Below are 57,671 nucleotides of genomic sequence, written 5' to 3'. Positions count from 1 at the left end.
CGGCGCGGGTGGCTCCGTCGATGAAGCCGATCTGGTCTGTTTCCTGGCCGCTGCGACCGAAGTAGGCGCGGTCCTGATCGTTCATGAGGGCGAAGATGCTTCGGCTGACGGAGACGCGAGGGGTGCGGGTGTGGCCGGCTTCCTTCCAGGAGGCGCGGAAGGCGCGGATCTGGGCGGCTTGCTGGATGTGCAGGGGCTCGCCGGTTTCATCGAACTTGAGGGTCGAGCTCTGGAGGTTCATTCCGAGCTTTGCGGCCCAGACGGCGGTGGCGTTCGTAGCCGAACCCCACCAGATACGGTCGCGGAGGGTTTCAGAGTGCGGCTCGAGACGCAGGAGGCCGGGAGGGTTGGCGAACATGGGGCGAGGGTTGGGTTGGGCGAAGCCTTTGCCGCCGAGGAGCTCGAGGAACATTTCTGTGTGGCGGCGACCCATGGCGGCATCGTCTTCTCCCGGGGCCAGGTCGTGGCCGAAGTGCCGCCAGCCTTCAATGACCTGCTCCGGTGATCCTCGGCTGATGCCTAGCTGGAGGCGGGAGCCGGCGATGAGGTCCGCGGAACCGGCGTCTTCTGCCATGTAATGCGGGTTTTCGTACCGCATATCGATGACACCAGTGCCGATCTCGATCTTTTTGGTGCGGGCTCCGACGGCTGCCAGCAATGGGAAGGGCGAGGCTAACTGGCGTGCGAAGTGATGGACGCGGAAGTAGGCTCCGTCCATGCCGAGGCGCTCGGCTTCAACTGCGAGGTCGATGGACTGCAGGAGGACGTCCGCAGCCGAGCGTGTCGCTGACTGCGGGGAGGGGTTCCAGTGTCCGAAGGAGAGAAAACCGATGTTTTTCATACCGGCAGAATAGATGTTTGAACGCTGAGTTTCGATTCTTTCCTGAGTTGCGGGCTAGAGGCTAGCGGGCCGAGAGTTCGTGGACCCAGCGGGCTACCTGGATGACGTTTTCGACCGGGGTGCCAGGGACGATGCCGTGGCCTAGGTTGAAGATGTGACCGGGGCGGTTGGCGGCTTGTTGCAGGATGGTTTTGACGCGGGCGTGGAGGACTTCCTGGGGGGCAAAGAGGGCGATGGGGTCTAAGTTTCCTTGTATCGCGTGGGCTGTGCCCACCGATTTCCAGCCCTCGTCGAGAGGAATGCGCCAGTCGAGGCCGAGGACGTCGGCTCCGGTTTCGGTCATGGTGGGGAGGAGCGAGGCGGTGTCTACGCCGAAGTAGATGGCGGGGACGCCCATGTTGCGGATGTTTTCTACCAACTGCTTTGTAGGGGCGAGGCAGAACTGGCGATAGTCCTCGACCGAGAGGGCTCCGGCCCAGGAGTCGAAGACCTGGATGACGTCTGCGCCGGCTTCTACTTGCTGGGCGGCGAAGGCGGTGAGGACGGTGACCAGCTTTTCCATGAGGAGGGGCCACGCGGCGGAACCGGTGGTTTCCATGGGAGATTGTGGCTCGGTCGAAGAGTGCAAATACGGAGGTTCTGAGCTTCGCTCAGAATGACGACTTTCTGTGGTGGCACCGCTGGCGTACATCATTTTTTTGGCTTCGATGTAGTTGCGGGAGCTGCCGCCTTCGATCATGTAGCTGGCGAGGGTGAAGGGGGCTCCGCAGAAGCCGATGATGCCTAACTGGTCTCCGTCTGTTTGTCCCGCTTCCGGTGGACGGGGGGAGGCGAAGTGTTTGGCTACTTTTTCGATGGATTGGGAGACGTAGATGAGGTCTTCGGAGCGGTCGGTGCGAAGGGCCTGGACCTGCTCGTACGTGCGGATGGGGGTGTTGACTACGGGGCCTTCGCCGGCGACGAACTCGAAGTCCAGGCCCATGGGGGTGAAGGGCAGGAGGAGGTCGGCGAAGATGATGGCGGCGTCTACGCCGAGACGTTCGGCGGCGGTGATGGTGACTTCCGCGGCGATTTCTGGGGTGCGGCAGATCTCGAGGAGGGTGTGGTGCTTGCGGACGGCCATGTACTCGGGCATGTAACGGCCGGCCTGGCGGAGGAACCACACGGGCGTGCGGTCTACGGGCTGGCGGAGGCAGGCTCGGACGAAGCGGGAGGAGTTTTGAGGGTGATCTGTCTTAGGCATCAGCTTTCGAGCCTAGCATTCGGGTCATGCTGGCGTACAGAACGCCTGTTTCGCGCACAGGAATCTAATCTCTGCTTTATCGTCAAAAATCTCTGCGAAAGCGGATTTCTTTGCTTTGTAGGAGCCAGTCAGCCGCGCAGCCAAGAGTGATCACTAAAAGCAAGACCGAAAGTATGAGCAGATCGAGTCCCAATCCACCACAGGGACCACCATCCAATCCAACTCCCCATGCAAGTACCGCGAAGGCGACACTCGAAACCGCGAAGCAAGCCGTCCTGTGGAGATATGGGTTACTTGCCATTTGTAGAGATTATGTCTTGAAGGAAAACTCGTCTATGCCACTTCTAGAACAGTATCTTTATCCACTACCTGTTGTAGGGGTGGAAGGGGATGCGGTAGACGATGCCGATGGTGAGGGCGGAGGGGGTTAGGCGGTTGAGGTTCTGGCCGAGGCGCCAGAGTTGCTGGTTGTAGTCGGCTTTGACGGCGAAGTTGCGGGTGACGTAGTAGTCCATGCCGCCTCCGAAGACGTAGATGAAGGAGTTGTCTGAGGCATAGGGGATGCCGTTGACGACAGTAGGGTGGTTGAACGTGATGGAGCCCGCGCCTGCGAGGAGGTCGGCGTAGGGCTGGAAGCGGTGGAAGCGCTTCTGGAGGCGGAGGCCGCCGGAGAAGGTTTTTTCGCCGATGCTGCTGCCGGGCGCGATGGTGGCGCGGACCTCGAGGGATGGGTCGACGAGGTGGTAATGGCGGGTGAAGTCTGCGCCGAAGAGGTAGCCGGCGTTGGTGCTGCCGTAGTCGGTATTGACGCGGGAGGCGCCGGCGAAGGCGGAGATGCTCACGGTGCGGGCGGCGGTGGCGAAGGATTGGGCCTGGAGCAGGGAGGCGGAGGCCAGGAAGGCGGTCGCGGCGAAGGTCGTGGTGGCGAGACGGCGGAGGATGTTGCAGATCATGAGTATGGCCCCTTAAGCCTGTCAGGAACGGGGCAATCGTCGTGCCACGTTTAGAGTCAGGATGTTAGAGGCAGATCAGGAATGCAGTGGGACAGGGAGGGCTATTGAATTAAGTGTAGAAACGACGCAGCAGGCAGGGGAATCCCACGAAAGGGGGACTCGGGATGAAGGTCTGGGATGTGGGAGCTTAGGGCTCGAGGCGGAAGGAGTATTCCTCGATCACGGGGTTGACGAGGATCTCGCGGGCGATGCGGTTGACTTCGGCTTCGGCTGCGGTGGGATCGGCTGCTGCGGTGGCGTCGAGGGTGAGCAGGAAGTACTTTCCCTGGCGGACGTCTGCGACGCCTTTGTAGTTCATGCGGCGGAGGGCGTCGGCGACGGTTTGTCCCTGGGCATCGAGGACGGTCCGCTTGAGGGTGACGTAGACATGGGCTTTCATTCAATCTAATTATAGACTTGTAAGAGCAGGTTCCCGAAAGGTGCGGGCCTGTGCTGCTTGTGGTTGGCGGTGCGCCTGGGTACGACTCGGCGTAAGATGATGCGGGCCGCGGAAGCAGCGCGAACGACAGTGAACAAAATCCCAGAACGCGAGAAGAGATGCCAGATTTTATGCCAAATTACATGGAGTTGCCGGTCGGGCCGAAGTCCCCTGAAGTGATCAATGTGGTCATTGAGATACCGCAGGAGGGCGTAAACAAGTACGAGTATGACAAGGATCTGCACGTATTCCGGCTGGACCGCAATCTCTACTCGCCCGTGCATTATCCGGGGGATTATGGGTTTATTCCGAGCACGCTGGGCGATGACGGCGATCCGCTGGACGTGCTGGTGCTGGTGGATAGCCCGAGCTTTTCCGGTTGCGTGATGGAGGTTCGTCCGATCGGGCTGCTGGAGATGATGGACCAGGGCCTGGGCGATGAGAAGGTGCTATGCGTCGGGATGGGCAATCCGCGGTACAAGGACGTCTGGAACTACAGCGAGATCTATCCGCACATGCTGAAGGAGATCACGCACTTCTTTGCGATCTACAAGGATCTTGAGGGAAAGCGCGTTGAGGTCAAGGGCTGGCGGGATGCTGCGTTCGCACGGAACAAGGTGACGGAGGCGCAGGCTCGGTGGATTGAGCACCAGAAGAATCCTGAGGCTAAGCCGGTGCCTAAGGACTAGTTCTAGAGCCTAGGGCCTAGGGACTAGCGGGCGGTTACCCTTTTTAGGGTGGCCGCCTTTTCTCTTTGGGGGGTGGGTGCATCTTAGGGGGGATGAGTGATGTGTTTTTAGTGGGTTTGTTTGGGCATACGGGGCAGGGGAATGAGGCTCTGACGGAGTTGTTGGCGAATGGCGTGGCACATGAGGCGATCCAGGTAATCGGGGATTTAGGGGCGCCGGCTGGACAGGCGGGGGCGATGCATCATGTGACCTTCGATGTGCTGCATATTTCGAAGGAACAGCGAGGGCAGTTTATGGATGGGATACGGGCGGGTGGGGTGGTGCTGGCGGTGCTTGGGGCTGGGGTAGCGGTTGAAGAGACGCTGCGGAAGCATGAGGCGCTGGTGGTTGAGCGGACGGATTCTAAGGCGGGCGTGGTTTCACATAACGTGGCTTAAGTTTGAGATGGGCGGGAGCGGTCGGCTTCGCCGATGCCCACCCTAACCACCCCACCAGACAAAGTCGTCTGGCGGGGACCCCGGCTAATCGCGATGAAACTGCGATGAGGGTGGGGCACACGAGATCTATTGCTCCGACCCTGAAGCTGATTGGGCGGGGGTTCGGAACTGTCTCGCCAGCAGGTAGATGACGGGGCCGGTGATCGCTACTATGCCGGCGAAGGCGAGGGCGGGGATGCCGGCTACTTTTTCGTCGCGTGCGGCGTAAAGGGCGAAGGCGATCAGGGCTGCGGGGCAGATGCCGATGGCGGCTGCGACTAGGGTGCCGCCGGGGATGCGGAAGGGGCGGGGCATTTCGGGGGCTCGGTGGCGGAGGACGGCTAGTGAGATGAACTCCAATAACAATGCCGCGCCGTAGAGGACTAGGTCGATTGAGATAAGGCGTTCAAAGGTGAGGCGAAGGGCTAACGCCCATGCGATGGCGCACAAGAGGACGCTGAGCCAGGGGACTCCGGTAGGAGTTACTCGGGTGAAGGCGCGGGGGAGCAGGCCTTCCTTGGCGAGGGCGTAGGGGATGCGGGTGTAGCTCATCATGAGGGCGTTGAACATGCCTGCGCCGCTGATGGTGCCACCCAGAACGACGGCGAAGGCCAGGCCGGGGCCGCCTAGCTGGCGGGCTGCGTCTGCCCAGGCTCCGGTGGAGAACTGGCCGGCGGGGATGCCGGCGAGGGCGACGGCGGCGAGGGGCAGGACATAGGTGAAGGCGACCAGGACCGCGGCGGAGAGCATGGCCCTGGGGTAGGTGCGCTGAGGGTCTTCCACCTCCTGGGCTACGGTGGAAGCGTTGTCCCAGCCCATGTAGTTCCAGAGGCAGACGGAGACGGCACCGGCGAGGTCGGGGGTATCGACCGGCGCGCTGAAGGTGGACCAGGCGGGGCCGTGGGTGAAGACCCTGAAGAGACCTGCGGCGATGAGGACGACGAAGGGCGAGAGGAGCGCGGCGAAGAGCCAGAGGGAGCCGTTGCCGACGGCTTTGGCTCCGCGGAGGTTCCAGAGGCAGCAGCCGAGGACGACGGCGAGGGCCCAGAGGGTGCCTCGGTTGCCGGCGGTGAGGGCGGGGGCGATGCGGGAGAGATAGAGGACGAAGGTGACGGGGTAGATGGCCATGTCAAAGATGCTGGCGGCGAGCGAGAGCCAGGCCTCCTGGAAGCCCCAGAATGGGCCGAGGGCCCGGCGGACCCAGATGTAGTACCCGCCTTCTTCCGGGATGGAGGAGGCGAGCTCGCCGACCATGAGGGAGGTGGGGAGCGACCAGACGAAGGGGATGACGAGAAGCAGGATGAGGGCGCGGCCGTAGCCGGCCTTGCCGATGATGTCCTCAAGGCCGTAAGGGCCGCCGGCGACCATGAAGTAGGTGGCACCGATGAGCGGCAGGAGCCGCATCTTTCTCGTCAATCGTTGTGCCTCCTGTGAGGTGTGGCTGGAATGGATTGCTGCATTAGTTTAGGGATTCTTTTGGTCTCGTGCGAAGAAGTTTTGCGATGACATCAGCGGGACAAATTTTTCAGCGGAACGCGATATTCTTGAAGAACGAAGTTTTGCAGGAGTGTGTGATCATGCCGACGAAGACGCTACCGATTGGGATCTATTACGAGCAGCCGAACTGGTTCAAGCCGCTGTTTGCGGAGTTGGATAAACGTGGTGTGGACTACGTGAAGATCGACGCGGTGACGCACATGTATTCTCCTGCGGACCATCCGGAGGAGAAGTATTCGCTGGTGTTCAACCGGATGAGTCCTTCGGCGTGGAATCGCGATCATGGCGACCAGATCTTCTATACGGCCGGATACCTGGAGCACCTGGAGACGCGTGGCGTTCGGGTGCTTAATGGGCTGGCTGCGTTTCGTGCAGAGCTCTCGAAGGCCGGACAGCTTTCGTTGATGGAAGAGCTGGGGATCGCTTATCCGAAGGCGCGGGTGATCCATCGCGCGAGCCAGGCTCCGGCGGCGACTGAGGGGCTTCGGTTCCCGGTGGTGGTGAAGCCGAATATTGGCGGGAGTGGCGCGGGCGTGAAGCGGTTCGATCACATCTCTCAGCTTGAGGCGGCGGCGGCGCAGCCTGCGGACCATCCGGATGCGCTGGCGTTCGGGTTGGATTCGACGGCGCTGGTGCAGGAGTTTATTCCGGCTCGTGACGCGCATATCGTGCGGGTTGAGGTGCTGAACGGCAAGTTTCTTTATGCGATCAAGGTGCATATCACGGGCGAGACGTTCGACCTGTGCCCGGCGGATATCTGCCGGACGACGACGGGTGTGGATCTCGATCGGGGGGCTTGCGCGATCGACGCGCCGAAGAGCGGGATTACGGTGGAGGCTTATACACCGCCGGCAGAGGTGATCGAGGACGTTGAGCGGATCATGTTCGCTTCGCAGATCGATATTGGCGGCGTGGAGTACTTGACGGACGATCGCGATGGGCAGCGCTACTACTACGATACGAATGCGCTTTCGAACTTTGTGGCCGATGGGAAGAATGTCATTGGGTTCGATCCGTTTGAGAAGCTGGTGGATTGGCTGGAGGCTGAGGCTACGTCGGCGCTGCAGGAACGGCAGGAGATTGCAACCGGAATGGCGGCGGTCTGATGCGCTATGGATTCTGGCTGCCGGTGTTCGGCGGATGGCTGCGCAACCTGGACGACGAGCAGATGGAGACGAGCTGGGAGTACACCAGCCGGCTGGTGAAGCGGGCGGAGCAGATTGGGTACGATCTGACGCTGATCGCGGAGCTCAACCTGAACGACATCAAGGGGGTTGATGCGCCGTCGCTCGATGCGTGGTCTACGGCTGCGGCGCTGGCTGCGGTGACGGAGTCGATTGAGATCATGGTGGCGGTGCGGCCTACGTTTCATAATCCCGCACTGCTGGCGAAGCAGGCGGCGAACATCGATCAGATTAGCAAGGGGCGGCTTTCACTGAATGTCGTCTCAAGCTGGTGGCGGGATGAATCGACGAAGTACGGGATCACGTTCGACGAGCATGAGATGCGGTATGCGCGGACATCTGAGTGGCTCGATGTAGTGGATGGTTGCTGGAGTCAGCAGGGCTTTACGCATCAGGGGCCGCTGTATGACATACGCGAGAATGTGCTTTCGCCGAAGCCTGTAGCGGGGCGTCGGTTTACGGGGATGCCTGCGGCTGGGGCGACCAAGGGTGGACGTCCCACGCTGTATGCCGGGGGCGAGTCCGAGACGGCGAAGAACCTGATTGCGGCCAAGTGTGACGCTTACCTGATGCATGGCGATCCGCCCGAGGTGGTGGGCAAGAAGATTGCCGATATGCGGGAGCGGCGGGAGAAGCTCGGGCTGGCTCCGATGACGTTCGGCGTGGCGGGGTATTCGATTGTGCGGGACTCCGAGGCCGAGGCGGATGCGGAGGTGGCGCGGATTACGAATGTGAACGCGTCGGCTCGTGGGTATGCGAACTATCAGCAGTGGGTCACGGGTTCGAAGCTGGAGCAAAAGATCTCGCTGGAGGATTATTCGGTTTCGAATCGGGGGCTGAAGGCGGGGTTTGTGGGGACGCCGCAGCGAGTGAAGGAACGGATGGAGGAGTTTGCAGCGGTGGGGGTTGACTTGGTGCTGCTGCAGTCCAGCCCGCAGGCGGAAGAGATGGAACGGTTTGCAGCGCAGGTGATGGTGAGGCCGTAAAGGCCAGTAGGGAGCAGTGTGAGGCAGTAAAAAGCAGTTGAGCCAGGTGAAACTTCGGGGTGGCGTGTTTTTCTTGCGTTCAGGCTATAATCAATCTGTCTCAACGCGTGGTAGTTGCTGGAGAGTTGGCCGAGTGGCTGAAGGCGACGGTTTGCTAAACCGTTGTACGGGGAAACCTGTACCGGGGGTTCGAATCCCCCACTCTCCGCCATTACTTTCAGTCACTTGCGTGGGCATCCTGGCAGATTCCGGGCAATTAAAACTTTGACTTGTTTTCCACCTCCCTCGTCGCACAGAAATAACGTCCAAACGGATAGACTGTTCCACGCAAGAGGATTGGTAAAACTGAATGACTCCGATGTCCTCGCCGCCTAATTCGGTCAGGTTCATAAACCCGCCTATCGTTGAAGCAATTATCGCTGTCACGATCACCCAGCTACCTGATGACTCCCTACAAAAATTATTAGAGATTTCTGAAGGCGTAGCCGCGCTCGGTTATGCGCTGAAGACGACTATGACTAGCCACGAAATGGAGCTTGCGATCCAAGACGGCGTGTCAAAGGCTTCGAATCATGATCAGGTAAATGGGTATCAGTTCATCTCTTCTGACCAGCGCTTTGCTTTCCAAGTGCTCAAGACCGGAATGATCTTCAGTCAATTGGGAAGGTACGAGTCTTGGGAACTCTTCACCCAAGAAGCTCAGAAGATCTGGAAGATTTACCTAGGCCACATTGGGGCGGTCGAGCTCCAAGAATTTGTCGTCCGGTACATCAACAAGATATTGGTGCCGCTTGGCGAACCCTCGGAACGTTATATAAAGTTGTACATTGAGGTTCCGCAGGAACTTCCGCAGGTAGTCATGAATCCTTATCTGCGTCTTTCATTCATAATTGCTGAGCCTGCTGGCACACTCGTTCATCAGCAGGGACTGCTGCCAAAAGAAGTAGAAGGGTTTGTTTCCACCCTCCTAGACAACACCTTTACCTTTCCAATAGCCGGCCTAGGGCTTGATGAATTGTGGCCGAAGATTGATTCTGTACGGGAAATCAAGGACCATTTTTTCTTGAATATGCTCACAGACAAAATGAAGGAGAGCTTCAATGCCTAGCCTCCAACCGCCTCCCGCAGCGTACTACGACACCTGTGAAAGAACCTCCCGTTTCATATCAAGCGCAGAGTCCAACTACGAAGTGGATCCTGCATGGCAGGGCGTCGAGACCTCGCGAGTCCTCAAACAAAAAATCGACGTTAGCCACCTGCAAGTAGACATCGCGAACATGGCAAAGCTCACCAACGACTGGAATGGGTATGACTCACCCCGTCCCACCACTGCGTCTCTCAGAGCCGCGATGTCAGTGTTGGATCGCTTCGCGTCCCTTACCATCATCCCGGAGAAGGTCACGGCATCGGCTGATGGGGGTGTCGCCCTAATTTTTGTGGGGGTTGAAAAACAAAGAGCCGTCATTGAGGTTTTCGGTACAGAACAAGACTACGTGCTGTTGTATGACACGGACGGCAACTCTTTCGACATTGCATGGCCTATTGAAGTCGATTCACAGAATGCTGTTTTGAGTAAGCTTCAATCCTATCTTCGAGGCTCCCAAGTTGCCCCAGTCGGCTGATCAAGTTGACGTTGATTTTCCGTTCGCAAGCGATGAGTTGCTGTATCGCAGGGCCTTCCCTGGAGAGATCAATTCAATGGGAGAATTAGTGCCAACACAACTGAACGCCTTCTCTTTCCAGAAAGAGGTAGAGGGCGCTCCATCGTTCAATCGCGGCAAATACTCCACCGCCCAAGACGTTATTCATCAAGACTGCGCGGGAAAAGCAGACGTATCCGGCTGTAGTGTCTTCCAGTTGGAAGTGGCAAACATTCCGGGTCCGCTCAAAAGTGGTGACGGCAAGAACTTTTCTTTCTACCCTGTGCATAAGCCTATGCCCTCGTGTGGCGCCCACAGCGTATTGGCGAGCTGTCTGGAGGGAGATTCCGAACGAACGTACGCCAAACCTTCCTACGCAGTCATCAAAGACCTCAGAGCTAAAATTTGTGGTGTGCTGAAGCCGGTTGTGCTCAAGCCGGTATAGACCGCACATGCTTGAATGTTTCAGTTCACGATCACCCTTCTTACCACATCGCTGTTTGCACCCCTCAGCTCCTCCATCCTGACGTCGCCGTACACCTGCATAGTGGTGCGGACGTCTGCGTGCCCTGTGGTGCCTTGGATGGGGATGTGCAGTAGTCCGAGCTTGCGATTAGGCGGCCGTAGCCGTGGCTAGTTGCTGAGCAAAGTCGCCGGGGGTGAGATTGAGTTGAAGGTCTCCTCCACCTATGAAGTGGATGATGGTTTGCTGACTGCGGCCGGCAGGTGACTGAGAAACGACCGTCTTAGCAGACACGTACGCGATCGCAGCCGGGTTGATATGGTAACCACCGATGTTGACGAGCTTCATTGGACCCTCACGGAGATAGTCTAAGCCGAATTGGCCTGCCAGGTCGCCTGACTGATTAGCGCTTGAGGCCGGCTATCGATCGGTCCCCAGATCAGCGGATTGTTCGGCGAGATGTGTCAGCCGACCAATTGCCGCCTCGGCGCAGGCTAGGCACTCCTCGTACATCCTGATTTCTTCATCGAACGCTGATCTAAGAGTACGAAAGTCCTCTGGATCGTACTCTGCTTGTTTGACTTTGACACGGACCACACGGTCCCTCATCTCATCACGAAAACTGGTCATCAATAGGCTTGTCCAGCCCGTAGTATTCGGCAAAGCGATCTTGCCCTGGACGTCTTCTCGTGTGTACATGTGCCTTTATAGACGATTTTGGAGTTGCGCGGGCATCGTGGACAAAGCGGATGACTACGACTTGCGGATCGAAGTCCCTCTCAATAGCCGGCACCAGGCGTTTTTGCATCCGAAGCGCATGCTCACACCACGGATCGCTCGTAAACCGCTCAGGCAAGGTGGACCGAAGTCCGGAGCATACCTGTTGTACGTCATCGCGGCGCTCATTCTGGCAGCTCTTGTAGCGTTCATCTACGTAGGGCCGCGGCCGCATCTCGGCTCTAGGCCAGTCGTCACCACGTCGACGGGTAGCAACGGAGCCCAACCATAGGTTCGATTCCCCATAAACTCGGGCCGAACTGCGCTGAGTCTCTAGTCACAATCACCTAACCATAGGAGCCGAATCAATGCGCAAACTAATGTTTTGGACTACAGTGCTCTCAGGCGCCGCCGCCGCTTATCTACTTTTCAAAAAGGGCGTCCCGGCCGGAACGATTGCCTCAGAGGTCATCGCCCACCCGATCGGTACGCTGATACACGAACTTGAATCGACTTCTCACTCTTCGTAGCTCCTGAAGGGATGTGTACCTGATGGATGATCCAGAAGCAGTTGTAACGCTCGCCTTGTACCACCAACTTGCGGAAATCCGGACGCGAATCCGTGAACTGACTGCGGAAGAGACACGGGCCTCAAAAAGGGTCGCCGATGGGGTGGACGGTGCCGATCTAACGCTCGCGCAGCTCAAATTCGATGTGGAGGCACTATATCAAAGGCGCGACCACCTAGATGCTGCTCTTAGCTAGCCGGACACTTTGGCGTGAGGGCATAGACAACTGGCGACTCAGTCAATGAATATGAACCGAGTGGGCGTCCACGCCCGCTGGTGACGCTGTCATAGGTCACACGGTAACCCAAACGACCATGCGAGTCTTGCCGCAGCGGGAGCAGCATCCGATTGCACTGTTAAAGTTCTTGAGGATGGCTCGCGGAACCCAGTCAAACTGCGCGAGCGCCTCGTAGACAGCCGAGGAGGACTCTGAGCCGGATTCCTGAGCCAGACACTGGACGCAGCAGCCTCTGCCCGGAGATCTCATCAAAGCAGCTATGACCCGCTCCCCGTTCTCCATTCGGCGTTGGATGCAAGTTCCGCAAATGGGCAGAAGTCCCTAATGCCGGCGCATCACACTAAAGGAGCAGCCAGGGCCCCCGAAAGAAGGTGATCTGCGGTGCTATGCTCGCACAATGGCTCGGGTTTTCGACATTGAAGTGACGCTAGAGAAGGCAGTAACACAACAAAGATTGGACATGCTGATCCAGTCCCTAAGCGCTAAGCGCGTAACATTTGTGCCGGAGTCGAGAACCACGCCTCGCGGCTCGCATGACTTGCGTTTTGCGGTATACGCGGACTTTGGCCAGTTCATGGCGGGTGTGGTGGTAAGGGAGTGCGTCAAAACCATTCTTGGGATCGACTACGCCCTGATAAACGAACGCAACTAAATTCCCATCACTCTTACAGAGTGTAAGTTTGGCGGGCATTGGGAATCCAAGTTCGAAAAGCCCCGCGAAGCTCAGTGGGGGGCGGTGCATCACGGCTTTTGAACAATGAACCTAACTGGAGCCGTTGAAGGCACCTGGAGCTCCACTGAATAGAGTGATCGCATCAGTGTCAGAGAGCTGGATCAGAGACTCCCGGCCGGCCTGAGCTGTAAGCACCTTTTTCCTAAATGCCCTCCAGTCTATCCCGAGGGTGTCGAAGCGCGTTTGGAAGTCTGCTTCCCCGAGAAAGCAAATAGGTTGATAAGGGAAAAGCTGTGCTACGAAGGCCGATCTCGACTCAGACGACGGTATCAGTTGGATTGTTTTCACCCCGAAAGCCTACCATTCCTCAGCGAGTCGTCGACCGAATCACCTTTACGCCTTTTCCAGCTCTTGAGCACACTCGCTGGGATTCATTTCCAAGTCCAGGACCGCCCCATTTACGAAATGAACCTGAGCAAGTGGCTTCTTAGGGTCGGCCTGGCTAAAGCGGCGAGATACGTACATCACATTGTTCGGATTGATGTAGTAGCCGCCGATGTAAACGAGTTTCATGAAAATCTCCTTGTTCGAAGGCTACCACTCAGGGCAGCCTTGGGTCTGGGCTGTTATTTCGCCGGCGTGACGGCTGCCATGAGCTGGGAATGCCTAACCGCTTAGTCAGGAACCTTCGTCTGAAACGCCTTGGCAAACCGTTCTTCGTAGGCCGCTGGGATGTTGATCTCGAAGGGATCTGTTTTGTCGCCTTTCACGGTGAGTACCAAAGAAAGAACTTTCTTCCCCGGAGCGGGTGGAGATGTATACCGGAAGTTTCGGGCGATGACGACAGCTATCTGATCCTCGCCATCTTCGTCGACGTATTCCAACGAGTCGTTGACGGCAGGGATCGCAAATTCTGTATCGATGTTGAAACTGGCCAGAGTCGCGCCGCCGCGATTGTGGATCACTATGAGCATTTCCATCAGGAAAGCGTACCACCGTTTAGCGCCTGCGAAGCCTTATGACCATGCTGCACGTCAGGGCGGCTGTGGGTGGCTCCAGGAGTTCGCGGGCTGCCATTCAGACGTAACGGCCACTCAACTGACCGACCGGTGGAAACCTTGCTTGCAGCGGGTGCACTGGCTGAAGGAGCTTTTGTCTCCGTGTGCCCAAACAACCGGCCCTAGTCGCTTATCAACCTCAGCGCAGTGGACGCAGTATGGATGGCCATCCGCATCCCGGAAATATTCTCCATCTCTCTTCATCACAGCGAGGCGAGCAGTGTCGTCATGCATGGCAGAAAGCTCAAGGCTTGCCTTCCGCAGTTGCTCTCTCGTTTGGGTGAGTTGGTCCTCAAGCTCTCGGACGCTACCCATAACCTCAAGAATCTTTGTGTACTCGGGGATTTTTTGCGCTTGGAGGAGTACATCCGCGCTAACTTTGAGGTCGCTGATTATGCTCATCCCGCCAGCGTACCACCGCGGAGGTGTGCGTCAGCTCGCTGCCATGCTATACGTCAGGAGGGCTGCGGGTGATATCTGGCGGCTAGCGCATCATTCGACTGGCAAGCACAGGGCCGTACTTGCCGACGCACGTTCCGTCATCGGGTTCGGCGGCGAGATCTGTCAGGCGGCTGCTGGTGACGCAATTTGTGCACGCGTCTGCCGAAGGTGTCTTCCAAGTAGCTCCCGACGAACATCGGATGGCCCTTGCCTGCGACCAGACACCCGTCTGCCAGATGCTCTGGCAGATTACCTCCCAACCAGAGGATGAAGAAAAAACCCGGAATCAGGAACTGGTGTGAGGTGACACCGTCTTGACGCATGGTCTCCGGAAGGTATGTCAGGGACGAAACCGGGCCCGGGGTTCGCACGCAGACGCTGAGATAAGCCCGGGTGGGGAAAGCTGTATCTCCCAATAGAAAACGACGCAAATCCTCGCGGTAGGGCCCAAGCTTCAGCGGGTAAACTGTTGGCTGCCCCCAGTCCGATACGCTTGCCCGCCAGATCATACTCACGGCGAAATAAGCGAGCGCATCAGGTTCGAACCATTCCTGTTTACCGGGACGGAGGAGCCAGGCGTCGAGGCCTTCGTCAAACTCGGTGGGTTCCATGGTAAGTAGCTTGGCGAGAAGCGGAAAGGTCACCTGGTTCTGCTGTAAGCCATGGGTCAGAACCCACTTCTCTCCCAGCCTATTGAAGCGTTGCTCGCAGTCTCCACAGAGCAGATGAGCCCACGTCTGGGCTGAGGTTTGCACGGCACGTCCCTCGAGGATCCTGGTGGGGTGAGTGGAGCCGGTAGAACCGCGGAGACGCTTGTAGACACCTTTCGGCATGAGGTGACTGCGCTGCAGAGCTACGTCTGGTCGAAGGCATAAGGCGCACTTTCCGAGCTCTGGCCCCTGCTCAGGACGCGCCACGCTAGTACTTCTCAGCCTTCAAAACCTCTTCGATACCGCGGACGATGAACTCGCGCATCGGGATGCGCTTGTCGAAGGCTAGCTTGCGGAGGCGATCGTGCTGTGGCTTATCGACACGAAGCGACATAATCACGGACTCGACTGCGCCCTGTAATGCCGCAGGCTCCTGCTCACCTGCACTAGATTTCTTCGCCATAGGGTGTACCTGTGACGACAATCCTATCACTGAAGTGGGTTTGTGTTGACATACCGCAGTATGACTAGTACAAGTAGGACCACGGAGCTACTCCGTAAAAACATCAACGCCCCGGGCGAGTGCGCTAACACTCAGACCGAGGCTAACCAGAGAAGTCCGTGGAGACTCCATCATGGCTACTGCAAAGTTACCAGTGCGCCCCCTCGCGCCTGCAAAGAAAACAACAGGCAAGACCACAAAAGTAACCTCGCGTGGTCCTAAAACGGCCTCACTCCGAGCGTCAGCGGCTGCTCGCAAACACAGCAGCGGAATCAAGCCTGAAACAGCCAAGAAAGTGACCCAGGCGCCTGCCAGGACTTCCCCTGCCGCCCCGCACGCTGCTCCCGTGTCGCAATCGAACCCAATCACGCCCTACGTCTTGCGGCCGTCTGATCGCCAGTTCATCTGGTATGTGACGAGGGTCGGCAACCGATTCATGGAAAGCGCGACCGAGGGCGTTCTCACGGACGATTTGCAGAGCGCCAAAGTGTCAACCAGGCTGAAGGAACAGGAACTGCTGACAAGTCTTGGCCAAATCAATGGCAAGGATACGTGGGATGCAGTGCCGGTGATCGAAAGCCTCAAGGTAAGCCGTAGCGGGGTCGTCAGCGGCACTCAAGCGAGTAACCTGCTCCCCGAGCTGACAAGCAATTGGGCGAGCAGCCGCTGGCATAATCTCGCCCTCAGCGAGTCCGCCGCCGCGGAAGCTAAGAACGATGAAACGATTTTTGGCCACGGACTCGAGCTCAAATTGTCTGCGATGTGGCCGGCGTTGGTGGCACGTTACCGGGAGGAGGAGGCAGATCAGATTGCCGGAGATGACTCCGAGATACATGACCACGCACTGATGATGCTTGTGGGTCGCGTTTTCTATGCTGGCGTGACGGCGGGACGTCGTGAGCAGGGATCTCGGAACAGGTTCGATGAGTTGATTCTCGACAACCCGTTCCACATGACGATCAGGGATGCAAGCACGGCGTCCGGACGTGCGGGTGAGGCATGCTGAACGCGAAGGCCACCGTCACCCCTCGAAAGCATGTGATCGCGGGCGACCGAGAAGTCACGCGTATCGCGCCCCACCGCGGGAGGTGGGAGTGTGCCTGCGGAGAGGTCAATTTCCTCTACTTCCGCCAGATCGTCACCCTTGGCCACGTTTGCGGGTCAATCCTGACCTGTCAGCGTTGCTCGCTTCGTTACCGAGGCGGAAGCATTGTGGGTCCCTTAGGGAGCCGATGCAAACCAACCTGAGCCGTTCCGGGTTACGAAGTAGTATGCCTGGGTCTACAAGGCGGACCCAGGCGGTACCTCCTCCTTTTTACTCTGGTAGCGCCGCTTCATGAGATCACGGTGTTTCGCTTTGTAGTCCTCTGAGCGCACGTAGCTCTTCAGCCTGCACCGCTTGGAGCAAGTCTTTTGATCTGATCTGAGAGCGACAAACCATTCGCCACATGTGCATTTTTGGAGGAACGAAAACTTTTTTGTCTGAACAAGGTTGATCACCTGACTCGCCGCGTATTGCTCAGCTATGGGCAAATCCTGGTTCCCTAGCATCATTCGGATGTCTACAAAAGTTGTTCCGTCGAGAGCGATACCTTTGTGAATGACGGGCACGCGAAGGTAAGAACTTAGCAGTGAGTCGACTCTGTGGAAGGGTGCCAAATCATCAAGCGTCTGCGTCTTCCAAAAATCTTTCGGACCTTCTTCAATCTGAGCGCGGTGTTTACTCTCCGCCTCTCCGATCGCGGAAATAAGGTTAGTGATGCGCTGTATCGACTCGATATTGCGCGGGCTCTTTTCATTGAGGAAGGTCACAAGGTGTGTGCTGTGCTGCTCTGGCGGGGGAACGCACAGCCGTTGTCCCGCGCTGGAAGAAATTATTTTCGTGGATGTCAGAGTATCGTTTTCTGATGTCATATTAGGTAAATGTAGTGATATCCGGGTAAGTATGCAATGTCAGAAGTCAGGGTTTTTCTCTATTTTTCCACTTATTCTGATATCACTTGCTTTACTCTGTGTGTGGATAAGAATCTGGAGGAGATTCTATATGAGACGTCTGGAGAGACATCATTCGGTGAAGCAAGCTGCAGAGCTGACGGGCTTGACTGCCCGAACTCTATACAACAAGCGATGGAAGGGTGAACTGAAAGGCGAGAAGATAGGCCGCAAGCTTGTCTTTGCCGAATCAGAGCTTAGGAAGCTCTTTGCGTCACACCATCCGACCAAATCACCTGCGGATGTGGCGGCATGACCAGGGACCCTCAGCTCGCACCTAAGGATCCCTCATGCACCGCTATACTTCGCCCGGTGGTTGCCACAGCGTGTTACAGCGAACATACAGACATCCTCGACACCAAACAAGCCCGTCTTGCGTTACTCGAGCTGGGGTGGAGCATCACGCTGCCAACGAATCACGCCGAGACTGGTCTCTATAGGGCCCTGCTCAGCTTTGCGGACCGGGACGGACACGTCGCGCAAACGTTTCACGAGATAGCGCGGCGCCACAAACAGAAGAAGACGGCTTTCACAAAGACGCTCGCTTCTCTGGCGGAAGCAAAGTGGCTCAATGTCACGAAAGTAGGGCGATGCAAGAAGATCCGCTTAGATCTTCAGCGCTTTTGCCTCTTCGCCTTGTTCGATACGGATCAGCTGTTCAGTAGAGACGAGGCTTGGATCATAACGCAGCATTCAGGCCATCAGGTGCCAGCTCAAAGAATGAACGAAGGACGTCGGTCAGCCTCTGCCGGTCTCTTCGTGACACTCGCACCACCGCCACCCGCGCCGATGCTTGTGGTTCGAGATGAGCGCAAAGCGATGCAATTCGATACAGAGGACAAACCCTCGGCTGGAATGGGTTGTCAGCGTTGTAAGGCGGCAGGTCACTTCTGCCAATCGCGTGGGTGGGCGGGTGAAGAACCTCTATGCCTGGAGTGCGGAAGTAATCTGCCGTGTGAGCGATCTCTGATCACCAGACCTCTGGCCGTTGACTCCTTGGAGGCCCGATATGGCACTTAGAGGCACACTAACGCATCGGAAGACCCGTCGACTAGCCCAAGCTTTGGGAATTGATCCACCGTGCGCCTTGGGGGTGATGGAAGCTTTGTGGCATGTCACTGGCGAGCAATGCCCAGATGGCGCCGTGGGTGTTATGTCGAACGACGATCTGGCTATGGAGATGTTTTCTAGCGTGGAGCCCGACAAGCTTGTCGACGCCCTCATTCTCGCGGGACTGCTTGATCGTGATGGGACGCATCGGTTGGTTGTCCACGATTGGCATGAGCACAGCGATGACACCACAGATTTGCGTCTCGGTCGTGCCACAAGGCGATATGCCACCGGAGCTTTGCCACGATTGACGAAGCTCTCGCATGTGGAAAGGGAGCGGATCTGGGCAAAGTACGAGGGCACGAAAGCTGAGATTTCGCCACAGAAAGCCAGTAGTTCGGTTTACGTGCCACAGAAAGCCACAGAAAGCCACGGAGTGGCACTACCAGTGCCTGTGCCAGAGCCAGTGCCAGAGCCAGTGCCAGGGGAGAAGCTTTTGCCCCTCGGCGCGCAACCGCCGCCGGGTAAGCTTGTGGCTTCGGCAAATGCCAAAAGACCCCCCTCAGGTCCGCAAGCCGTTTTGCCAATGATTCCGGAATCCGCCAACCCAGGGCGATGCGCGGAAATCATGCTTGAGCGCCTGGCGGTCGCCGCTCCGGAGAAAACGCGAAGGCTGGCGGCTGACGCGATCCGCCTGCACGCGGCGAAGCTCGGTGTCTCGCCGCAAAAAGCAACGCTGCTTATCGAGGGTTTGGCGGTCAAGTCACAGGCCAGAGGTGAGCCAGTGAACGCATTCTGGTTTGAGGATTCGAAGTGGAAGGGGGCTGCTGTGGCGAACCCGGCGGCGATCGGCATGCACCGGCCTGACGCGGTGGTAGAGCCTCAGCCTGAGCCAGCCGCTGCGCCTGAGGGTGCGGACACTGAGACCGGCCGGCGGGTGTGGGAGGGCATGGCGAAGGCGATCAAGGCAGCGATCGGTCCCAAAAGCTTCGAGACGTGGGTGAGTCCGTTCCGCCAGCTCGGAATCCTCGACGGGGTGATCTACCTGGAGATGCCCAGTGACAACTTCGAGCATGTGCCTGACCGGTACGAGCTCGCAAACTATCTGCCGCCTACGGTGGGTGAGATCAGGTTCGTGATGGGGAAGGGCAGGGCAGCATGAGGGTTCTAGATATCCCTGGCAGCCCGAAAGTCGAACATTCTCTCTTGCGGCATAAAAAAGGCCGTATGTTGCCATGCCTTGACGATCATAGCGGCGGGCATGCCAGCCTCCAGGTCGGCAATCTCCTCCACAAACTCAGCTGGAGCAATGCCCGCTCGGCGAATCTCAAAGATGAGTTGGTCGATATCGGTCAGTTTACGTTCCAACTCACCATCGAACGCGAGAATGCCCACTTGGACACCATTCTCTCTTTCCACCCGAAGCTTGATCAACGCCATTTCGACAGCGTAACACGATGTTTTCTTAGGTCTTGAGCCACAAAGTAGATCCTCTCAGTACGGCGGCAATAAGCAGAGAACAAGAAAGGCGGGGAACAGCATGAGTGACAGAATTAACGCATCTTTAGCGCAGGGTGACGGAACCAACAGGCTTACCCCGCAAGCTTGGCAACTACTGCAGCGCCTTGAGCAGGATGGCGCTGCGATTGTGTTCTGTGAGGAGTCAGGCCGTTTCCACTTCTGGCTGCACGACAGGTATGTGGACGTGGTTAGGGATTCGACGGTGCAGGCTTTGCGCAGCGCTGTCGCTGTCCAGGCCACTCGAGGCGCAACACCCACATTGCTCCTAAGTGAACGCGGCCGGACGTTGCTCCGGAGACGCCTGGGACGAGACGAGTTTGCACCAGAGGCTGCCATCGCCAGGCCGATGCTGGTAGCGCAACAGCGGTAATCGTAGGAGCTCAAAGGCGGGTGATATCACAATGGACGCGTTGATCGAAGTGGCGGAGCGGCAAATCGGAGGTGGTGTGGTGCAGAGCATCAATGCTCGCGACCTGCATGCCTTTCTAGGCAGCCGCGCCGACTTCAGTACATGGGTCAAACAACAGATCGAGCGGGCTCGCCTACAGCAAAATCGAGACTACCTTATCCACAAAAAAGTGGAGCAGCTTCCCAGCGGTGCCAAATCAAGAAACGAGTATTTTCTCAGTCTCGACAGCGCAAAGCATGTTGGGATGATGAGCCGGTCAGAGCGCGGCTTTCAGATCCGAGACTACTTCCTCGAATGTGAACGCCGGTACCACGCTGACGGCGCCGGCGTCGCCGCGGTACTGCAGGATCCGGCCGCACTGCGTACGCTGCTGCTGGGGTATTCCGAGCGTGTCGTTACTCTTGAACAAGAGAACAGTGCACTGCGACCGAAAGCAGACTTCCATGATGCCGTTGTGGAAGCGACGAACTGCCAGACGGTCCAGCAGGTTGCCAAGGTGCTCGGCACAGGACCGAATCGCCTTTTCGACTTTCTGCGCAAACATAGCATCCTCATGCCCGGCAACCTACCCCACCAGCAGCACGTCAACGCGGGCAGGTTCCGCGTGGTTGAGGGCCACTACAAGGATCGGCACGGAGATCGTCAGACCTATACGCGCACTCTAGTGACCGGCAAAGGCTTGGCATTCATACAGCGGCGACTCTCGGAAAGCACTGGTTGAGGCAATAACGAGGTAATAAAGCGAAGCAAATGCGAACAAAGCATCAGTCGGCAAATCGTTTGTTATGAGAGAGATACGGAAGTCCATAGGGTATGAAAATCGGTATATCCAGAAACGGTAGGTTCTTCCACGACCTTCGAAATGCGGGTAATTCGAGTCCCGACCAACGACCAGTCGGAGATGTTTAAGAACGGGGTGGACTTGACTGGATTGGACGCTACTCAAGGCCGTTCGCTCCCAAACTGAGGTCACATCGGAGGAGTTAAAAATGCAGATGATCACGTGGGAAGAATGTCACTTTGAGCTTCGCGCTCGATTGGTTAAGGAACTTGGGCCCGAGATGAGACGGTCCAGCCCCGGTCTTAGAATCACGGATGAAGAACTGGATGGAATGATCGATCCCATCATCACTCGCGAGATGGTGAACGCCATTTTCACAGCCCATAGCCGCAACCGGTTTTGCCGTGCCCCCCGATGAAAGAACAACGCCTTGTCTCCGTCACCGAGATCCGAACCATCCTTGCAGGCAAAGGGCATCCGATGCTTTCGAAGCAGGCAATCACCAATTTCGTGAAGGATGGCATGCCGAAGAGAGCACTTGGAAAATATGACCGGGATGAGTGTCTCGCATGGTACGTTGGCCGGCTCCGCACGAACGTTCTCAAGCAGGAGACAGAATCCCGGGATGGCCAGGTCATCAGCCTCGATAAGGCTCGGGCTCGCTTGGTAGTTGCACAGGCTGAAAATGAAGAAATGACCGCCTTAGAACGTAAAGGCAAGCTGATTCCGCTCGAACTGTATGAAACCGAGGGTTCCAGGTGGGCACTTCTCATCAAGACAAATCTCCTGAATCTCCCTTCGAGATTAGGTCCGAACCTAGTTGGCTTGACGGCTCCCGAGATCAAGGCTTTACTCAATGCGTCAATGGTGGAGTTTCTGGCTCGACTCGTGAAAGTAGGTCCCGGCAGCCCTGCAAAACAGAGCGAAGTAGGTGCCGAAGCCAGGAAGACACTGCCGAGTACGACAAAGCGCAATAAGGCCTGATAGGACCGCAAAACGGCTCTTTTTTGGTGTCGAGCGATTTGTTAATGTCTGCGCATGGACGTCGCTACAGCATCTAGAGCAACCATCAGCACGAACACAACGCGTCGTGCGCTGAGACGCGCTCTGGCCGTGTGTATCGATTGCGGAGAAGACTCGGAAGGTCGGGTGTACTGCAGCGATCATCGCAAACGTAGAAACGAGACTCGATCTCAACGGAACGCCCGCAACGCTGAAACGGTCGCGGCGCAGGTGTGTTCGGCGCAGGCTCGACTGCGAGCGAGAAGGCGCAGCCTCGGCCTGTGTGCATCCTGCGCGCTGCAATCGAAGCGGTACCAGTGTCTGACCTGCCGCTTAGATAAAGCCTCGGCCCGTAACGCTAGCCGCAGACACTCCCGTAAGGCGGTGGCGAAGTGAAGAGTCTGATCAATCTGGTCGTCGGTCTCACACCTATGAGGAGACCCAGCCATCGCTTAGTTCTGTTGGTAATCGCAGACAGTGCCAATAAGCAAAGACGCGCTTACCTCACCGAAAGGCAGATCCAATATTCGACTGACTTGAGCGCGAACTCAGTGAAAGCGATTCTCGCCGACCTTGAGCGTGAGGGATGGCTGAAACGCACAAGCGTCTTCTTTGTTCTTGACATTCTGAAGCTTGAAGCTCACCAGCGCTGGAGGTCTAGGTCAGGATGCACGGTGCAAAGCAAGCCGAGGGGCGGTAACGAGCTGAACGATCTCACGGAGTTTTTAGCCAAAAACCCAGCACCACAAACCCGGGCAGATTTTGCAGCCCCGAACCGCCCCTAGAAAGGATCAACCATGAGTCTTGATGCCAACGGGAAGCCCCGCCAGTACCTCCGGATTGAGCAATCGCAATACGACGCAGAGATCGCCGCCGCAGAGGAGCGCGGTCGCGCATCTGCAACCACTTCCCCTGCCGCCGCCCCGGCTGCTATGCCGATCGTTGCGGCCCCGGCAGCATCCTTGCCCGCCTCGATGTCTGAGCCCGAGCGCCTGGCCGCCATTGATGCGCTGGGTTTCAGCGCAGAGTTTCCGGAGCTTTTCAAAGCAGCGAAGGAACAGGGACTCTCTGTCGAAGCAACTTCCATGAAGCTCATTGCGGCGATCCGGGCGCGTGGTGCTAATCCGAAAGAGATGGCAGAGAAGATCACGGCTCATGTGAAGGCCGCCCAGGCGCAAGGCCGGCGGATCACCTTTGTTCAGGCTGCGAACGAGATCGAGGAGGCTGCGGCCGGCGGTATCAGTGCGGGAAGCGAGGCGCGTGACCTAAGCAAGCGGCTGGAAGATCACATCGCGAAAGCCAAGGCCGAAGGTCGCACGATTGGTCCCGCCCAGGCCGCCGCCGAATTGGAGGCACAGGGTCTCTTTTAGATGGGTGTAGACGTGTTGCCCTGGCGGCGTACGGGCCACCAGGGCGGTAAACCGAGGTGCAGGTCAAGGTAGCGGAAAGAGGCGAAGTGATGGCGAGAGATAACTGGATCAGTGATGCGGCGAACAAGTACGGAACCCACCTGCAGGAGAAGAGAAGCCAGCAGGAAATGCAACGCCGTGCTGAAGAGCGGGAACGCGAGCGGCGCGAGCGCCTAAGCGCCGAACGCGAAACAGAGGGAGGGAAGCTTTGGGCTGAGCTTCAATACATCCTCAAAGGCAACGTGAAGCAGTTCAACGAGTCGTACGGCGACGATGTGATGCGCACCGAAGCGAGGGCTGACGGGCCGTTCAAGGTCAAACTCGGTGAGCCTGGAGGCGTTGAGAAGATCGCTGCGCTGACCTACGCTCCCGACGTTGCGACTCTCACCTGGGAGATCTTCGGCTCAAACAGCGGGTCGCTGACGGTTGGCTTGCTTCTCGGGGAACGCGAGCTCCAATTCATGTCCGGGACTGCGTATGTGACGACCGAGGCCATCGCTCAACAGATCATCGAGGCACTCGTCCCCTAATCCTCTCAGCGCTCAGAGCGCTTGCAAGGTGTGCCATGGCTGAAATCATCAATCCGGAACCACTTGTAGATGCGGCGGAGGCAGCTCGCTTTCTGGGCGTCTCCGTCACTCATATCCGCAGATTGGCTGCGGGTGGACGTATCGTCGGTGTCGACTATGGAGTCGGTTCCAGGCGCTTCTGGCGATTCCGTCTTTCCGAGCTCGCCCTCCCCGTCGAAACGATACAAATCGGAGACCGACCATGAGGCGTCCCGCTGTCATCACGCTGCAACAGGTAGCGCAGGAGCTTCAAATCTCTGAGCGCACCGTCTACCGGCGGGTGAAGGACGGCAGCATTCCCGCGTTCAAGATGGGGTGTTTGTGGCGCTGTCCGGTGTCTTACATCGACAACCTCCGCGGCGAGGTCCCCGGATCCTCGCATACACTGTCCTCCGGTGATCTAAATGAAGAGAAAACGTCGTTATCAGCAGGGAACGCTTTCGAAGTCCAAGACGGCAGAGGGGATATGCTGGTTCATCCGCTTCGTGGACACGACGCCGGGAAACCCGAAGCGCCCACGACTTCCGGTCGGACTGCTGGCGAAGTACCCAACGGAAGCGAGCGCCAGCCGCGCCGCCCAAGTGATCCGGGACCAATTCAATGACAGTCCCGACCCGCTGCTCGCCGACCGTCGCACCTTCGGCGACCTGATCGACAGATACCTCTTGGAAGAGATCCCGGAGCGGCATTCGACCCGCCGCGGCTACGAGAAGTTGATCCGGTGCCATATCCGGCCGCGTTGGGGCGAGGTCCCGATTGCATCCGTCAAAGCGCAGGAGGTGCGCACCTGGCTCCGTGAGTTGGCCGTCACGCGCAAGAAAGGCGATGTACCGATCTCCTCGCCGGCGAGCGGCCGTTACAAAGGCCACGTCCATAACATGATGCGGCTGCTGTTTCGCTTCGGAATGCTCTGGGAGTGGGTGCCAAACCAGACGAACCCAATGTCTCTATTCTCCCTGGAGGGCTCAACAAAGCGCGAGGAGCAGCCCGGCAACCTGACGGAGGCCCAGTTCCACCTTATCCTTGCGAAGATCGTAGACCCAGGTTTCCGCGTGATGGTGATGGCGGCGATGTGCCTCGGGCTGCGGGTGAGCGAGCTGCTGGCGCTGAAGTGGGAGGACTTCGACTTTGAGCTCGAGCTCGTTCGAATCCAGAGAGCCGTCGTTGAAGGCAAGGTCGGGAACGTGAAAACGATCCATTCGAAGAAGCCGCTTCCGCTCGATCCGCTGCTGGCCGGCGCATTCAGGACCTGGCGTGCTGCCTCGCAATTCAACGAAGACGACGACTGGGTGTTCCCCACGGCCGCCGGCGAGCGTCCCTATGCCGCCTCAGCCATCCAAACCCGCGTTCTGATTCCCGTCGGTAAAGCGATCGGCCTCGAATTTTCGCTAGGCTGGCACACGTTCCGTCATTCCTACAAGACGTGGATGGACATCAAGCAGGTGCCCATGACAGTACAGAGAGACCTTATGAGGCATGCTGATGTGCGCACCACCATGCAGGTCTACGGGGATGTCCGGATGGAGGAGCTGCGTGGCGCCAACAGCGATGTCGTTCGGAGAGTGATCGTCAATTAGAACGGCCGGGCTTTCCGTCAGCGCCCAAAGATAAGTCGTTTCCGTGGGCAGATTTTGGGCAGATAGTTGGCAGGCCGGTTCCGAGGGTGTCGCTAAGTGGCTGATATTGCAAGCGGTGGCACCCGCTGTCATATCGAAACGGGGGTTCGAATCCCCCACTCTCCGCCATACCTTTTCGATCCCCCCTAAAACCTGACAGCGAATATGCAGATCCTAGTGCGAATGGCCTAGGAGTCTGACGGTGGCCTTTTGTTATTCTTGGGCTGTAATCCCGCCATGGATGTTGCCGTGGGCAAACGAGATTACACGTGAGGTACTTGTGTCCAGCTTCCGCCTGAATCCTTTGTTTACGACCAGCGCTGTCATCGCTTTCTTGTCTGTTATGCCGGGCGCTCTGGCGCAGACCACGCCTGCCCCCGACATCACCAAGCAGCCCACTCTCTACGTGGTGCCCTACGCCCACCTGGATACGCAGTGGCGGTGGGAGTTTCCGCAGGTGATCAGCGAATATCTGCTCAAGACCATGCGCGTCAACTTCGACTACATGGACAAGTATCCGCACTATGTCTTCAACTGGTCGGGCTCGAATCGCTATCGCCTGATGAAGGAGTATTTCCCGGCGGACTATGCCCGGTTGAAAGGCTACGTCGCCAAGGGACAGTGGTTCCCCGCCGGTTCTTCTGTCGAAGAAGGGGACGTGAACCTGCCCAGCGCGGAATCGATCTTCCGCCAGGTCCTGTATGGAAACACCTTCTACCGGAGCGAGTTCGGAAAGGCCAGCGCGGAGTACATGCTGCCGGACTGTTTCGGCTTTCCTGCGTCGCTACCCACGATCCTGGCCGCGTCTGGAGTCAAGGGTTTCTCCACGCAGAAGCTGAATGCAGCCTGGCAGCCGGCCCCGAAGATCGGCGGGCCAAACTCTCCTGAGAAGACGCCTGAAGGCATCCCGTTCAACGTGGGTCTGTGGACCGGACCTGATGGCGAAACTGTTTTGGCCGCGCTCAATCCCGGCAGCTACAACGGTGGGATCAACTCGGATCTCAGCAAGTCCCCGACACAGGTCCCAGCGCCCGTTGCGTCCAATGGGCGCAGACGGCGTACTGAGGTGGACTGGCCGAGCAGAATCGATATCGACGGCAAGGCTACTGGCGTGTTCGCCGACTATCACTACGTCGGTACGGGAGATATTGGCGGCGCGGCCAATGAAGAGTCGATCAAGCTTCTGGAGGCCATGGTCACCGGAGGGGAAGCTGTCATTCCTGCGACGCCCGTGTCTGCCTCTGGCGGAGCGGCGGGAGAGATCGTGACAGCCGGCACACCCGTACGCATGGGCAACGGTCCCGTCAAAGTCATCTCCGCGACCGCCGACCAGATGTTCCTGGACATCAAGCCGGAGATGCAGTCCAGGATGCCTAACTACCAGGGAGACTTGGAGCTCATCAACCACTCCGCGGGATCGTTGACCTCGCAGGCGTATCACAAGGGCTGGAACCGCAAGAATGAACTGCTTGCGGATGCTGCCGAGAAGGCCTCCGTCGCAGCCGCGTGGATGGGTGGACGGGCATACCCGCAGAAGCAGCTTAACGATGCATGGACGCTCGTCATGGGCGGGCAGTTCCATGACACCGGCGCGGGCACTGCAACGCCACGATCCTATGAGTTCGCCCAGAACGATGACGTCATCGCTGCCAACCAGTTTGGCGATGTGCTGACCAGTGCCACGCAGTCGATTGCCTCCTCGCTGGATACGCAGGTGACCGGAACGCCGGTGCTGGTGTACAACCCGCTCAATCTTGAGCGCGAAGATGTCGTGGAAGCAATGGTCGCGGGCGACTTCTCCAAGGGAGTGGCTGTCTTCGGGTCCGACGGCAAGCAGGTTCCGGCCCAGGTGCAAAACGGCAAGATCCTCTTCCTGGCGAAGGTCCCTTCAGTCGGCTATGCCGTCTACGATGTTCGCCATGGTCAGAAGCCAGCGAGTTCGCAGGCTTTGAACGTGACTGAATCCGGCCTTGAGAATGCTCGTTATAAGGTCACCATCAATGCAGCCGGCGACGTTAGCAGCATCTTCGATAAATCCATCCAGAAGGAGCTGCTTGCCAGCCCCATGCGCCTGGCGATCAACAACGATGCGCCAAAGCAATGGCCTGCATGGAACATGGACTTCGACCAGGAGCAGGCTGCTCCCCGCGCTTATATCGGCGGTTCCGTCAAGGCACGCATCGTCGAAAACGGTCCTGCACGGGTTGCGTTGGAGGTCACGCGTGAAGGAGAGGGATCGAAGTTCGTGCAGACCGTCCGTCTCTCCGCTGGCGACGCGGGCAATCGCGTCGAGTTCTCTGAATCCATTGACTGGCGCTCACTCTCCGCAAACGTCAAAGCTGTCTTCCCGCTCACTTCAGCCAACAAGCTCGCCACCTATAACTGGGAGGTCGGCACCATTCAACGTCCTGCCGCCTTCGACCGCCAGTTTGAGGTCGCGTCGCATCACTGGATCGATCAGACCGATACGTCCGGCAGCTATGGTGCAACCATCCTGACCGGCGTCAAGAATGGCTCCGACAAGCGGGATGACAGCACCCTCCGTCTCACCCTCCTGCGTTCGCCTGGCGAAGCGTCCGAGATGAAGGGCGGCTACGCGGATCAGTTCAACCAGGACTGGGGCCATCACGAGATCGTCTTCGGCCTTGCAGGTCATGCCGGGGACTGGCGTCAGGCTCACACGGATTGGCATGCTTATCGGCTTAGCACTCCTCTGATCGCCTTCAACACGGAGAAACACGCCGGCCCACTTGGACATAGCTTCTCGCTTCTCACCGTCAACAACCCTGCGATTCGCGTGCTCGCGCTCAAGAAATCAGAGTTGAGCGACGAGGTCATCGTACGTCTTGTGGAGCTTGACGGCAAAGCGGCTGACAAGGTGGCGGTGAAATTCTCCGGGCCACTTCAGGCAGCCCGTGAGGTCAATGGTCAGGAGCTTCCGCTTGGTGCGGCCAGCGTTGTGGATGGCGCACTTGAGACCTCCTTCAAGCCCTACCAGCCCCGCACCTTCGCACTCAAGCTCGGCGCTCCCGCCGCGCATGGGACCAGCATCGCCTCGCAACCCGTGGCGCTCCAGTATGACCTTGCAGTAGCGAGCAACGACGACACCAAGACATCCGGTGGGTTCGATAAGCAGGGCGACGCGATTCCAGCCGAGATGCTTCCGTCGGAACTCACGCTCGATGGAGTCCGCTTTGCCCTCGCTCCGGCCGCAACCGGCAAGCCCAACGCGGTTATAGCCAAGGGCCAGTCCGTCGAACTGCCGAAGGGCAAGTTCAACAAGGTCTATATTCTTGCAGCCTCCGCAGGGGGAGACCAGACTGCGACGTTCAAGGTTGGCAAGACTCCAACGAGCCTCACGGTCGAAGACTGGGGCGGCTTCATCGGCCAGTGGGATACGCGAGTCTGGAAGCCAAGACCTGACTCGGTCATGGAAGGTGGTGGCACTAACGAACCGGCCGAACATCCCGTTCCCCTTCGCAACGACTTCGCCACCTCCGCCAACCACCCGACATGGGATGTCAAAAAATCCGGTTCGCCGGACTGGGCACCCGACTTCCCGAAAGACTATGTCGGTCTCCGGCCCGGTTTCATCAAGCCTGCGACCCTGGCGTGGTATGCCTCGCATCATCACAACGCAGAGGGCTTGAACGTTCCGTATCAGTACAGCTACCTCTTCGTCTACGCCTTGGATCTTGCTCCCGATGCGAAGACCATCACGCTTCCGCAGAACGCCAGCCTGCGGATCATGGGGATCTCTGTCGCGGAGACAGAGCCCAATGTGACACCCGCTCAGCCGCTCTTTGACACCCTGGGTAGGACCACCAACGACGGCAAACTCGAAGCCTTCAAGCAGTAGTCTGAGCAAGGGTTCGAGGATGTTTGAGCAGTACAGACAAAAGCTACGCATCGTGACGATGCGTAGCTTTTGTCGTTATCGATCAAGCTCAGTTGCGTGGAGACCAGGTATTCGAGGCTGCTGTCACTCCGCCCGCAGCGCATCCACCGGATTCACGGAAGCTGCCCGGTGTGCCGGTAGCCAGCTTGCCATCATCGCTGAAACGCCGAGTACCAATGCCACACCAAGGAGGGTCCCGGCATCCCACGCCTGCGTTCCAAACAGCAGCTTTCTGCCGAGAACCGCCGTCCCCACGGAGCACACCAGTCCGGCAAGCAGCCCCGTTACAATCAGTCTTGCGGCTTCCTTTAAGATGAGCCTCGACACAGAACTCCGTGCGGCCCCTAACGCCATCCGTACACCAATCTCCTTGGTCCTTTGGCTGACTGAATACGCAACCACGCCATAAAGACCGACTACACTCAGGATCAACGCCAGCCCTGCAAATCCGCCCACCAGCCACGCCGCGGACCGGTGCAGATACGCCGCGGGCGACTCGTTGATCTTCGCCGTCATCGTCGTCTCTTCCGAGACTCCGATCCCCGGGTTGATCTCACGTGCCGTCGCGACCAGCGTGAGCAGCAGAGCCTTCTCATCAGCCGCCGTGCGAACGACCATCGTCATATAGGTATCGGGAGCCTGATTGAAGGGATCGTAGATTGCCGGCCAGATCTCCTGATCCAATCCAGCCTCTCGCACATCATCCACAATCCCGACGATCTCCTTGATTGAAGTCGGCGTCAATTGCGTGTCGCCAATTCGCTTGCCGATCGGGTCTTCGCCGGGATAGTACTTTCTCGCCAGCGCCTTGTTGATGAGCACGACATTCGGCTTCGTCGCGTCTTCCGCATCCGTAAAGAAGCGCCCGCGAATAAGCTTCACCCCCAGCGTGCTCAGGTACGTCCCACTGACCTCCCGCTGGTTCACCTCATTGTGTTTGCCGTCGTAGGGCCTGCCCACAAATCGAATCCAATCCGTGTTGCCATTTCCGCTCAGCACAAGCATGCTGGTCAGCCCGACAGACTTCACCCCAGGCAAAGCGCTGAAGCGATTCATGATCTCCTGCGCCTCCGCGCGCTGCTTATCGTCATTGTCATACTGCTTCCTGGGCAGTACCAATTGCAGCGTAGCCACATGGTCCGGCTCGAATCCCAGATCCACATGCAGCAAGCGAAAGAAGCTTTTACCCAGGAGCCCTGCTCCCACCAGCAGCACCACCGCAATTGCCAACTCCAGCGCCACCAGGTTCGCTCCGAACCTCCGCCAGATCGTTCCTGAGCTGCCCCTGCCGCCTTCAGAAATTCCTCCGCGCAAGCCGCCTCCTGCAACCACGAGGCGCAGCAGTGGCGTCGCCGAAAAGAGCGTTGCGCTTATGCCACACACTGCCGCCGCAAACGCCAGTACATGCAGGTTCAACCCCAGTCCCGCCAGGTACGGCATACCCAGCAGCATGTTCCTCGGGATAAGCCGCAACAGCAGTTGTACCGCCAGGTAGGCCGTACCCAGCCCCAGAGCTCCGCCCGCCAGGACCAGCAACAGGCCCTCAATCACGAACTGCCGCAGCAGCCGGCCACGCGAAGCCCCAAGCGCACTCCGCAGTGAAACCTCTCGCCGCCGACTCTCCGACCGCACCCGCAGCAGGCTCGCAACGTTCACGCATGCGATCACCAGCAGCAGAGCGGCCCCGCCAAGCAGCGCCAGCAGAATTGGGCGTATGTCGCCTACGAAGGCCTCAGAGAGCGAGATCACGCTTGCCCCCTGGCCGCGGTTTGAGTCCGGATACTGCCGCTCGAGATTCGTGGCGATCCCCTCGAATTCGCGGCGCGCCTGTGCCTCCGTCACTCCGTCTTTCAGGCGTCCGATCCCCTTCAGACTGTGGCAACTCCGGCGCTTCTCACAACTGGAGTTCACCGTCACCTGCAGCGGCAGCCAGAACTCCGCGTTCCCGTGCGGCACAAACTGAAAGGTCTCTGGAAGCACTCCGATGATGATGACCGGATCATCCGTCAAAGTGACGGTCTGCCCCACCACGTCGCTGCGCCCGCCAAACCTTCTCTGCCAGGTTCCGTAGCTCAGCAGCGCTATACGGGGCGCCTCCGGCTTATCTTCACCTGCATTGAAACTCCGCCCGAGCAGCGGCTTTACGCCCAGCGTCTTGAAGAAGCCCGCGCTGACATACTCTGCCGAAACCGGCTCCGCGCCGCTCCCCACGCCGAGCAGAAAGCCGGTCGACCGGTAGACGTCGAACGCCTGCAGGTCCGTGTCGGCGCGCTTCCAATCCAGGAAGTCCGGATAGGACAGGTTGGCGCGTCCGAAGATCGGCGCCGTCTCAGTGACTTCCATCAGCCGGGTCGGCTGTTCATACGGCAGCGGCTTGATCAACGCCGCATCCACGAACGCAAACAGGGCCACACTCGCGCCGATCCCCAACGCGAGCACGAGAATCGCCGTGACCGCAAAGCCCGGATTCTTAACCAGTTGGCGCATCGCAAAGCGCGCGTCATGCCCAACGCTTTCTATCACCAGCACTACATCCTCGCCAAGCACCCGCTCCTTGGTCGCAATCCTGTTCCCAAAGCGGATCTCTGCGTCACGACGCGCCTCAACCGGCGACATGCCCGCGGCGAGGTTATCGTCGACCCGCATCTCGATATGCGATCGCAGTTCGTCATCGATCTCACTTGCTACCTTCGACCTTGACAAGAGGTTCCCCAAACGGCGCATCATCGACATGAAGACCTCCTCTTATGCGTACTGCATGATGGCGCGAACGCCTTTGACCAGGTGCTCAAAGCTCTTCTCCGCTTCACGCAACTGGGTCTTACCCGCCGGGGTCAGCTTGTAGTACTTAGCCTTCCGGTTCGTTGCCGTCAGTCCCCACTCTGAGCGAATCCATCCGCTCTGCTCCATCCGGTGCAGCGCGGGGTAGAGCGAGCCCTCTTCCACCCGCAGCAACTCCTCCGAGGCCCGCTGGATATGCACCACGATCCCGTAACCGTGCAGCGCACCCATCTGTGACAACGTCTTCAACACCAGCAGATCCAGGGTTCCCTGCAGATCGTTCTTCGCCATTTCAAACCTCTCCGGCCAATACCTAGACAACTTGGTCTTAGCGGTAAACTTACCCCTAGTTGCCTAGGCATGTCAATGCATTTCATCGTCCTTAGTTGCTGGGCCTTGGAGTTACAACGGCAAGTCTGTTTCTGACATCTTCCTGACGTTTGTGGGTTGAGCCACGGGGATCATTGCGTTCTCCTGAGAAAAAGTCGGATCATAGGCGTGAGGAAGTCTTTTCATGCCGGGATCTCAGAGCGAGCGCATCCTCGTCGTCGAAGACGAACGCAAGATCTCTGAGGCGGTCACGGCAGGTCTGAAGAGCGCCGGCTATGAGGTTCTTGCTGCTCGAACGGTGGAAGACGGCTTGTTCCTTCTTCATAGTCAGCATCCGGACATGATCGTGCTCGACTTGGGGCTGCCGGGAATGTCTGGAATGGAGATGCTGCGGCAGTTGCGCGCGATGGGCATCATGATTCCCGTCCTCATCCTGACCTCAAATAATTCGCTCGATGATCGGGTGGCCGCCTTGGATTTGGGTGCGGATGATTTTCTGCTGAAGCCGTTTTCGACCGCTGAGTTGAACGCGCGGATGAGGGCAATTTCAAGACGTGGCAGACCAACCCAGGTGGCGCAGCTTTCCGTCGCGGATCTAGAGATCAATCTTGAAACGAGGACCGTGGTGCGTGGTGGCATGCAGCTTGAACTGACGGCGCGGGAGTTCGATCTCATCGTTTACTTTGTGGGGAATCGCGGCCGCACGGTGTCTCGCGAGATGCTTGCACGGGATGTGTGGCATGAGACGTCCCGCTTTACGCCGATCGATAACGTGATCGACGTGCAGATCACGCGGCTTCGCCGGAAGCTGGATGATCCATTTCCGCAGAAGCTGCTTCGCACCGTTCGTGGCGTGGGTTTCATCCTTGGCGAGGCGGACGCATGATGCAGTGGAACCTGAATGAGCTACGGCCAAAGAAGCTTCGGACGCGCCTTACGTTGTGGTACATGGGCGTTCTGACGCTGGTACTCCTCGTTTACCTGGCGGTCGTGTACATCTTCCAGTATGGTCTTCTGACCAGCCAGATCTATCATGATGAGGTTCAGGACGTAGAGACCGTAGAGGGCCTGCTCCGGTTCGATAGCCAGGGCGAACTGGTGCTGGATCAGAGCTATCATTCACACCCGCAATCCCATCTTCTGGCTGACCGGTTGATGGAGGTACGGGACTTCACCGGAACCGTTCTATACCGGACGGACACATTGCATGGCATGACCCTGGGCAAGGTCACGCAGACTGAGGATGAGGGCGATAGCTCCTTCAACGAGCGGACCGTGCGCCTGGCTGATGGGACGCGGGTCCTGGTGATCAGTCACCGACATCCGGTCCAGGGTCGCATGCTTCTGATCAGGCTGGGCTATAGCCTGTCTCCCCTCATGAGCCGAATGAGGAACTTCCTCTTCGCGCTGATCCTCGCTCTTCCATTGGCGCTGGTGTGTGCGGGGTTCGCGGGCTACACGATCGTGCGCAAGTCGTTGGCACCGCTGGATGCAATGGCTTCCCGTGCCGAGCAGATCACAGCGTATGAACTGAGCGGACGGCTGGAGGTGGAAAATCGTCAGGACGAACTGGGGCGGGTCGCTGTGGTTTTCAACTCGCTGCTGGAGCGGCTGGAGCGGTCATTCACGCAACTGCAGCGCTTCACGGCCGATGCAGCGCATGAGCTGCGGACACCCCTTTCTTCCATCAGGGTGGTGGGCGAGAGTGCGCTGCGTGGCGATCAGTCAGCGGCTCTGTACCGGGAGACGATTGGCAGCATGCTGGAGGAGACGCTTCGCCTCAACCAGACGGTGGAAGGGCTGCTGCTAATCTCAAGAGCGGAAGCGGGTGAGATTCGGCTGGAGCTGACTTCGTTTTCTGTGCACGATTTGATCGGGGACCTTCTCTCAATTCTCGATGTCCTGCTGGAAGAGAACGAGTTGATCGTCAAGGAACATACCCTTGAGCCGTCCCGGATGATGGTTCTGGCGGACCGCACGTTTCTCCGCACCTGCTTGCTGAACGTCCTGCACAATGCAGCGAAGTTCTCGCCTTTGGGGGGAACGATCACGATCTCGTATGCACACGTCGAGAAGCATTCTCGTCCGTTCCTGCGGGTCTCTATTCTCGATGAAGGTGTGGGTCTGTCTCCCGATCATCGGGAAAAGGTCTTTGAGCGTTTCTTTCGTGTGAGAGACAGTAGCTTGCCAGTCGGTGATGGCGCGGGCCTGGGACTGGCCATCGCGCGACTCGCCATTGAGGCGAACTCAGGAGCGATCTACTTCGATCCGACTGAAGCGCAGGGTGCCCTATGTCAGATCGAAATCCCGGTTTAGACCGGGGCGCGGAACGTCTTTGGCGGGAAACTGCAATTCTGACAAATTCATGAATTCTTCACAGTGAAGGCTAGGCACATGTGGCATTCACGTACGATTCGATTGCTGTACAAGCCGTTCGAACATATGCACCAGCCTCCAAGACGGGGTACTGCGCATCGTTCATTCAATCGAAGTTGTCGTACGGCGTTGGAGAACCATGACGAAGTCACTGAAACTCCCTACCGTAGTTGCCTTCATGTGGCCGGTGTCGGCAGGAGGGTCGACCCATTCATAAGCGAGTCCTGATTGTGCATGGGCGTGGCGGCCCGTCGATTTCGGTCCGTGAGGCTTGTAAGACGGGGGCCTACGATACGACGTTGATCGAAGGCTGCCTCTCTCTGCTCCAGCACGCGATCGACGATAAGCCTTCCCTCATCCTTTTCGATGTGGAGGTCTGGAAGGGGCCTGTCGAGGAGGCGCTCTGCCGTCTGGGTGAACTGCGGGCAGCGCGTTTCATTCGCAAGGTCATCCTTACGTCTCACTCTGACCTGGACGATAAGGTGGACGCACTGGAGGCAGGTGCGGACGACTTCCTGGAAAAGCCTATCTCGACTCGCGAACTCATCGCCAGGATTGACGCCGTACTCCGGTCCTCCGTGTGCATGGCTGCCGAAGAAGAGGAGGTACATGCCCTGGGCGACCTGCTGCTCTACCGTGAAGGCATGGAAGTCTCTCTGGGTGAAAAGCGTAAGAGGCTCAGCCCGACGGAGTTTCATCTTCTTGCCTACCTGATGGACCAGGCGGGCCATGTTCTGAGCCGGGATGAGCTGCTTGAAAATATCTGGTTCCCGCGCGCGGAGATTGAGGAACGCAGGGTGGTCGACGTATACATCTGGCGGCTCCGAGAGAAGATTGAGGCGGACCCTTCCCACCCCCGCAGGCTGCTGACGAAACGTGGCAGCGGCTATCTTCTGGTTGATCCGCAAGCGCAGGGTGCCGCGGCCGAAGTAAGTGATGCTGAGCTTGGGTAAAGCTCTTCACGCTCAACAAGCGGCTTAGGGGCTTTGGGGGTGGCCCGGTTTGGGGGAGTAGCTCCAAAACCGGGACCGTGTGCGCCTACGCTAAGCCTATCCATCGATTCATTTCGCTGTTGAAATAAGTTCGCCTCTTGACGGTAGACAAAGCTTTCGATAAGGTTTAAGCATCCAGTAACTCACCAATACACCAGGTTTCGCCGTTCATCAGTTGCCGGCGAATTTCTCGCCGACGCCGTAGGAACCAGCGAAGCTGCATGAGAGGCGTTACGATGCCGCATATCTCGTCAGATGATCTTGGCCGCTATTTGAAGCAGGTTGGCGTAATGAACGCCTCGACTCCTGGAAGGAGATAGCCGAGTTTTTTCGGCGCGAGGTAAGGACCGTTCAGTTATGGGAGAAGCGCGAGGGCCTGCCGATCCGCCGGCAGCAGCACACCAAGCTGGGCAGCGTGTATGCGTTTCGACGAGAGCTGGAGCAGTGGTGGGTGGGACGCTCCGCGTCAAATGAGGAATCTCAGGCGACGAAGAAGGCTGATCGGGAATCGGCGGTGGAGACGCTGGCTCCATTGTCGTTGCCTGCCAATGTCCTTCGTATCCTTCCTCTGCCGTTTGAAGTAATTCACAACGCAGGGGAGCGTAACCAGATTCGCCAGGCGATGGCGGCCTTTGCGGATGAGCTGCGTGACGAGATCACGGTGGTGCTGGCTCAATCGAATCTTGGCCCAGTGATCGTCTCCGCGCGCTCACTTCCTTCGCCAGGGACAGGCAGCTTTAGTCTTCTGAAGACGGTGGCGCGAGAGTTTGAAGCAAGCTTACTGCTGCGCGTTACGTTGCGTTATACAGGGACTGCGACGCGCATCTTCATGCAGATGCTGGATGGCGAAGATCTGAAATCGATATGGTCTCATCGGCTTGACCGAGAGAGTACGGCCAGGAGTTCCACGCTGACGTGGTTTCCGGTCACGGCCCTGGCGGATGCTGTTCGGGAGCATGCAGGCCGGCGGCGCGGCGCGGCAACTCAGCCTGCGGCGGATAAAGACTCTCTGTCGCTCAGTGCTTATAACCTGGGCGTTCACTATTGGAACCAACGTAGCCGGACGACGTTGCCGAAGGCGCTGACTTACTTTGAGGATGCCGTTGCGCTTAACCCCAACTGTGCGGAGGCTTATGCGGGATTGGCGAATGCCTATGTCTCTGTCTCGTTCAACGATCTGATTCCGCCACGCGACGCGGCGTTGAAGGCCTATGAGGCTGTGCAGAAGGCGGTGAAGCTGAATAAAGATTCGCTGCCGGTCCGCACCGCATTGGTCAATGTGCTGACAAACTGTACCTGGGACTGGGCGCGCGCAGAACAGGAGTGTAGAGCGTCGGTTGAAGCGGGAGTGATGGATGCGAGGATGATCCAGCTCTATTCCAGCCTGGTGGGTTGCCAAGGGCGACATGAAGAGGCGTTGAGCCTGGCGATGCATGCCCTGCGGTTGGATCCGGAGATTCCTGCCTCGCACAGCCAGATTGCACAGGCATATCTCTATGCCGGGGACTATGCCAATGCCCTGAACTCCGCGAAGAAGTACCTGATGGTGCGGCCGGATTTTGCCACGGCGCACGCCCTGCTGACGCGGATTCTGGCGGTCTCCGGCGACTGGGATGGGGCTCTGACCGAGTGCCAGACCGCGGTCGAGATCTCAGGCCGCTCTCCATCGAGCCTGGCTTTGATGGCTTATGTGCAGGCGGGCCGCGGGGATGTGCAGGCTGCGAATTCCATGCTCGATCTTCTGCGGACAGAGGTCACGGGAGACTTCTTCCCATCCTATGAAGTGTCGGCGGTCCACGCAGCGTTGAAGCAGGAAGGGCAGGCGATTGAGCAGCTCTACACTGCATGCCGGCAGCGAGACATGAAGACGATTCACATGAACTACGATCCGAGATTCGAGCACCTTCGGACGCTGCCGGCTTTTCAGGAATTGGCGACGATCCAGACTCAGATCATGTAAGTCACTCACCAGCCCGATGCAATGGGAGACGCCATGAAGATCAATATGCCGCCGAGAAAAGTTGCAGCCTACGCAGCGGTCTACTTGTTTTGGGGTGGGTCGTTCCTGGCGATTCGCAACGTGGTTCACATTGTTCCGCCGTTCTTTGCTGCAGCGATGCGATATGCGATCAGTGGGCCGATTCTTCTATTCCTCAGCTTCTATGTGAGGAAGGAGGCGCGTCCCACGCGCCGCCAGATCATGAACTGCCTGATGACCGGGGTGATTACATTTAGTCTGGGTTACTCGGTCGTGTTCTGGGCGGAGACGCGTCTGACCTCATGGCTGGTTGCGGTGCTGACAGCAACGACCTTTCTCTGGACCTACCTGGGTGAGTGCTTATTGCTTCGCACCGAGCGTCTTAGTAAGAAAATGTTGCTGCCATTGCTCCTGGGGTTGGCAGGAATGCCACTGCTCTGTGGTGCAAGCTTTCATCAGGGAAAGATGTGGTCCTTGCTGGCAATCCTGGCGGTCTTGTTGGGGGCGGTCACCTCAGCCGGTGGAGTGCTGCTGATCAAACGGCTTGAGATGCCACCTTCTTTTTTGCAGACTGCCGGGTTTCAGTTGATCTTCGCAGGGCTGACGCTGTTTATGTTCTCTGGGGCGCTCGGCGAATTGAAGCGCTTGCCGCCCGTTTCTCAATTCTTCAGCTATCGATTATTGACCGGGATGGCCTATCTGGTGTTCTGCGGATCAATCATTGCGTTTACTTCTTTCCAGTGGCTGCTGAAGCATGACAAAGCGACGCTGGCTTCCACGACGACCTATGCGCATCCGATCGTGGCTATGGTCGTGGGGATTGTCTTTGCGCATGAACAGCGATCGTTCACGCAGTTGCTTGGCGCCTTTGGACTGCTGGGAAGTGTGGCAGCGGTCTGGTACGTGCAGGCTAACTTTTCGCCGCCGGAGCCGGTGGACTACGATGCGAGATTTGAGGCTGATCTGCAAACGTCCTCTTAGAAGGCAGACCGGGTTGATCCGATCTGCCTTCTTGTCGAGCCTACTTCGCGTCTACACCGGGCTTAGCTTCCGGCATGATCTTGGCCTCTGAGCTTCCAGACTCGATGATGGGCGGAACGACGGTGGATGCGTTGAGGAACGGCAGTTTCTTATGCCACTGCGTGGCCTGTTGATAGGCATAAGCGAGCGCCAGGACCTTTCCTTCCGTGAAGTGCGGGCCTGCAATCATCAAGCCAATGGGCATACCGCTTTCCGTGAAGCCACAGGGCAAGGAGATGGCGGGGATGCCGTATGCGTCAAAGGGTGCGGTGTTGGTGCAGCCGCCTCCTGGAGCGAACCAGTCGTAGACTTTGCCGTTGACCCCTTCAAGCCTTGAGCCGGAGGATGCAGGAGCCTTTGAGAGTTTTGTTTCATTGGCTAGTGAATCATTGATGGTGGGAGCCAGATTCCGTGTCGTGGGGACGACGACGAGGTCAAAGTCCTTGAAGGACGCGTCGATCATACGACGGGTCGTGAGTAGCTTCTGGTGGGCTCGTGCGTCGTCGGCCGCTGTGGCGACCTTGGCACCCGGTGTGGGGTTTTCCATGCGTTCGAAGCGTGTGCGCGTGGGCAGCATATAGTTCAAGCCGTAACGCTCGATGAGGTCATGATGGTAGAACTCGGAGTCTCCAGGTGCTCCGCCGGGAAGCTCAGACCAGAGGGGTGCGCTGGAGGTGACGCCCGCAGTGAGGCTGGTCAGGACTTCGAGTGCGGCTTTGATGGCCTTCTCGATCTCTGGTTCCACATGATCGTAGAACGACTGCGGTGTTCCGAGCCGGAAGCCCTTCACGGGTTGCGTCATCTCTTTGACGTAGTCGGCCGGTGTGCTGGGCACGCTGAAGATGTCCAGACTGTCGTAGCCGGCCATCTGCGTGAGCATGAGGGCGACGTCTTCCACCGTTCGAGCCATGGGGCCACAGTGATCGAGATCCGCAGAGCAGGGAATGATGCCGCGAATCGAAACCAGACCGATCGTCGGCTTAAGCCCTACGATGCCGCACCATGCAGACGGACAGCGAATGCTGCCGCCGGTGTCGGTGCCCAATGCCCCATAGGCCAGCGTGGCCGAGACTGCCGCGCCTGATCCAGCCGATGAGCCGCCGGTTACATATGCGAGATTCCAGGGATTGCGAGAGGGGCCAAAGTAGGAGATATCGCCGGTACAGCCCAGCGCAAACTCGTGCAGGTTGAGCTTGCCCAGGATGATCGCTCCGGCAAGCTTGAGCTTGCGGACGATCTCCGCATCTTCAGTGGGGACGCGGTCTTTGAACATAGGGCTGGCCGCAGTCGTCCTGGTGCCGGCAGTATCGATATTGTCTTTAAGAGAGATGGGAATGCCGTGAAGGGGACCGCGGAACTTGCCGGCCTTCTGCTCTGCGTCAAGCGTCGCGGCCTGCGCCAGAGCTTCCTTACCCATGACGGTGATATAGCAATTCAGCTTCGGATTGAGCAGGTTGATGCGATCCAGCAGCGCCTTCACCAACTCCGTGGAGGTGATGGTCTTCATGTGGATCATGCCGGAGACCTCGGTCAATGTCATTGCCGTGAGCTTATCCGGGTCCGGTGTATTGGCCATGGCGGCCATGCTGATTCTGGGCCACGCTGCTGAGAACGTCTCTGCGACCAGTGCAGTACCACACATGAAGTTGAACCCACGACGCGTCAGCTTGGTCATCCTGTGTTTCTCCTTTTCAAATCAAAACGGGATAGGTCAAAAGTAAATGAGGCAACGCTTATCCAGCCGGTTGTTACAGGTGAGTGATCAAGGGCGGCACGACGGTGTCCGGCGTGATGGGCGGTTTCATCGTGTGCCAGGCGGTCGCCTGCTCGTACGCATGAGCCAGGGCCAAAACCTTGGACTCCGAAAAGTGTGGCCCACAAATCATCAGGCCCACTGGCAAACCTTCCTTACTGAAGCCGCAAGGAACCGTTAGTGACGGGATTCCGTAGGCGTTATAGGCTCCAACGCTTGATCCTCCGCCAGCAGTGCTCGACGAGGTTAAGGGGGTTGTTGTTGGCTGGAGATTGCGGCGAAGCATATCGTCAAGGACGGGCGCAGTAACCTTTTGCGTGGGCATCAAGACGAGATCGAAGTCGGTGAAGGCATCGTCAATCGTCCTGCGAAGCGTCTCCAACTCCCAGCGAAGACGGATGTAGTCTTCGGCTCGCGGATGGGTGGCTTCCTCGGCCTCCAGGCGCCGGCGATCGACAGGTTGATAGCGGTTACTTTGTAGCTTGAAGAACTGTTCATGGTAGGCGAAGGTCTCACCCATGCTGGCGAAGTTCTGATAAGCCACATCATTGGTCGATGGAAGGCTGACCTCCTTCACGCCTCTGGTCAGGGTCGCAAGCAGTTCAATGGCAGTGTGCACCAGTTGGCCAACCTGGGGATCGACGCCGTCAAAGGCACCGATGGGAATCCCCAGCCGCAGGCCTTTGATGGGCTGCTTCATGCCTGCGACATAATCTTCCTTGGCGTGTTCGACACTGGTGATATCGAGGTGATCGTAGCCTGCGAGCACATTCAGCATCATGGCAGCGTCTTCGACCGTGCGCGTGATGGGACCGCAGTGATCGAGCGAAACACAAAGTGGGGCGATGCCTCTGATGGGAACGAGACCGTAGGTCGGCTTGATCCCGACCACTCCGCAGAAGGCACCAGGGTTGCGGATGGAGCCGGCAGTGTCTGTCCCCAATGACCCGTAGCAGAGATCGGCGGACATGGCCGCGCCGGAGCCGGAGGAGGAGCCGCCGGTGTTGTGATCGAGCGCCCAGGGGTTTCGCGCGGCGCCGAAGAAGGACGCTTCGCCAGCGCCCATGGCAAACTCATGGAGATTGGTCTTGCCGATGATGACTGCGCCCGCAGCCTTGAGGCGCGTCGTAACAGGCGCATCTTCAGCAGGAACACGATCCTGGAAGACTCCGCTGGCGGCCGTAGTACGTGTGCCGGCGGTGTCGATATTGTCCTTGAGTGCGACCGGGATACCGTGCAGAGGCCCGCGCAGTTTGCCAGCCTTCTGCTCTGCGTCAAGTATTGCGGCCTGTGCGAGTGCCTTGTCCCGCATGACCGTGATAAAGGCATCCAGCTTTGGGTCGTAGATGGCGATGCGATCGAGGCATGCCTTGGTGAGTTGCGTGGAGGTCACGGTCCCTGCGTGGATTCTGGCGCTGGCTTCTGCCAGGGTCAGCTTGGTCAAGTCAGTTTCAGCGGGATCGGATGCATGTGCGCGTGGGGAGTTGAGAAAAGCTTGCGTTGCAAAGAGTGCGGTGGCGGCTCCCCAGGAAAACTCTCGCCGTGTCAGCGACTTCATCGTGTCGTACCTCAGGCTGCTTGGAGTTTGGACTGTCGATCTGGAGTGAGTGCTGAGATTGCAAGCTCAACATAGAAGCCCTCCGTGGTGGGCGCAAGCGAAATAGCACGAAACCAGGAGGGTGGCTTCGTGTCCGGGTGGCACGCGTCTGCGCCAGAAGGATTTCGCACCTTTTCGCTTTCAGGCTCTCTGCCCGCGTGCCATGATCGTTCCACTTCATACCCCCCACTGAGTTTCAACGCCGGTCGTTTCAGATCTGCTTTCACTTTCGTCTCGTTGGCGATGCGATTCGCTCGACGAAGTAAGAGAAGCTGTATCACTTTGGCTAACTGCATGCGTTTGAAGTGGCTGTACATCCCAAGCTTAGTTTCGGAGATTCCGACAATGGTCCATAAACAGCGCACTTATGCCGTTCTTCTCTCGATGTTCCTTTTTTGTTTTGTGCAGGGACTTCTCAGCCAACAGACGACGACGTCCGTGCGAGGTATCGTCACGGATGCTACTGGCGCGATAATTCCTGGGGCGGCCGTGGATCTGCGCGATAAGACCGCGGTCGTTCACAAGGACATCGTCAGCGACAGCAAGGGTGAGTATTCCTTTGTGCAACTGGTGCCCGGCGAGTACACGATTGAAGTGGAAAGCCCAGGAATGGGTAAGCAGGCGAAGGTCGTTCAACTCCTGGTGGCACAGCCCGCAACGGTTAATTTTGCGCTGACTGTCTCCAACTCCACGGTGGTCGAAGTCCAGGCTACCGAGGCAATGTTGAACACAACGGATGCGACGATCGGTAACGCCGTGGACAGCGAAACAGTTGCGGCGCTTCCGATGGAAGGTAGAAATGTTCCCGATCTGCTCAGTCTTCAGCCGGGTGTGCTTTACCTTGGTCACAACCTTACACAAGCCAATGAAGACAGCCGCAGCGGTGTTGTATCGGGCGCTCGCTCCGACCAGGGCAATGTGACCCTGGATGGATTGGACAATAACGATCAGGTGACTGGGTTGGCGTTCAACGGCGTGCTTCGATCAACGCTGGACTCCGTGGACGAGTTTCGAGTCGTCACGACGGGTGATAATGCGGAGTCCGGCAGGACGTCCGGGGCTCAAGTCAATGTCGTAACCAAGACCGGAAGCAATCGTTTCATCGGTAGCCTCTACGAGTACAACCGAAACACGGATATGGCTGCGAACGACTGGTTCAATAAACAGTCACAGTTCCTGGAGGGCATTCCGAACAGAACCGGAAAGCTGATCCGCAATACTTTTGGAGCGGCTGTCGGTGGCCCCGTGCTCAAGAACAGGCTCTTCTTCTTCGGCAACTATGAAAGCCAGCGCACAGCGGAAAATCAACAGGTTACTGGCACCGTTCCCACAGCGGCCTATCGAAACGGAGTCCTGCAGTACACTACAGCCAACGCCAACGCTACTAATGTAGTCGGCCAGGTTGGAACGGGTACGTATCTGGCTCAACTAACACCTTCGCAATTTGCTCAATTGGACCCCAACTGCACGACGAGTTGTCCGTGGGGACATGGCGAAGATCCGAACATCCTCGCCTTGGCGAAGCAGTTCCCATTGCCCAATGCCTCGGGCGGTGACGGCTACAACACCAGTGGCTTCACCTGGTCCGCACCGAACCCCACCATCTTGAACACCGGCATTCTCAAACTGGACTATGTTCTCAACGACAAGCACCGCATGTTTGTGCGCGGCAACATGCAGGCGGACAGAACGCTCTCTCCGGCTCTGTTCCCTACATCGGGCGCGGCTGGTTTTTTCTCTACGGCACCGCAGGCGCCCTCTGACATTCACAGCGACAGCACCAAGGGCTTCGGACTGGGTGAGACCTGGGTCATCAACAATAGTCTCATCAACAATGTGCGCTTCGGCTACACGCGGCAGAGCTACTCCGACCAGGGGCCGGGCAAGACGGCTTACACCACGCCTACTGCCATCGGTCTGCCTTACTCCACGGCACGCACGCAGATCATTACGGTGCCGGTCTATAACGCCATTGACGACCTCACTTGGACCCATCATTCGCATAACTTCCAGTTCGGCGCAAACTTTCGCCTCATCAAGGACAGCCTGCTGACCGATAATGCCTCGTACAGTTCAGCGACCTCAAGCTCGGGAGAGACGTTCGACGCCATCTCAAACACCGGTCAGACGCTTGATCCCAGCTCGCCAGAAGGAATCGCCGCAGGCTTCGGCGCTGTGCAGACTTCGTTCGGCTCCGCATATAGCAGTTTGGCCATGGGTACGGCAGGCGTAGTCGCCTCAGAGTCCATCGCGTATCAGTATCACTACAACGGAGACGGTACTTCTACCTTGCTTCCGAACGGTGCGCTTGTTCCACGGCACTTCAAAGCCAACGAGTTTGAGTGGTACTTTCAGGATCAATGGCGGATCACCTCAAAGTTCACTTTGACGTATGGTCTCCGCCACACCATCCTCCAGACACCATATGAAGAGAACGGTCAGCAGGTGTCGCCTACCGTCAGCCTGCATGACTTCTTTGACACTCGCGTCGCACAGGCGGCAAAGGGTATCGTCGATCAGCCAAACTTTACCTTCGCCCCCTCCGGCCAGGCCAATAACGCAAAGTCGTTTTATCCCATGAGCTGGAAGAACTTCTCCCCGCGTCTCGGTTTTGCGTACGCGCTTGACTCAAAGACCTCAGTCCGCAGTGGCTTCGGGCTGTACTTCGATCACTTCGGCGAAGGTATGGTTCGCAACTACTCCGAGCTTGGGTCTTATGGTTTGGGTGGAAAGGAATCCACGCCGGCGGGTTACTTCAGCCCTGATACCGCACCTCGCTTTACCAGCATCACCGCCCTCCCCACATACTCGACGGCAATCCTGCCCACCTCTTATCTGCCCACGCCCTCGGCTACGCTGAAGTATCCCTATGCGCCGCCCGCCAATGGGCAGGCCGGTGGCTGGTTGATGGACGACCACATCTCGACGCCATATGCCATGACCATGAACCTGGACGTTCAGCGTCAACTGCCCAGCAACTTCACGGTGGAGGCCGCGTACGTAGGCCGCTTCGGACGGCACCTCATCGTGCAGCAAGATCATGCGATGCCGCTCGACCTGGTTGATCCTCAGTCGGGAATGGACTACTTCACCGCCGCATCGCTTCTAGAGACGCAGGCGTACTCCGGCGTGGCGACCGGTGCCGTCCAGAAGATTCCATACTGGGAGAATTTGTTCCCGGACGCAGCGGGTGCTGCAGGCTCGCCGCAGGCCAGCATCCCTTGCCCCAAGACAGTCTGTCAGGCCGGCAACACGTCTACCCAGAACATCTATAACCAATACAAGGCTCAGCCGCTCAACGCCACGGACGATCTCAACCTGATGGACACGTTGTGTTCCCCAGGTTGCGGTGGTCAGCTCTTCCGTTACTACACGGGTGCTTTCAGCTCGATGTATGCCGATAGCACCATCGGGACCAGCAGCTACAGCGCCGGCCAGTTGATCGTGCGCCATCCTATGCAGCACGGTTTGCAGATGGACTTCAGCTATACCCTCTCCAAGGCGATCGACATCGGCTCCGATGCAGAGCGTACCTGCACAAGCTGTACTTCGATCGGTACGACAGCCGATGCTTCGACGGGCGTTCTGATCAACTCCTTCAAGCCGCGTCTGAATCGCAGTGTGGCCGACTTCGATACGACTCACATCATCACGACCGACGCGGTTTATAAACTCCCCTTCGGCCGTGGCGGAGCGTTCGTCAACCATCCCAGTGGCTGGGTTAACTCGATCATCGGCGGTTGGCAGTTGAATGGACTGGGCCGTTGGACCAGCGGTCTGCCCTTCACGCTCACTATCTCAGGCGGCTGGATGACGGCATGGCCCAAGACAGCCTATGTCATTCCTACCAAGCCTCTGGGCAACCTTGCACCCCATAAATCACGGATCAATGGAGTTCCCAATGCGTTCCCCAACCCGACGGGCCTGGTCGCCGGCATCACCGGCCTGGCGAGCAACCCGAGCCCTCTCCGTTATCCGCTTCCAGGAGAAGTCGGTGCGCGCAACAGCTTCCGCGGCGATGGCTACTTCGGCGTCGACAGCGGGTTGATGAAGACGTGGAAGCTGACTGATTCGCAGAGCCTGAAGTTTGACTGGGAGGTCTTCAATGTATCGAACAGCGTTCGCTTTGATACGAACACGGTCACCTCGTTGAAGAATACGGTAGGCAGCGGCAACCTGGGTGCTTACACCCATACGTTGACGCAGCCACGGGTGCAGCAAATCTCACTCCGCTATGCCTTTTAGTTTGGGGTAGTCGGTCTCACTCCCCGCGGGATGTCAGCTTAGGCTGGCATCCCATTTTTTGTTTGGTGCTCCGGTTTCACTCAATGAAAAAGCCGCGACGTGTGAGATTAGTCACACTTCGCGGCTATAGCTGGAGAAAGGATCGATTGTCAGGCAGTAGGCGCGGGTATCTCTGGGACAACGGTTTCAGGAGTCAACGGGGGCTTGCGCTTATGCCAGTCTGTGGCCTGCTCATACGCGTGAGCCAATGCCAGCACCTTGCTCTCAGCAAAGTGCGGCCCCGCAATCATAAGTCCGATGGGCAGGCCGCTCTGGCTGAAGCCGCAGGGAACCGAGATTGCCGGCAGACCATAGGCATTGAAGTAGCCACAGTCGGATGCAATCCAAGGATCGAGTGGCTTGGTTTCAGCGCCACGCTTCTGAAGCTCCTGGATGGTTGGTGCCACGACCCGCATGGTCGGAAGCACGACCAGATCTACGTCTGTGAAGGCGTCGTCGATCGTACGCCGAAGCATCTGCAGCTCCCAGAGCGCATGAATGTAGTCGACAGACCACACGTGATTCGTCTGGGCCATCTCCAGACGTCGACGTTCCTGCACCATATATTTGGCGGATTGATTCTTGAAATATGGGTCATGCCATGCGTAGGTCTCGCCGAGTGCGCCCACAGTGGATGCATTGCCTGGAGGCGGAAGGCTGACTTCTTTGGCCCCGGCAGTCATCTTAGTGAGCAAAGCGATCGCTTCCATGACGGCTTTGCGTACGTCAGGTTGCAGGGTATCGAAGTGTCCGACCGGAAGCCCGAGGCGAAAGCCCCTCACAGGCTGCTTCATCCCGCTGACATAATCTTCCTTCGCATGTTCCACGCTGGTCGTGTCCAGCTTGTCATAGCCTGCCATCACGTTGAGCATAATTGCCGTATCTTCTACGGTGCGCGTCAGCGGACCGCAGTGATCGAGTGAGACGGTGAGCGGAATAAAGCCGCGGATGGGGACTAGGCCATAGGTGGGCTTGAGGCCAACCACACCGCAGTAGGACGCGGGCATTCTGACCGATCCCGCAGTATCCGTGCCGAGAGCGGCGTAACAGAGATCCGCTGCGATCGCCGCGCCGGAGCCTGCTGAAGATCCGCCCGTGTTGTGTAACAGGTTCCAGGGATTTCTCGCCGGCCCCCAGTACGAGGTCTCACCCCCGCCCATCGCAAACTCATGAAGGTTCGTCTTCCCGACGAGGACGGCACCGGCGGCGTGTAATCTGGCGATGACGGGTGCATCTTCTGTTGGCACACGGTCTTCAAAGAGTTGGCTCGCCCCAGTCGTGCGTGTTCCAGCCGTGTCTATATTGTCCTTCGCGGCGATTGGGATTCCGTGCAATGGACCACGGTACATCCCGGCACGGATCTCCGTGTCCGCCTGCGCGGCCGCGGCAAGCGCCTTCTCCTTCATCACCGTAATGAAGGCGTCGAGCTTTGCATCGTAAATGTTGATTCGAGCGAGGGAGGCCTCTGTAAGTTCGGTTGAACTTATTTGACGAGCTTTCAGCTTGGCTGCGGCCTCAGCCAGAGTCAAAGACGTTAGATCACCTGTGTCGGCGGTTGCGCTCTCGACATGAGAACGTCCTACGGCAGCCAGAGCGCGAGGGATCGAGCTGAGAGCAAGTGCTGCTCCAGCCAGGGTGCCGAAGGTACGGCGAGTCAGTTGGTTTTCCAAAGAGGCTCCTCGAGGTTTGAGATGAAGTCCTCCAAGCTTTGTCGACGGCAGAAGATTCATCAAGCGAAATTGACCGAAAACGTGCCGCTGATTTCACATACGCCGCCGGCCATCATTCCTCTTCAACGAAGGTTGTGGAAAGGATTGCTGCGTAGCGGGAAGAGGCGCACGGGCGGGTGTGAGTCACCTGCCGCACCAGGGAAGTCAATGTCGCTGGCGGGCTTGACGGAGGTGATCTGAGGGGGGCAAAATAATCCAGTTTTTCATATTGGAGTGAGGACCTTTTGAACGCTCACGCATCCAAGGGAGTGCAAAGGAGCAACGGCCCGTGGCAATTGAAAAGGCAACATTTGGAGCAGGGTGTTTTTGGGGCGCGGAAGCGCGATTCAACGAGTTGGCAGGAGTTCTGGATACGGCTGTAGGGTACGCGGGTGGCGGGCTGGAACATCCGACTTACAAGGAAGTCTGTACTGATAAAACAGGACATGCGGAGGTGGTGGAGGTGACGTTCGACCCCTCACGGCTGAGCTATGAAGCCTTGCTTGATGCATTTTTCGCTCTGCACGATCCGACGCAACTTAACCGGCAGGGTCCGGACTGGGGCAAGCAGTACCGGAGTGTGGTGTTTGCGAACAACGACGAGCAGATGGCTGCGGCGAAGGCGAAGATTGCAGAGCTAAGTGCTTCAGGAAGCTACCGAAAGCCGATCGTGACGACGGTCGAGGAGGCTCCGATGTTCTGGAAGGCTGAGGAGTATCACCAGCGGTATCTGGAGAAGCGCGGCATGGTGAGCTGCCACATTTAGCCGGCTCATTCAGCAGGGGTGTGGTTTTTAGCGAAGTCCATGTCCCAGAGGTAGAGCAGGATTGCCAGGTTGGGGCGAAGATCCTGCAGCAGGAAGCCGTGGCTGATCAAGGTCAGGACACGGACGAAGCGGTTGGGCGAGGTCTCGCAGCGGACATAGGCCTCCAGCATTCTGCGGATCTTTTGTGGCAGTTCGTCGCGATAGGCTTCCAGCATGGCTGACGCTTGATGCTCACTGTTCTCCCACTGTTCTCTGCGCTTGGCATGCTGACGCCATTTGGGGAGGCCGGAGTGGGAGCCATGGCCGGCCGCGCCCAGGACGTTTGAAGCATGCTGACGGTAGAGTACGGTCTGTTGCGTGAGGAAATCGGCGGACCCGAAGGCAGAAGCCAGCAGGGCAAGCCACCAGTCGTGCATGTAAGCCTTGGCGGTCATGCGGGCGGCAAGGTCCGCAAGGGGCCGGTTGAAGAGCGCGGTCGAGCCGGTGACGACGTTCTGGGTGAGGAGACGGCGGAAGTTAAAGATCTTATTAGGCTGGATGTGCTGATAGCGCCAGAGAGAGGGTTGAAGCGGCCGCAGTTGCTCATCTACAACGGCGACATCCGTGAAGACAAGGAGCGGCGTGCCATGTCGGTGGCGCTGCTCGAGCCGCTGCATGACCTCCATGCTGTCGGCGATCTTGGTCGAGACCCAGACGTCGTCCTGGTCGGCGCAGGAGACGTGGCTGGCGGTGGAGGCTGCAATGAGAGCGGCGAAGTTGAGTTTGGCGCTACCGGTGGGGGGGGATTGCGGGAGGATATGGAATCGAGTGGGGTGGAGGGCGGCGTAGTCGTTCAGGATGGCCAGTGTGCCGTCAGTTGAGCCGTCGTCACGGGAAAGGATGGTGAGGCAGGGGTAGGTCTGGGTGAGAATGGAGTCGATCTGCTCGCGGAGGAAGCGGGCGCCGTTATAAGTGGCGAGGAGTATTTGGACTTGGGGTGACGAGGAGGAGTTCATCAGAGATTGGTGGTTGCGAAGGCGAGTCGGTTCTGGCGCATCCTGAAGGGCAGAGTACCACATGGCCAGGGCATCATCTGGCGTGTCGCTTTGATGAGGGACATGACCATGTGTGGCTAGGCTACAGAGGGGAGGCAGCGGGGTAAGATGAAGTATGACGAAGGGGCTTCGGGAAGACATAGAGATCGTAGCTGCAGCATCCGGAGAGAATCCAGGTGCGGGTCCGGATTCTGGAGTTGCGTCGAGGTTTACGAAGAACTCTCTGATCAGCGTGGGTAGGCTGTTTGTCTCGACTGCGGTGGCTCTGATTCTGCCCTCTTATCTTACCCATAAGCTGCCGATCAAGACTTATAGCGCGTGGATTCTTGTGATGCAAATGAGTGCCTATGTGGGGTACCTGGACTTCGGCGTGCAAACAGGCATTTCGAAGTATGTTGCAGAGTATGAGGCTCGGAACGACGCTGCGGGCGCGAGCATGCGAGCAAGCGCAGGGCTGGCGATTATGCTGGTCGCGAGTGCGCTCGGTGTGCTCCTAACGCTGGTGCTGGCTTGGCGCGTGCCGGATATCTTCCACGAGATGCCGTCGTCTTTGTATAAGGATGTGCGGATCAGCCTGGTGCTGGTTGGCGTTTCGTTGAGTCTAGGACTGTTGTGTTCGATCTGTTCCGCCATCTTTATGGGGCTTCAGCGCTTCTCCGTTCCGATGGCGATCTCGTTGGTCAATCGCTTTCTGTTTACGGGCGCCGTGTTTGCGGCTGTCTTTTTCCATAGCAGCCTGGCGTTGATGGGCGGAGCGGTGGCCGGCGTCAATCTCCTGACGGGCGGGCTTCAGGTCATCGCGTGGAGGCGCATGGCGAACAACATCAGGCTGACCCTGCGCGGCCTTGATCGAGACGTGTTGAAGAATATGATTGCGTACTGCTCCTCGCTGGCGATCTGGACGGCAGGAATGCTGTGCGTGAGCGGCCTGGATGTGACGATTGTGGGCCGATACGATTTTTCCCACACGGCGTTCTACTCGATTGCGACGCTGCCGACGAACTTCATGCTTTCGATCATGGGGGCGGCCGTGGGGCCGCTTATGCCGACGGCTTCCGCTCTGAGCGTTCATCGTACGGCGCAGGAGATGGGCGCTATGTTGTCGAAGGTGACGCGCTACTCGTCGACGCTGCTCGTCCTGGCTGGCTTGCCGTTGCTGGTTGCAGGATATTGGGTGCTGCGACTGTGGGTGGGCAGCGAATATGCGCTGCATACGATCGGCTACCTGCGGATTCTGGTTCTGGCGAATGTGATCCGCAACCTGTGCCTACCATATTCGAGCATGCTCGTGGCGACTGAGAAGCAGAAGGTTGCGATCATAGGCGCGAGCGCTGAGGCGATTGTAAACCTGGGTTGCAGCTTATATCTGGTGAAGCATATCGGCGCACTTGGAGTGGCTTATGGGACACTGCTGGGCTCTTTGGTGAGTGTGGGGATGCATTTTGCGTTGAGCATGCGGTACACCTACGAACGGTTCTCTGTCACGCGAATGCGGCTTTTTCTGAGCGGGATGATCCGGCCGCTCGCGATCGGTCTTCCATCGCTGGTGCTTTTCAAGCAGTGGTGGGTTGATGCTCCGCCGGTTCTCAGTTTGCCGATGTGGGCTTTGTGGGGGACGAGCACTCTGCTGCTCGCATGGTTTGCCAGCTTGAATGGAGACGAAAGGTCCCGGTTGTCAAAGCTCGTGGTGAAACGAGCGGGGTTAGTATAGAAACTATGTAGGGATGGCCCTACCAGGAGCTATTTTTGGCGAAGCAAGAATTTGAATTGGCGCATCGGCTTTCGTTACTACAAAGCAAATTTCGGGCAGCGGTTCCGGTGGTTGACTATATGCCGACTATCATCGAGATGCCCCCTCGCCACCTGGACCGGAAGTCAGCCTGGGAAGGGCTCGAGAGCATTCTGCTCGATATCATCAGGCGGTTCGAGTTGAAGACGGATCGTTGTCTTGAGTTCGGGGTTGAGTTCGGCTACTCGACCGTGGCGCTCTCTTCTTTCTTCAAGTCAGTCAGAGGAGTCGATACGTTTCAGGGTGACCGGCATACGACGATCATTCGCGATACGTATCAGGAAGCGCTTGAGAATGTCAGTCCGTACGACAACATTGAATTGATCCGCAGCGATTATCAAAGCTACGTGAAGACGGATTCGAGCACCTATGATCTGATCCACGTGGATATCATCCACACATTTGCCGACACCTATGCGTGTGGGTTGTGGAGCGCAGAACACTCAAAATGCACGATCTTTCATGACACTGAGTCCTTTCCGCAGGTAAAGCAGGCTGTCAGCGAGATTGCACGCAAGACAGGCAAGACCTTTTACAACTTCCCTGAGTGCTACGGTCTGGGGATCGTAGTTTAGGACGTAGTTCAGTCGATGGTGTGTAGATGAAGAGTGGGCTCTCGAATTCATCGATGCGGTTGGAGGATGGATGCGCGGTTGTCGTGACCTATCATCCGGATCAACAGGTGATCGAAAATCTGGTGTCGTTGCGCCTGCAGACGCTGCACCTGGTTGTGGTGGATAACGGTTCGACTGCGGATGGGCTTGAGATGCTGCGAGTGGCGGCGGGGCGCGTTGGCTTTGAGCTGATTGAGAACGGAGACAATCTCGGGATTGCCACGGCGCTGAATGTTGGAGTTCGGCGCGCGCTGGAGATGGGGCGCGAGTGGGTTTTGCTGTTTGATCAGGACAGTTGTGTCACGGAAGGGTTCGTCGAGACGCTGGTGGCGGGATACGAGAACAGCCGTTGGGGAGATCGTCTAGGGCTCCTGGTACCCAGATACGTCGATAAACGCTTCGGAACGGCGCTGCCTCCCAACTATGTCAAAGAAGGGCTGGAAGCGGCGATGACCTCCGGAAGCCTGCTGCGGGCGGAGACGTTTCTGCGGCATGGGTTCTTTGTGGATGAGTTGTTCATCGATGGGGTGGACTACGAGTACAGCCTGCGGTTGCGGGCGGCGGGGATGGTGATCGATGAGTGCGTAGAGGCGGTGCTGCTGCACTCGCCTGGGGAACCGCAGTTTCACAAGCTGCTGGGGGTGCTACGGTTTCAGACGGCGAACTACAGCCCAATCCGGCAGTACTACCAGGAGAGAAATAAGATCTGGATCGCAAAGCGTTATCTTATACGGTTTCCGGTGTTTTGCCTGAAGCTGTTCAAATTCGGCGCGAAAAATTTCATGAAGATCCTGGTGGCGGAAGAGGGGAAGGCGAAGAAGTGCAGGTTCTTCCTGGCGGGTGTGCGGGACGGATTGCTGGAACGGATGGGGAAGCGCCTGGCCACTTGAGGAAAAGCTGTGGTATAGTGGAAGTACGCGTAAGCGTAGGACGCTTCGGGGAACGACCCTGATGTTTGGGTCTGGCCAGAGACCGAAGCGAAACTCCTCCCCGCATTGTCTTTCTGTAGAGCAGGTTTTGAGTCGTAGAGCAAAATCTTAAGTCCTCTACCGGAAACATGGATTTAGAAAGACCACGCTGGTCGCTCTGGCTAGAAGGCAACGTTATAGGACGTGCCTCGCCGTGCAGCAGCAGCGCTTCGTGAAACAGTCGAGGTCAATGCTGATCAACAGGCAAATCAATGGTCGCAGAGTTTCGCGCCGATGCCTGATCCCTGCACATACCCGCTGTTTTGCAACCGCACGAATCGAAGTCGACACTTCGAGAAGGAATACCTTTGAATTCTGCAACTCTTGAACCCCAGAACGAAACCATCAGCAACACCTCCAACCAGAATTTCTCCAATAACAACGAAGCCGCTGCAGCCCCCACGCGCACCTCGCATGAGGCGATTCCCGTCGACGTGACCGCGATGAACAGCGAGATCGACCCGACCACCGGTCTGCCCATGCTGAAGGGCGTGCACTTTGCCGACTTCAACATCTCCGCCAGCCTGAAGAGCCGCCTGGCTGCCGGGGGCTTTGCCACCCCGACACCCGTGCAGGCGAAGGCCATTCCCCCGGCTCTCGAAGGCCGCGACATTCTCGCGACCGCCTCGACCGGAACCGGCAAGACCCTCAGCTTCCTGATCCCCATGATCGAGCGCATGGAGGCGAACTCTGAGCCTTCCACCCGTGGCAAGAAGGGCCCGATCCGTTCGCTGATTCTGCTGCCGACGCGTGAGCTTGCGATGCAGGTTCTTGAGGCGTACGCCAAGATCAATCCGCAGTCCAAGAGCGACTCCGTCCTAGTCTGCGGTGGTCTCAGCGAGAACACGCAGCTTGATCAGTTGAGCCGCGGACCCCGCCTCGTCGTTGCGACGCCTGGCCGTCTCGAAGACTTCCTCCGCCGCCGTTCGGTCAACCTGAACTTCGTCGAGATGCTGGTATTGGATGAAGTGGACCGGATGCTCGATATGGGCTTCCTGCCTGCCATCCGCCGCATCGTCGGCGCATTGCCCAAGACCCGTCAGACGATGTGCTACTCGGCTACGCTGGACGCGAACATCACGGAGATCGTGCGCGACTACGTGCAGAAGCCGGTTCGCATTGAGATCGGCACCACCTCCAAGCCCAGCGATCAGGTTGAACTGAAGGTCTTTACGGTCATGCAGGATCAGAAGCTCGGCCTGTTGAACCAGATGCTGAACGAGCATGAGGGCACCTTCCTCGTCTTCTCCCGCACCAAGCATGGCGCGGACCGTATCTCCAAGAAGCTTGAGAAGCTGGGCCATGTGGCGGACGTGATCCACGGCGATCGCTCGCAGTCCCAGCGCACCTCGGCTTTGAAGGGCTTTTCGACTGGCCGCCACCGCATCCTGGTTGCGACCGACGTTGCAGCTCGCGGTATCGACGTGCGGGATATCGCGCATGTCGTCAACTACGATCTGCCCGGCACGACGGAGGACTTTGTCCACCGCATCGGCCGTACTGGACGCGCAGGCAAGAAGGGCGTTGCGACGACGTTCGTTATGCCGCAGGAGCGCTCGGATGCTCGCAAGATGGAGCGCGAACTGAAGATCAAGTTCGAATGGAAGGAAGCGGACAAGAACCTGGAGAAGGAAGAGCGCAACAAGCCTGTCGATCTCTCCGGTCCGTCCGACCTGATGAATATGGAGACACGTGCGTGGAAGACGGGCGATGTCTCGGCTGAGCGCAAGGCGACCGCACCGGGTGCAAGCCCGTATCGTGGAGCCGGCAACGGCTTCCGTGGTCGCAGCGGCGCAGGTGGCGGCAGTGGCCGTCCCGGCGGCGGGTTCAGCGGGGGCCGCAGCGCAGGCCGTCCGAACTCACGCCCCGGCAGCAGCCGGACCGGTCCGGCTCGTCGCGGTCAGTAACGCTTCAAGTCAGTAAAAAAGGTGCCGCGATCATAGATCGCGGCACCTTTTTGCGTTTGGTTGAGAATCCTACGGGACGATGGGCAGATTGATGAAGCTGGCGGTTCCGGGTGTCTGGTAGATGTGTTGTGTGGCCTTCTTGTAGTCCCCGGCCTTCGCGTCGAAGATGTTGGGTACGAAGGTCTGGGGGTTGCGGTCGTAGAGCGGAAACAGCGTCGACTGGACCTGCACCATGATGCGGTGGCCGGGCTGGAAGATGTGGTTGACGTTGGGCAGATCGTACTTGATCAACTCAGGTGCATTCGGCTTGGCGGCCTCTGGATGCTCGAAGCTCTTGCGATAACGGCCTCGGAAGATATCGAGCGAGATGGGAAGCTCGTAGCCTGCCATGGCAGCGGGGCCGGTGGCATCGTCGGGGTAGACGTCGATGAGCTTGACGATCCAGTCGCTGTCGGTCCCGGAGGTAGAGGCGTAGAGGTTGACCTCAGGCACGCCGCTGACGCGGGTTGGCGCGGTAAGGACCTCCGAGGTATAGGTGAGGACATCGGGGCGGTTGTCCACGAAGCGCTGATCCTGCACCAGCCACGTCTGCCAGGTGCCGGTGTCGCCGGTGCGCGGCAGGAAGGGTACTGGGTTGGCTGGCTCTGAAACGTACTCGGAGAACTTGGCTTCGCCCGCAGTGGGTGCGTCGTACGAGAGCTTGCCTTCAGCACGCAGGTACAAGGGCTTGGAGGTGGCCCCGCAGTTCTTGTCGCAGCTTAGCGGCCATTTCTGCAGCTTGTCCCAGTGGTTCTCGCCGGTGTTGTAGATCAGGACCGGAGGAGTGTTCGCCTTGGGTGCGCCATCGACGAGGTACTGGTTGAAGAAGGGCATGAAGATGTCTTCGCGGACATACTCGGTCGTGTCGCCGTCCCAGATGAAGGGCCCCATGGTGTGGCCTTCACGGTTGATCTGCGAGTGGAACCACGGACCCATGACAAGGAAGTTCATGTCGTTGTGGGTGTCCTTGGCCTCCCAGAGCTTGTACGCGTGGTTTGCGCCCCACATATCCTCCTGGTCCCAGAGACCCTGCAGCCACATGGTGGGGACGGTGAGGGGTTTGGCGGAGACGAGCTTATCGAGCGCCTGGCTCTGCCAGAAGCCGTCGTAAGCCGGGTGGGCTTCAACCGTCTTCCAGTAGGGAAGCTGATCCTCGCCGAGAGAGCGGGCGAAGTCGCCTGCGGAGCCGGCTTCGAGGAAGTTGGCGTAGTCGTCGTGGTGCTTGTGCGGGACGCGCGGGCCGGCACCGCGAGCGGCGGTCTGGCCTACAAAGTAGTCCAACATGCGCTCACGGAACGCGCCGTAGTGGAACCAGTCGTCACCCTTCCAGCCATCGACCATGGGGCTTTCGGGGATGGCGGCCTTGAGCGCCGGGTGCGGATTCAGCAGCGCCATGACGACCGTGTAGCCCTCATACGACGAGCCGATCATGCCCACGCGACCGTTTGATTCCGGCGTGTTCTTCACCAGCCAGTCGATGGTGTCGTAGGCGTCGGTGGTATCGTCCGCGCCGGTGGGGTTATAGGGGCCGACGGGCGGCGGTGTCATGAGGTACACACCCTCTGAACCGTACTTGCCGCGCACGTCCTGGTAGATGCGGATATAGCCGGCTTTGACGAAGACCTCGTCCGGCAGGCCAAGTTCGTCGATGAGGTGGGGCGATGGCGCCTTGGCAGCGGCCTCCCGCCCCGGACGCGCTGCGGGCATTGCAGTAGCGAGGGCATTGCCTGCGGTCTCGCGGTTAGCGCTGGCGCGTGCGGCGGCATTGTAGCAGGTGCGCGTCAGGACGATGGGTGCGTTCTTCGCGCCCTTGGGAATCATGATGACGGTGTAGAGCTTCGTGCCGTCGCGCATGGGGATCATGGCGATGCGGCGGGTGTAGTCGGCTTCTTCCACGAACGGCTTGTACGGTGCGCGGGTGGGCGGCGTAAAGGATGGCGGGATGTCGTTGCCGACGGGCTTGTCCTGAGCGAATGCAAAGGTGGTGCAGAGCGAGAGAGACAGAGCGGCGAGTGCGGCACGGCTGAGATGGGTCATCGAGCGTCCTTGTATGGCCTGTGATCTGGATGTGAGGTTGGCTGAGTTTAGCACCCAGCTAAAACTGGAAGTAGATAAAGGGGCGATAGCCGAGCGGAAGCATGGAGAGGGCGAAGGCCCAGGTGGCTCCATAGGCGAACGCGAAGCGCGTG

Annotated in this window: 49 protein-coding genes, 1 tRNA gene and 1 pseudogene (2 of these 51 running past the window's edge); 31 read left to right on the top strand and 20 right to left on the bottom strand. The window is 58.2% G+C overall.

Going from position 1 to position 57,671, the window contains the following annotated elements:
• The 4 genes from ACIX9_RS16720 to purS form a co-directional block, all read right to left on the bottom strand.
• A protein-coding gene (locus tag ACIX9_RS16720) for an LLM class flavin-dependent oxidoreductase (RefSeq protein ID WP_013581671.1) crosses the window boundary here: on the bottom strand, positions 1 to 841 show its 5' portion. The gene continues 182 nt to the left of window position 1, outside the view; only the first 841 of its 1,023 coding nucleotides appear in the window; its start codon is at positions 839 to 841; its stop codon lies beyond the left edge, outside the window.
• A gap of 61 nt (positions 842 to 902) precedes the next feature.
• A complete protein-coding gene (locus ACIX9_RS16715; protein WP_013581670.1) occupies positions 903 to 2,084 on the bottom strand; it encodes a uroporphyrinogen decarboxylase in 1,182 nt (393 codons plus the stop codon).
• A gap of 365 nt (positions 2,085 to 2,449) precedes the next feature.
• Entirely contained in the window at positions 2,450 to 3,037 is a 588-nt protein-coding gene (locus ACIX9_RS16710) for an outer membrane protein (protein ID WP_013581669.1), read from the bottom strand.
• A gap of 187 nt (positions 3,038 to 3,224) precedes the next feature.
• Entirely contained in the window at positions 3,225 to 3,476 is a 252-nt protein-coding gene (gene purS / locus ACIX9_RS16705) for a phosphoribosylformylglycinamidine synthase subunit PurS (protein ID WP_013581668.1), read from the bottom strand.
• Positions 3,477 to 3,646: 170 nt separating this feature from the next.
• Here purS and ACIX9_RS16700 point away from each other — a divergent pair, with 170 nt between their 5' ends.
• Complete coding sequence (locus ACIX9_RS16700; protein ID WP_041597176.1) at positions 3,647 to 4,204, top strand: inorganic diphosphatase; 558 nt, start codon at positions 3,647 to 3,649, stop codon at positions 4,202 to 4,204.
• Positions 4,205 to 4,296: 92 nt separating this feature from the next.
• Positions 4,297 to 4,641: a hypothetical protein gene (locus ACIX9_RS16695; RefSeq protein ID WP_013581666.1), complete on the top strand. Its 345-nt coding sequence runs from the start codon at positions 4,297 to 4,299 to the stop codon at positions 4,639 to 4,641.
• 126 nt (positions 4,642 to 4,767) lie between these two features.
• On the opposite strand, the gene ACIX9_RS16690 is transcribed toward ACIX9_RS16695, so the two are convergent.
• On the bottom strand, positions 4,768 to 6,096 hold the full coding sequence (locus ACIX9_RS16690; protein WP_013581665.1) for an APC family permease: 1,329 nt from the start codon (positions 6,094 to 6,096) through the stop codon (positions 4,768 to 4,770).
• A gap of 161 nt (positions 6,097 to 6,257) precedes the next feature.
• Between ACIX9_RS16690 and ACIX9_RS16685 the strand changes: the two genes are divergently transcribed.
• The 6 genes from ACIX9_RS16685 (at position 6,258) to ACIX9_RS16660 (ending at position 10,432) form a co-directional block, all read left to right on the top strand.
• On the top strand, positions 6,258 to 7,283 hold the full coding sequence (locus ACIX9_RS16685) for an ATP-grasp domain-containing protein (protein WP_013581664.1): 1,026 nt from the start codon (positions 6,258 to 6,260) through the stop codon (positions 7,281 to 7,283).
• The gene (locus tag ACIX9_RS16680) at positions 7,283 to 8,347 is read left to right on the top strand and encodes an LLM class flavin-dependent oxidoreductase (protein WP_013581663.1); all 1,065 of its coding nucleotides are present in this window, start codon (positions 7,283 to 7,285) and stop codon (positions 8,345 to 8,347) included. Before ACIX9_RS16685 ends, ACIX9_RS16680 begins: the two co-directional genes overlap by 1 nt.
• 119 nt (positions 8,348 to 8,466) lie before the next feature.
• Positions 8,467 to 8,558: transfer RNA gene (locus ACIX9_RS16675), tRNA-Ser, on the top strand.
• Between the two features lie 138 nt (positions 8,559 to 8,696).
• Positions 8,697 to 9,455, top strand: a complete 759-nt coding sequence (locus ACIX9_RS16670) for a TIGR04255 family protein (protein WP_013581662.1) — start codon at positions 8,697 to 8,699, stop codon at positions 9,453 to 9,455.
• Positions 9,448 to 9,969: a hypothetical protein gene (locus ACIX9_RS16665; RefSeq protein WP_013581661.1), complete on the top strand. Its 522-nt coding sequence runs from the start codon at positions 9,448 to 9,450 to the stop codon at positions 9,967 to 9,969. The genes ACIX9_RS16670 and ACIX9_RS16665 overlap by 8 nt, the downstream gene beginning before the upstream one ends.
• Positions 9,953 to 10,432 carry a hypothetical protein gene (locus tag ACIX9_RS16660; protein WP_041597174.1) on the top strand — a complete coding sequence of 160 codons (480 nt, stop codon included), beginning with the start codon at positions 9,953 to 9,955 and terminating at the stop codon, positions 10,430 to 10,432. Before ACIX9_RS16665 ends, ACIX9_RS16660 begins: the two co-directional genes overlap by 17 nt.
• Positions 10,433 to 10,600: 168 nt before the next feature.
• On the opposite strand, the gene ACIX9_RS16655 is transcribed toward ACIX9_RS16660, so the two are convergent.
• Positions 10,601 to 10,798 carry a hypothetical protein gene (locus ACIX9_RS16655; protein ID WP_013581659.1) on the bottom strand — a complete coding sequence of 66 codons (198 nt, stop codon included), beginning with the start codon at positions 10,796 to 10,798 and terminating at the stop codon, positions 10,601 to 10,603.
• A gap of 1,573 nt (positions 10,799 to 12,371) precedes the next feature.
• Here ACIX9_RS16655 and ACIX9_RS26510 point away from each other — a divergent pair.
• Positions 12,372 to 12,626: a hypothetical protein gene (locus ACIX9_RS26510; protein ID WP_013581656.1), complete on the top strand. Its 255-nt coding sequence runs from the start codon at positions 12,372 to 12,374 to the stop codon at positions 12,624 to 12,626.
• Positions 12,627 to 13,040: 414 nt separating this feature from the next.
• Here the strand turns inward: ACIX9_RS26510 and ACIX9_RS16630 are convergent, their stop codons facing one another.
• From ACIX9_RS16630 to ACIX9_RS16610, 4 genes are all read right to left on the bottom strand, one after another.
• Positions 13,041 to 13,220: a hypothetical protein gene (locus tag ACIX9_RS16630; RefSeq protein WP_013581655.1), complete on the bottom strand. Its 180-nt coding sequence runs from the start codon at positions 13,218 to 13,220 to the stop codon at positions 13,041 to 13,043.
• A 101-nt stretch (positions 13,221 to 13,321) separates the two neighbouring features.
• Positions 13,322 to 13,627 carry a hypothetical protein gene (locus ACIX9_RS16625; protein ID WP_041597171.1) on the bottom strand — a complete coding sequence of 102 codons (306 nt, stop codon included), beginning with the start codon at positions 13,625 to 13,627 and terminating at the stop codon, positions 13,322 to 13,324.
• A gap of 617 nt (positions 13,628 to 14,244) precedes the next feature.
• Positions 14,245 to 14,757 (bottom strand): hypothetical protein, encoded by a 513-nt coding sequence (locus ACIX9_RS16615; RefSeq protein WP_198152117.1) that lies wholly within the window; start codon positions 14,755 to 14,757, stop codon positions 14,245 to 14,247.
• A 307-nt stretch (positions 14,758 to 15,064) separates the two neighbouring features.
• Positions 15,065 to 15,259: a hypothetical protein gene (locus tag ACIX9_RS16610; protein ID WP_013581652.1), complete on the bottom strand. Its 195-nt coding sequence runs from the start codon at positions 15,257 to 15,259 to the stop codon at positions 15,065 to 15,067.
• 172 nt (positions 15,260 to 15,431) lie between these two features.
• Here ACIX9_RS16610 and ACIX9_RS16605 point away from each other — a divergent pair, with 172 nt between their 5' ends.
• A complete protein-coding gene (locus ACIX9_RS16605) occupies positions 15,432 to 16,304 on the top strand; it encodes a hypothetical protein (RefSeq protein WP_013581651.1) in 873 nt (290 codons plus the stop codon).
• 275 nt (positions 16,305 to 16,579) lie between these two features.
• On the opposite strand, the gene ACIX9_RS16600 is transcribed toward ACIX9_RS16605, so the two are convergent.
• Positions 16,580 to 17,110, bottom strand: coding sequence for a hypothetical protein (locus ACIX9_RS16600; protein ID WP_041597168.1), 531 nt, complete (start codon positions 17,108 to 17,110; stop codon positions 16,580 to 16,582).
• A 232-nt stretch (positions 17,111 to 17,342) separates the two neighbouring features.
• Here ACIX9_RS16600 and ACIX9_RS25960 point away from each other — a divergent pair, with 232 nt between their 5' ends.
• Entirely contained in the window at positions 17,343 to 17,546 is a 204-nt protein-coding gene (locus ACIX9_RS25960) for a helix-turn-helix domain-containing protein (protein WP_013581649.1), read from the top strand.
• Between the two features lie 1,422 nt (positions 17,547 to 18,968).
• The gene (locus tag ACIX9_RS25955) at positions 18,969 to 19,502 is read left to right on the top strand and encodes a hypothetical protein (protein ID WP_157477645.1); all 534 of its coding nucleotides are present in this window, start codon (positions 18,969 to 18,971) and stop codon (positions 19,500 to 19,502) included.
• Positions 19,503 to 19,507: 5 nt separating this feature from the next.
• Here ACIX9_RS25955 and ACIX9_RS16580 read toward each other — a convergent pair whose 3' ends face one another.
• Entirely contained in the window at positions 19,508 to 19,780 is a 273-nt protein-coding gene (locus ACIX9_RS16580) for a hypothetical protein (RefSeq protein WP_013581646.1), read from the bottom strand.
• Between the two features lie 482 nt (positions 19,781 to 20,262).
• Between ACIX9_RS16580 and ACIX9_RS24020 the strand changes: the two genes are divergently transcribed.
• The 8 genes and pseudogenes from ACIX9_RS24020 (at position 20,263) to ACIX9_RS16530 (ending at position 29,506) form a co-directional block, all read left to right on the top strand.
• Positions 20,263 to 20,991: a phage antirepressor KilAC domain-containing protein gene (locus ACIX9_RS24020; protein WP_013581645.1), complete on the top strand. Its 729-nt coding sequence runs from the start codon at positions 20,263 to 20,265 to the stop codon at positions 20,989 to 20,991.
• Between the two features lie 474 nt (positions 20,992 to 21,465).
• Complete coding sequence (locus ACIX9_RS16560; RefSeq protein ID WP_013581643.1) at positions 21,466 to 22,035, top strand: terminase small subunit, Nu1; 570 nt, start codon at positions 21,466 to 21,468, stop codon at positions 22,033 to 22,035.
• Positions 22,036 to 22,850: 815 nt separating this feature from the next.
• Complete coding sequence (locus tag ACIX9_RS16550) at positions 22,851 to 23,423, top strand: hypothetical protein (RefSeq protein WP_013581642.1); 573 nt, start codon at positions 22,851 to 22,853, stop codon at positions 23,421 to 23,423.
• 89 nt (positions 23,424 to 23,512) lie between these two features.
• A complete protein-coding gene (locus ACIX9_RS16545; RefSeq protein ID WP_013581641.1) occupies positions 23,513 to 23,992 on the top strand; it encodes a hypothetical protein in 480 nt (159 codons plus the stop codon).
• 35 nt (positions 23,993 to 24,027) lie between these two features.
• Positions 24,028 to 24,237 (top strand): helix-turn-helix domain-containing protein, encoded by a 210-nt coding sequence (locus tag ACIX9_RS24915; protein WP_083808473.1) that lies wholly within the window; start codon positions 24,028 to 24,030, stop codon positions 24,235 to 24,237.
• Positions 24,234 to 24,368 (top strand): annotated as a pseudogene (locus tag ACIX9_RS27770) (helix-turn-helix domain-containing protein); the annotation flags it as partial. The gene ACIX9_RS24915 and the pseudogene ACIX9_RS27770, both read left to right, overlap by 4 nt.
• A gap of 67 nt (positions 24,369 to 24,435) precedes the next feature.
• Positions 24,436 to 25,608 (top strand): tyrosine-type recombinase/integrase, encoded by a 1,173-nt coding sequence (locus ACIX9_RS16535; RefSeq protein WP_013581640.1) that lies wholly within the window; start codon positions 24,436 to 24,438, stop codon positions 25,606 to 25,608.
• 319 nt (positions 25,609 to 25,927) lie between these two features.
• Complete coding sequence (locus tag ACIX9_RS16530; RefSeq protein ID WP_232298740.1) at positions 25,928 to 29,506, top strand: alpha-mannosidase; 3,579 nt, start codon at positions 25,928 to 25,930, stop codon at positions 29,504 to 29,506.
• Positions 29,507 to 29,629: 123 nt separating this feature from the next.
• Here ACIX9_RS16530 and ACIX9_RS16525 read toward each other — a convergent pair whose 3' ends face one another.
• Together ACIX9_RS16525 and ACIX9_RS16520 are read right to left on the bottom strand one after the other, a co-directional pair.
• Positions 29,630 to 32,278, bottom strand: a complete 2,649-nt coding sequence (locus ACIX9_RS16525) for an ABC transporter permease (RefSeq protein WP_013581638.1) — start codon at positions 32,276 to 32,278, stop codon at positions 29,630 to 29,632.
• Positions 32,279 to 32,290: 12 nt separating this feature from the next.
• Positions 32,291 to 32,617 (bottom strand): PadR family transcriptional regulator, encoded by a 327-nt coding sequence (locus ACIX9_RS16520; protein ID WP_013581637.1) that lies wholly within the window; start codon positions 32,615 to 32,617, stop codon positions 32,291 to 32,293.
• Positions 32,618 to 32,840: 223 nt separating this feature from the next.
• On the opposite strand from ACIX9_RS16520, the gene ACIX9_RS16515 reads away from it, so the two are divergent.
• The 5 genes from ACIX9_RS16515 (at position 32,841) to ACIX9_RS16495 (ending at position 38,983) form a co-directional block, all read left to right on the top strand.
• Positions 32,841 to 33,542, top strand: coding sequence for a response regulator transcription factor (locus tag ACIX9_RS16515; protein ID WP_013581636.1), 702 nt, complete (start codon positions 32,841 to 32,843; stop codon positions 33,540 to 33,542).
• A 62-nt stretch (positions 33,543 to 33,604) separates the two neighbouring features.
• Complete coding sequence (locus ACIX9_RS16510; protein WP_232298739.1) at positions 33,605 to 34,972, top strand: HAMP domain-containing sensor histidine kinase; 1,368 nt, start codon at positions 33,605 to 33,607, stop codon at positions 34,970 to 34,972.
• A 290-nt stretch (positions 34,973 to 35,262) separates the two neighbouring features.
• Positions 35,263 to 35,985, top strand: coding sequence for a response regulator transcription factor (locus ACIX9_RS24015; protein WP_013581634.1), 723 nt, complete (start codon positions 35,263 to 35,265; stop codon positions 35,983 to 35,985).
• A gap of 490 nt (positions 35,986 to 36,475) precedes the next feature.
• Positions 36,476 to 37,984 carry a tetratricopeptide repeat protein gene (locus tag ACIX9_RS16500; protein WP_013581633.1) on the top strand — a complete coding sequence of 503 codons (1,509 nt, stop codon included), beginning with the start codon at positions 36,476 to 36,478 and terminating at the stop codon, positions 37,982 to 37,984.
• A 33-nt stretch (positions 37,985 to 38,017) separates the two neighbouring features.
• Positions 38,018 to 38,983, top strand: coding sequence for an EamA family transporter (locus ACIX9_RS16495; protein ID WP_013581632.1), 966 nt, complete (start codon positions 38,018 to 38,020; stop codon positions 38,981 to 38,983).
• A gap of 40 nt (positions 38,984 to 39,023) precedes the next feature.
• On the opposite strand, the gene ACIX9_RS16490 is transcribed toward ACIX9_RS16495, so the two are convergent.
• Together ACIX9_RS16490 and ACIX9_RS16485 are read right to left on the bottom strand one after the other, a co-directional pair.
• Entirely contained in the window at positions 39,024 to 40,697 is a 1,674-nt protein-coding gene (locus ACIX9_RS16490; protein WP_013581631.1) for an Asp-tRNA(Asn)/Glu-tRNA(Gln) amidotransferase GatCAB subunit A, read from the bottom strand.
• Positions 40,698 to 40,770: 73 nt separating this feature from the next.
• A complete protein-coding gene (locus ACIX9_RS16485) occupies positions 40,771 to 42,219 on the bottom strand; it encodes an amidase (protein WP_232298738.1) in 1,449 nt (482 codons plus the stop codon).
• A gap of 537 nt (positions 42,220 to 42,756) precedes the next feature.
• Between ACIX9_RS16485 and ACIX9_RS16480 the strand changes: the two genes are divergently transcribed.
• Complete coding sequence (locus ACIX9_RS16480) at positions 42,757 to 46,617, top strand: carboxypeptidase-like regulatory domain-containing protein (RefSeq protein ID WP_232298737.1); 3,861 nt, start codon at positions 42,757 to 42,759, stop codon at positions 46,615 to 46,617.
• 149 nt (positions 46,618 to 46,766) lie between these two features.
• Here ACIX9_RS16480 and ACIX9_RS16475 read toward each other — a convergent pair whose 3' ends face one another.
• On the bottom strand, positions 46,767 to 48,326 hold the full coding sequence (locus tag ACIX9_RS16475; protein WP_013581628.1) for an Asp-tRNA(Asn)/Glu-tRNA(Gln) amidotransferase GatCAB subunit A: 1,560 nt from the start codon (positions 48,324 to 48,326) through the stop codon (positions 46,767 to 46,769).
• A gap of 328 nt (positions 48,327 to 48,654) precedes the next feature.
• Here ACIX9_RS16475 and msrA point away from each other — a divergent pair, with 328 nt between their 5' ends.
• Complete coding sequence (gene msrA, locus ACIX9_RS16470) at positions 48,655 to 49,131, top strand: peptide-methionine (S)-S-oxide reductase MsrA (protein ID WP_013581627.1); 477 nt, start codon at positions 48,655 to 48,657, stop codon at positions 49,129 to 49,131.
• A gap of 5 nt (positions 49,132 to 49,136) precedes the next feature.
• On the opposite strand, the gene ACIX9_RS16465 is transcribed toward msrA, so the two are convergent.
• A complete protein-coding gene (locus ACIX9_RS16465; RefSeq protein WP_013581626.1) occupies positions 49,137 to 50,126 on the bottom strand; it encodes a glycosyltransferase family 2 protein in 990 nt (329 codons plus the stop codon).
• Between the two features lie 154 nt (positions 50,127 to 50,280).
• On the opposite strand from ACIX9_RS16465, the gene ACIX9_RS16460 reads away from it, so the two are divergent.
• The 4 genes from ACIX9_RS16460 to ACIX9_RS16445 all read left to right on the top strand — a co-directional run bounded on the left by ACIX9_RS16460 (position 50,281) and on the right by ACIX9_RS16445 (position 55,443).
• The gene (locus ACIX9_RS16460) at positions 50,281 to 51,876 is read left to right on the top strand and encodes a lipopolysaccharide biosynthesis protein (protein ID WP_013581625.1); all 1,596 of its coding nucleotides are present in this window, start codon (positions 50,281 to 50,283) and stop codon (positions 51,874 to 51,876) included.
• 35 nt (positions 51,877 to 51,911) lie between these two features.
• Positions 51,912 to 52,529 (top strand): class I SAM-dependent methyltransferase, encoded by a 618-nt coding sequence (locus tag ACIX9_RS16455; protein WP_013581624.1) that lies wholly within the window; start codon positions 51,912 to 51,914, stop codon positions 52,527 to 52,529.
• Positions 52,530 to 52,582: 53 nt separating this feature from the next.
• Complete coding sequence (locus ACIX9_RS16450) at positions 52,583 to 53,458, top strand: glycosyltransferase family 2 protein (protein ID WP_041597163.1); 876 nt, start codon at positions 52,583 to 52,585, stop codon at positions 53,456 to 53,458.
• 386 nt (positions 53,459 to 53,844) lie between these two features.
• Positions 53,845 to 55,443, top strand: a complete 1,599-nt coding sequence (locus ACIX9_RS16445; RefSeq protein ID WP_013581622.1) for a DEAD/DEAH box helicase — start codon at positions 53,845 to 53,847, stop codon at positions 55,441 to 55,443.
• A gap of 69 nt (positions 55,444 to 55,512) precedes the next feature.
• On the opposite strand, the gene ACIX9_RS16440 is transcribed toward ACIX9_RS16445, so the two are convergent.
• Both ACIX9_RS16440 and ACIX9_RS25950 read right to left on the bottom strand, forming a co-directional pair.
• Positions 55,513 to 57,519, bottom strand: a complete 2,007-nt coding sequence (locus ACIX9_RS16440; protein WP_013581621.1) for a CocE/NonD family hydrolase — start codon at positions 57,517 to 57,519, stop codon at positions 55,513 to 55,515.
• Positions 57,520 to 57,577: 58 nt separating this feature from the next.
• A protein-coding gene (locus ACIX9_RS25950; RefSeq protein WP_013581620.1) for a hypothetical protein crosses the window boundary here: on the bottom strand, positions 57,578 to 57,671 show its 3' portion. It continues 44 nt past the right edge of the window; 94 of the gene's 138 nt are visible here — the last part of the coding sequence; its start codon lies off the right edge, out of view; the stop codon is at positions 57,578 to 57,580.

Source organism: Granulicella tundricola MP5ACTX9, from assembly GCF_000178975.2.
GTDB classification, from domain to species: Bacteria; Acidobacteriota; Terriglobia; order Terriglobales; family Acidobacteriaceae; genus Edaphobacter; species Edaphobacter tundricola.
Note: the sequence above shows the minus strand (reverse complement) of the source record. Positions and strands in the feature narration are given on the sequence as shown.

What these genes read in the sequence shown, in the direction of transcription:
- ACIX9_RS16480 (WP_232298737.1), top strand. Translation starts at nt 42,757, where the DNA reads ATGTTCCTTTTTTGTTTTGTGCAGGGACTTCTCAGCCAACAGACGACG.
- ACIX9_RS16535 (WP_013581640.1), top strand. Translation starts at nt 24,436, where the DNA reads ATGAAGAGAAAACGTCGTTATCAGCAGGGAACGCTTTCGAAGTCCAAG.
- ACIX9_RS16710 (WP_013581669.1), bottom strand. Translation starts at nt 3,037, where the DNA reads ATGATCTGCAACATCCTCCGCCGTCTCGCCACCACGACCTTCGCCGCG.
- ACIX9_RS16525 (WP_013581638.1), bottom strand. Translation starts at nt 32,278, where the DNA reads ATGTCGATGATGCGCCGTTTGGGGAACCTCTTGTCAAGGTCGAAGGTA.
- purS (WP_013581668.1), bottom strand. Translation starts at nt 3,476, where the DNA reads ATGAAAGCCCATGTCTACGTCACCCTCAAGCGGACCGTCCTCGATGCC.
- ACIX9_RS16670 (WP_013581662.1), top strand. Translation starts at nt 8,697, where the DNA reads ATGACTCCGATGTCCTCGCCGCCTAATTCGGTCAGGTTCATAAACCCG.
- ACIX9_RS25960 (WP_013581649.1), top strand. Translation starts at nt 17,343, where the DNA reads ATGAGACGTCTGGAGAGACATCATTCGGTGAAGCAAGCTGCAGAGCTG.
- ACIX9_RS16495 (WP_013581632.1), top strand. Translation starts at nt 38,018, where the DNA reads ATGAAGATCAATATGCCGCCGAGAAAAGTTGCAGCCTACGCAGCGGTC.
- ACIX9_RS16695 (WP_013581666.1), top strand. Translation starts at nt 4,297, where the DNA reads ATGAGTGATGTGTTTTTAGTGGGTTTGTTTGGGCATACGGGGCAGGGG.
- ACIX9_RS16560 (WP_013581643.1), top strand. Translation starts at nt 21,466, where the DNA reads ATGAAAGAACAACGCCTTGTCTCCGTCACCGAGATCCGAACCATCCTT.
- ACIX9_RS16700 (WP_041597176.1), top strand. Translation starts at nt 3,647, where the DNA reads ATGCCAAATTACATGGAGTTGCCGGTCGGGCCGAAGTCCCCTGAAGTG.
- ACIX9_RS16680 (WP_013581663.1), top strand. Translation starts at nt 7,283, where the DNA reads ATGCGCTATGGATTCTGGCTGCCGGTGTTCGGCGGATGGCTGCGCAAC.
- ACIX9_RS16605 (WP_013581651.1), top strand. Translation starts at nt 15,432, where the DNA reads ATGGCTACTGCAAAGTTACCAGTGCGCCCCCTCGCGCCTGCAAAGAAA.
- ACIX9_RS24020 (WP_013581645.1), top strand. Translation starts at nt 20,263, where the DNA reads ATGGACGCGTTGATCGAAGTGGCGGAGCGGCAAATCGGAGGTGGTGTG.
- ACIX9_RS16510 (WP_232298739.1), top strand. Translation starts at nt 33,605, where the DNA reads ATGGGCGTTCTGACGCTGGTACTCCTCGTTTACCTGGCGGTCGTGTAC.
- ACIX9_RS16460 (WP_013581625.1), top strand. Translation starts at nt 50,281, where the DNA reads ATGACGAAGGGGCTTCGGGAAGACATAGAGATCGTAGCTGCAGCATCC.
- ACIX9_RS16615 (WP_198152117.1), bottom strand. Translation starts at nt 14,757, where the DNA reads ATGGAACCCACCGAGTTTGACGAAGGCCTCGACGCCTGGCTCCTCCGT.
- ACIX9_RS16465 (WP_013581626.1), bottom strand. Translation starts at nt 50,126, where the DNA reads ATGAACTCCTCCTCGTCACCCCAAGTCCAAATACTCCTCGCCACTTAT.
- ACIX9_RS16580 (WP_013581646.1), bottom strand. Translation starts at nt 19,780, where the DNA reads ATGGCGTTGATCAAGCTTCGGGTGGAAAGAGAGAATGGTGTCCAAGTG.
- ACIX9_RS16520 (WP_013581637.1), bottom strand. Translation starts at nt 32,617, where the DNA reads ATGGCGAAGAACGATCTGCAGGGAACCCTGGATCTGCTGGTGTTGAAG.
- ACIX9_RS16440 (WP_013581621.1), bottom strand. Translation starts at nt 57,519, where the DNA reads ATGACCCATCTCAGCCGTGCCGCACTCGCCGCTCTGTCTCTCTCGCTC.
- ACIX9_RS24915 (WP_083808473.1), top strand. Translation starts at nt 24,028, where the DNA reads ATGGCTGAAATCATCAATCCGGAACCACTTGTAGATGCGGCGGAGGCA.
- ACIX9_RS16610 (WP_013581652.1), bottom strand. Translation starts at nt 15,259, where the DNA reads ATGGCGAAGAAATCTAGTGCAGGTGAGCAGGAGCCTGCGGCATTACAG.
- ACIX9_RS26510 (WP_013581656.1), top strand. Translation starts at nt 12,372, where the DNA reads ATGGCTCGGGTTTTCGACATTGAAGTGACGCTAGAGAAGGCAGTAACA.
- ACIX9_RS16630 (WP_013581655.1), bottom strand. Translation starts at nt 13,220, where the DNA reads ATGAAACTCGTTTACATCGGCGGCTACTACATCAATCCGAACAATGTG.
- ACIX9_RS16655 (WP_013581659.1), bottom strand. Translation starts at nt 10,798, where the DNA reads ATGAAGCTCGTCAACATCGGTGGTTACCATATCAACCCGGCTGCGATC.
- ACIX9_RS25955 (WP_157477645.1), top strand. Translation starts at nt 18,969, where the DNA reads ATGCTTGAGCGCCTGGCGGTCGCCGCTCCGGAGAAAACGCGAAGGCTG.
- ACIX9_RS16715 (WP_013581670.1), bottom strand. Translation starts at nt 2,084, where the DNA reads ATGCCTAAGACAGATCACCCTCAAAACTCCTCCCGCTTCGTCCGAGCC.
- ACIX9_RS16625 (WP_041597171.1), bottom strand. Translation starts at nt 13,627, where the DNA reads ATGGAAATGCTCATAGTGATCCACAATCGCGGCGGCGCGACTCTGGCC.
- ACIX9_RS16515 (WP_013581636.1), top strand. Translation starts at nt 32,841, where the DNA reads ATGCCGGGATCTCAGAGCGAGCGCATCCTCGTCGTCGAAGACGAACGC.
- ACIX9_RS16550 (WP_013581642.1), top strand. Translation starts at nt 22,851, where the DNA reads ATGAGTCTTGATGCCAACGGGAAGCCCCGCCAGTACCTCCGGATTGAG.
- ACIX9_RS16490 (WP_013581631.1), bottom strand. Translation starts at nt 40,697, where the DNA reads ATGACCAAGCTGACGCGTCGTGGGTTCAACTTCATGTGTGGTACTGCA.
- ACIX9_RS16450 (WP_041597163.1), top strand. Translation starts at nt 52,583, where the DNA reads ATGCGGTTGGAGGATGGATGCGCGGTTGTCGTGACCTATCATCCGGAT.
- ACIX9_RS16545 (WP_013581641.1), top strand. Translation starts at nt 23,513, where the DNA reads ATGGCGAGAGATAACTGGATCAGTGATGCGGCGAACAAGTACGGAACC.
- ACIX9_RS16665 (WP_013581661.1), top strand. Translation starts at nt 9,448, where the DNA reads ATGCCTAGCCTCCAACCGCCTCCCGCAGCGTACTACGACACCTGTGAA.
- ACIX9_RS16685 (WP_013581664.1), top strand. Translation starts at nt 6,258, where the DNA reads ATGCCGACGAAGACGCTACCGATTGGGATCTATTACGAGCAGCCGAAC.